Annotated in this window: 77 protein-coding genes, 2 pseudogenes and 1 riboswitch (2 of these 80 only partly in view); of the genes and pseudogenes, 8 read left to right on the top strand and 71 right to left on the bottom strand. The window is 43.4% G+C overall.

All coding sequences use genetic code 11. The features are described 5' to 3' along the window. The 43 genes from JMN17_RS11345 to JMN17_RS21900 form a co-directional block, all read right to left on the bottom strand. Window positions 1-170: the start of a prophage endopeptidase tail family protein gene (locus JMN17_RS11345; protein ID WP_242519896.1), read on the bottom strand. 1,696 nt of this gene lie to the left of the window's left edge; the window shows 170 of its 1,866 coding nt (coding positions 1-170); the start codon lies at window positions 168-170; the stop codon falls past the left edge of the window. A gap of 22 nt (window positions 171-192) precedes the next feature. Continuing rightward, window positions 193-1,026 (bottom strand): phage tail domain-containing protein, encoded by an 834-nt coding sequence (locus tag JMN17_RS11340; protein ID WP_202328096.1) that lies wholly within the window; start codon window positions 1,024-1,026, stop codon window positions 193-195. A 12-nt stretch (window positions 1,027-1,038) separates the two neighbouring features. Then, window positions 1,039-4,815, bottom strand: coding sequence for a phage tail tape measure protein (locus tag JMN17_RS11335; protein ID WP_202328095.1), 3,777 nt, complete (start codon window positions 4,813-4,815; stop codon window positions 1,039-1,041). Window positions 4,816-4,877: 62 nt separating this feature from the next. Then, entirely contained in the window at window positions 4,878-5,033 is a 156-nt protein-coding gene (locus JMN17_RS11330; RefSeq protein ID WP_225910714.1) for a hypothetical protein, read from the bottom strand. Between the two features lie 38 nt (window positions 5,034-5,071). Further along, a complete protein-coding gene (gene gpG, locus JMN17_RS11325) occupies window positions 5,072-5,434 on the bottom strand; it encodes a phage tail assembly chaperone G (protein WP_014479877.1) in 363 nt (120 codons plus the stop codon). A 56-nt stretch (window positions 5,435-5,490) separates the two neighbouring features. After that, on the bottom strand, window positions 5,491-6,072 hold the full coding sequence (locus JMN17_RS11320; protein ID WP_046160691.1) for a major tail protein: 582 nt from the start codon (window positions 6,070-6,072) through the stop codon (window positions 5,491-5,493). After that, window positions 6,065-6,484, bottom strand: coding sequence for a tail completion protein gp17 (gene gp17 / locus JMN17_RS11315; RefSeq protein WP_046160692.1), 420 nt, complete (start codon window positions 6,482-6,484; stop codon window positions 6,065-6,067). Before gp17 ends, JMN17_RS11320 begins: the two co-directional genes overlap by 8 nt. Further along, a complete protein-coding gene (locus JMN17_RS11310) occupies window positions 6,481-6,873 on the bottom strand; it encodes an HK97-gp10 family putative phage morphogenesis protein (RefSeq protein WP_031600548.1) in 393 nt (130 codons plus the stop codon). The genes gp17 and JMN17_RS11310 overlap by 4 nt, the downstream gene beginning before the upstream one ends. Further along, complete coding sequence (locus tag JMN17_RS11305) at window positions 6,873-7,199, bottom strand: phage head closure protein (RefSeq protein ID WP_088326045.1); 327 nt, start codon at window positions 7,197-7,199, stop codon at window positions 6,873-6,875. The genes JMN17_RS11310 and JMN17_RS11305 overlap by 1 nt, the downstream gene beginning before the upstream one ends. Beyond that, a complete protein-coding gene (locus JMN17_RS11300; protein ID WP_088326043.1) occupies window positions 7,189-7,482 on the bottom strand; it encodes a head-tail connector protein in 294 nt (97 codons plus the stop codon). Before JMN17_RS11300 ends, JMN17_RS11305 begins: the two co-directional genes overlap by 11 nt. 54 nt (window positions 7,483-7,536) lie before the next feature. After that, window positions 7,537-7,929 carry a collagen-like protein gene (locus JMN17_RS11295; RefSeq protein ID WP_202328094.1) on the bottom strand — a complete coding sequence of 131 codons (393 nt, stop codon included), beginning with the start codon at window positions 7,927-7,929 and terminating at the stop codon, window positions 7,537-7,539. Window positions 7,930-7,955: 26 nt separating this feature from the next. Next, the gene (locus tag JMN17_RS11290) at window positions 7,956-9,161 is read right to left on the bottom strand and encodes a phage major capsid protein (protein WP_202328093.1); all 1,206 of its coding nucleotides are present in this window, start codon (window positions 9,159-9,161) and stop codon (window positions 7,956-7,958) included. A gap of 48 nt (window positions 9,162-9,209) precedes the next feature. Then, window positions 9,210-9,806, bottom strand: coding sequence for an HK97 family phage prohead protease (locus tag JMN17_RS11285; RefSeq protein WP_106611094.1), 597 nt, complete (start codon window positions 9,804-9,806; stop codon window positions 9,210-9,212). Further along, entirely contained in the window at window positions 9,799-11,025 is a 1,227-nt protein-coding gene (locus tag JMN17_RS11280; protein WP_202328092.1) for a phage portal protein, read from the bottom strand. The genes JMN17_RS11285 and JMN17_RS11280 overlap by 8 nt, the downstream gene beginning before the upstream one ends. A gap of 4 nt (window positions 11,026-11,029) precedes the next feature. Then, window positions 11,030-11,236, bottom strand: a complete 207-nt coding sequence (locus JMN17_RS11275) for a hypothetical protein (protein WP_014479867.1) — start codon at window positions 11,234-11,236, stop codon at window positions 11,030-11,032. A gap of 16 nt (window positions 11,237-11,252) precedes the next feature. Further along, window positions 11,253-13,004: a terminase large subunit gene (locus JMN17_RS11270; RefSeq protein WP_242519875.1), complete on the bottom strand. Its 1,752-nt coding sequence runs from the start codon at window positions 13,002-13,004 to the stop codon at window positions 11,253-11,255. Then, complete coding sequence (locus JMN17_RS11265; protein WP_202328091.1) at window positions 12,976-13,461, bottom strand: phage terminase small subunit P27 family; 486 nt, start codon at window positions 13,459-13,461, stop codon at window positions 12,976-12,978. Before JMN17_RS11265 ends, JMN17_RS11270 begins: the two co-directional genes overlap by 29 nt. A gap of 704 nt (window positions 13,462-14,165) precedes the next feature. After that, window positions 14,166-14,840: a hypothetical protein gene (locus tag JMN17_RS11260; RefSeq protein ID WP_202328090.1), complete on the bottom strand. Its 675-nt coding sequence runs from the start codon at window positions 14,838-14,840 to the stop codon at window positions 14,166-14,168. 147 nt (window positions 14,841-14,987) lie between these two features. Then, on the bottom strand, window positions 14,988-15,221 hold the full coding sequence (locus JMN17_RS11255; RefSeq protein WP_202328089.1) for a hypothetical protein: 234 nt from the start codon (window positions 15,219-15,221) through the stop codon (window positions 14,988-14,990). Window positions 15,222-15,466: 245 nt separating this feature from the next. Continuing rightward, window positions 15,467-16,009, bottom strand: a complete 543-nt coding sequence (locus JMN17_RS11250; RefSeq protein WP_003220264.1) for a tyrosine-type recombinase/integrase — start codon at window positions 16,007-16,009, stop codon at window positions 15,467-15,469. Then, entirely contained in the window at window positions 16,009-16,458 is a 450-nt protein-coding gene (locus tag JMN17_RS11245; protein ID WP_202328088.1) for an ArpU family phage packaging/lysis transcriptional regulator, read from the bottom strand. The genes JMN17_RS11250 and JMN17_RS11245 overlap by 1 nt, the downstream gene beginning before the upstream one ends. 11 nt (window positions 16,459-16,469) lie before the next feature. Then, window positions 16,470-16,982, bottom strand: coding sequence for a sigma-70 family RNA polymerase sigma factor (locus tag JMN17_RS11240; protein ID WP_202328087.1), 513 nt, complete (start codon window positions 16,980-16,982; stop codon window positions 16,470-16,472). A 13-nt stretch (window positions 16,983-16,995) separates the two neighbouring features. Beyond that, on the bottom strand, window positions 16,996-17,124 hold the full coding sequence (locus JMN17_RS21910; RefSeq protein WP_277986977.1) for a hypothetical protein: 129 nt from the start codon (window positions 17,122-17,124) through the stop codon (window positions 16,996-16,998). A 97-nt stretch (window positions 17,125-17,221) separates the two neighbouring features. Beyond that, complete coding sequence (locus tag JMN17_RS11235) at window positions 17,222-17,392, bottom strand: hypothetical protein (protein ID WP_202328086.1); 171 nt, start codon at window positions 17,390-17,392, stop codon at window positions 17,222-17,224. 12 nt (window positions 17,393-17,404) lie between these two features. Continuing rightward, on the bottom strand, window positions 17,405-17,749 hold the full coding sequence (locus tag JMN17_RS11230) for a hypothetical protein (RefSeq protein WP_202328246.1): 345 nt from the start codon (window positions 17,747-17,749) through the stop codon (window positions 17,405-17,407). Further along, window positions 17,749-18,141, bottom strand: a complete 393-nt coding sequence (locus tag JMN17_RS11225) for a hypothetical protein (protein WP_202328085.1) — start codon at window positions 18,139-18,141, stop codon at window positions 17,749-17,751. The genes JMN17_RS11230 and JMN17_RS11225 overlap by 1 nt, the downstream gene beginning before the upstream one ends. Next, window positions 18,141-18,839 carry a dUTP diphosphatase gene (locus tag JMN17_RS11220; RefSeq protein ID WP_202328084.1) on the bottom strand — a complete coding sequence of 233 codons (699 nt, stop codon included), beginning with the start codon at window positions 18,837-18,839 and terminating at the stop codon, window positions 18,141-18,143. The genes JMN17_RS11225 and JMN17_RS11220 overlap by 1 nt, the downstream gene beginning before the upstream one ends. Window positions 18,840-18,853: 14 nt before the next feature. Next, entirely contained in the window at window positions 18,854-18,988 is a 135-nt protein-coding gene (locus JMN17_RS21905) for a hypothetical protein (protein ID WP_277986976.1), read from the bottom strand. After that, window positions 18,985-19,983 (bottom strand): DNA cytosine methyltransferase, encoded by a 999-nt coding sequence (locus JMN17_RS11215; RefSeq protein WP_202328083.1) that lies wholly within the window; start codon window positions 19,981-19,983, stop codon window positions 18,985-18,987. The genes JMN17_RS21905 and JMN17_RS11215 overlap by 4 nt, the downstream gene beginning before the upstream one ends. A gap of 11 nt (window positions 19,984-19,994) precedes the next feature. Then, on the bottom strand, window positions 19,995-20,243 hold the full coding sequence (locus tag JMN17_RS11210) for a hypothetical protein (RefSeq protein ID WP_198887140.1): 249 nt from the start codon (window positions 20,241-20,243) through the stop codon (window positions 19,995-19,997). Further along, window positions 20,240-20,470 (bottom strand): hypothetical protein, encoded by a 231-nt coding sequence (locus JMN17_RS11205; protein WP_202328082.1) that lies wholly within the window; start codon window positions 20,468-20,470, stop codon window positions 20,240-20,242. Before JMN17_RS11205 ends, JMN17_RS11210 begins: the two co-directional genes overlap by 4 nt. Further along, complete coding sequence (locus JMN17_RS11200; RefSeq protein ID WP_202328245.1) at window positions 20,467-20,844, bottom strand: hypothetical protein; 378 nt, start codon at window positions 20,842-20,844, stop codon at window positions 20,467-20,469. Before JMN17_RS11200 ends, JMN17_RS11205 begins: the two co-directional genes overlap by 4 nt. Before the next feature lie 42 nt (window positions 20,845-20,886). Continuing rightward, window positions 20,887-21,084: an XtrA/YqaO family protein gene (locus tag JMN17_RS11195; protein ID WP_003237435.1), complete on the bottom strand. Its 198-nt coding sequence runs from the start codon at window positions 21,082-21,084 to the stop codon at window positions 20,887-20,889. A 79-nt stretch (window positions 21,085-21,163) separates the two neighbouring features. After that, on the bottom strand, window positions 21,164-21,319 hold the full coding sequence (locus JMN17_RS11190) for a hypothetical protein (protein ID WP_202328081.1): 156 nt from the start codon (window positions 21,317-21,319) through the stop codon (window positions 21,164-21,166). A 14-nt stretch (window positions 21,320-21,333) separates the two neighbouring features. After that, complete coding sequence (locus JMN17_RS11185; RefSeq protein WP_003237439.1) at window positions 21,334-21,474, bottom strand: BH0509 family protein; 141 nt, start codon at window positions 21,472-21,474, stop codon at window positions 21,334-21,336. After that, window positions 21,443-21,613: a hypothetical protein gene (locus JMN17_RS11180; protein WP_202328080.1), complete on the bottom strand. Its 171-nt coding sequence runs from the start codon at window positions 21,611-21,613 to the stop codon at window positions 21,443-21,445. The genes JMN17_RS11185 and JMN17_RS11180 overlap by 32 nt, the downstream gene beginning before the upstream one ends. After that, complete coding sequence (locus JMN17_RS11175; protein ID WP_202328079.1) at window positions 21,582-22,130, bottom strand: hypothetical protein; 549 nt, start codon at window positions 22,128-22,130, stop codon at window positions 21,582-21,584. Before JMN17_RS11175 ends, JMN17_RS11180 begins: the two co-directional genes overlap by 32 nt. Continuing rightward, complete coding sequence (locus JMN17_RS22130; RefSeq protein ID WP_445291677.1) at window positions 22,127-22,285, bottom strand: DUF6906 family protein; 159 nt, start codon at window positions 22,283-22,285, stop codon at window positions 22,127-22,129. Before JMN17_RS22130 ends, JMN17_RS11175 begins: the two co-directional genes overlap by 4 nt. Beyond that, entirely contained in the window at window positions 22,282-22,443 is a 162-nt protein-coding gene (locus tag JMN17_RS11170) for a hypothetical protein (protein WP_202328244.1), read from the bottom strand. The genes JMN17_RS22130 and JMN17_RS11170 overlap by 4 nt, the downstream gene beginning before the upstream one ends. Beyond that, window positions 22,430-23,281, bottom strand: coding sequence for an ATP-binding protein (locus tag JMN17_RS11165; RefSeq protein WP_202328078.1), 852 nt, complete (start codon window positions 23,279-23,281; stop codon window positions 22,430-22,432). The genes JMN17_RS11170 and JMN17_RS11165 overlap by 14 nt, the downstream gene beginning before the upstream one ends. Continuing rightward, window positions 23,232-24,077: a conserved phage C-terminal domain-containing protein gene (locus JMN17_RS11160; protein WP_202328077.1), complete on the bottom strand. Its 846-nt coding sequence runs from the start codon at window positions 24,075-24,077 to the stop codon at window positions 23,232-23,234. The genes JMN17_RS11165 and JMN17_RS11160 overlap by 50 nt, the downstream gene beginning before the upstream one ends. Then, window positions 24,070-24,300, bottom strand: a complete 231-nt coding sequence (locus tag JMN17_RS11155; protein ID WP_202328076.1) for a hypothetical protein — start codon at window positions 24,298-24,300, stop codon at window positions 24,070-24,072. Before JMN17_RS11155 ends, JMN17_RS11160 begins: the two co-directional genes overlap by 8 nt. Window positions 24,301-24,593: 293 nt before the next feature. Then, a complete protein-coding gene (locus tag JMN17_RS21900) occupies window positions 24,594-24,845 on the bottom strand; it encodes a helix-turn-helix domain-containing protein (protein ID WP_202328075.1) in 252 nt (83 codons plus the stop codon). Between the two features lie 136 nt (window positions 24,846-24,981). On the opposite strand from JMN17_RS21900, the gene JMN17_RS11145 reads away from it, so the two are divergent. Then, window positions 24,982-25,377 carry a helix-turn-helix domain-containing protein gene (locus JMN17_RS11145; protein WP_202328074.1) on the top strand — a complete coding sequence of 132 codons (396 nt, stop codon included), beginning with the start codon at window positions 24,982-24,984 and terminating at the stop codon, window positions 25,375-25,377. 231 nt (window positions 25,378-25,608) lie between these two features. Here JMN17_RS11145 and JMN17_RS11140 read toward each other — a convergent pair whose 3' ends face one another. Both JMN17_RS11140 and JMN17_RS11135 read right to left on the bottom strand, forming a co-directional pair. Next, entirely contained in the window at window positions 25,609-25,803 is a 195-nt protein-coding gene (locus JMN17_RS11140) for a hypothetical protein (RefSeq protein ID WP_202328073.1), read from the bottom strand. After that, window positions 25,800-26,924, bottom strand: coding sequence for an AimR family lysis-lysogeny pheromone receptor (locus JMN17_RS11135; protein ID WP_202328072.1), 1,125 nt, complete (start codon window positions 26,922-26,924; stop codon window positions 25,800-25,802). Before JMN17_RS11135 ends, JMN17_RS11140 begins: the two co-directional genes overlap by 4 nt. 331 nt (window positions 26,925-27,255) lie before the next feature. Here JMN17_RS11135 and JMN17_RS11130 point away from each other — a divergent pair, with 331 nt between their 5' ends. Then, window positions 27,256-28,293, top strand: coding sequence for a site-specific integrase (locus JMN17_RS11130; RefSeq protein ID WP_202328071.1), 1,038 nt, complete (start codon window positions 27,256-27,258; stop codon window positions 28,291-28,293). Between the two features lie 74 nt (window positions 28,294-28,367). Here JMN17_RS11130 and sufB read toward each other — a convergent pair whose 3' ends face one another. The 19 genes from sufB to JMN17_RS11035 all read right to left on the bottom strand — a co-directional run bounded on the left by sufB (window position 28,368) and on the right by JMN17_RS11035 (window position 45,419). Beyond that, window positions 28,368-29,765, bottom strand: a complete 1,398-nt coding sequence (gene sufB, locus JMN17_RS11125; protein ID WP_087991063.1) for a Fe-S cluster assembly protein SufB — start codon at window positions 29,763-29,765, stop codon at window positions 28,368-28,370. A gap of 20 nt (window positions 29,766-29,785) precedes the next feature. Next, on the bottom strand, window positions 29,786-30,229 hold the full coding sequence (gene sufU, locus JMN17_RS11120; protein WP_019715645.1) for a Fe-S cluster assembly sulfur transfer protein SufU: 444 nt from the start codon (window positions 30,227-30,229) through the stop codon (window positions 29,786-29,788). Then, window positions 30,219-31,439 carry a cysteine desulfurase SufS gene (gene sufS / locus JMN17_RS11115; RefSeq protein WP_202328070.1) on the bottom strand — a complete coding sequence of 407 codons (1,221 nt, stop codon included), beginning with the start codon at window positions 31,437-31,439 and terminating at the stop codon, window positions 30,219-30,221. The genes sufU and sufS overlap by 11 nt, the downstream gene beginning before the upstream one ends. Continuing rightward, on the bottom strand, window positions 31,439-32,752 hold the full coding sequence (gene sufD / locus JMN17_RS11110; RefSeq protein WP_202328069.1) for a Fe-S cluster assembly protein SufD: 1,314 nt from the start codon (window positions 32,750-32,752) through the stop codon (window positions 31,439-31,441). The genes sufS and sufD overlap by 1 nt, the downstream gene beginning before the upstream one ends. A gap of 17 nt (window positions 32,753-32,769) precedes the next feature. Then, window positions 32,770-33,555 carry a Fe-S cluster assembly ATPase SufC gene (sufC, locus tag JMN17_RS11105; protein WP_087991066.1) on the bottom strand — a complete coding sequence of 262 codons (786 nt, stop codon included), beginning with the start codon at window positions 33,553-33,555 and terminating at the stop codon, window positions 32,770-32,772. Between the two features lie 193 nt (window positions 33,556-33,748). Further along, complete coding sequence (locus JMN17_RS11100; protein ID WP_202328068.1) at window positions 33,749-33,886, bottom strand: hypothetical protein; 138 nt, start codon at window positions 33,884-33,886, stop codon at window positions 33,749-33,751. A gap of 192 nt (window positions 33,887-34,078) precedes the next feature. Next, window positions 34,079-34,456, bottom strand: coding sequence for a carboxymuconolactone decarboxylase family protein (locus tag JMN17_RS11095; RefSeq protein WP_003222796.1), 378 nt, complete (start codon window positions 34,454-34,456; stop codon window positions 34,079-34,081). An 84-nt stretch (window positions 34,457-34,540) separates the two neighbouring features. Then, on the bottom strand, window positions 34,541-35,362 hold the full coding sequence (metQ, locus tag JMN17_RS11090; RefSeq protein WP_087991069.1) for a methionine ABC transporter substrate-binding lipoprotein MetQ: 822 nt from the start codon (window positions 35,360-35,362) through the stop codon (window positions 34,541-34,543). A gap of 13 nt (window positions 35,363-35,375) precedes the next feature. Then, window positions 35,376-36,044 carry a methionine ABC transporter permease MetP gene (gene metP, locus JMN17_RS11085; RefSeq protein WP_087991070.1) on the bottom strand — a complete coding sequence of 223 codons (669 nt, stop codon included), beginning with the start codon at window positions 36,042-36,044 and terminating at the stop codon, window positions 35,376-35,378. Further along, window positions 36,037-37,062: a methionine ABC transporter ATP-binding protein MetN gene (gene metN, locus JMN17_RS11080; RefSeq protein WP_202328067.1), complete on the bottom strand. Its 1,026-nt coding sequence runs from the start codon at window positions 37,060-37,062 to the stop codon at window positions 36,037-36,039. Before metN ends, metP begins: the two co-directional genes overlap by 8 nt. Window positions 37,063-37,167: 105 nt before the next feature. Further along, window positions 37,168-37,274: riboswitch (SAM riboswitch) on the bottom strand. Window positions 37,275-37,388: 114 nt separating this feature from the next. Next, a complete protein-coding gene (locus JMN17_RS11075) occupies window positions 37,389-37,733 on the bottom strand; it encodes an SCP2 sterol-binding domain-containing protein (protein WP_087991072.1) in 345 nt (114 codons plus the stop codon). Between the two features lie 107 nt (window positions 37,734-37,840). Next, entirely contained in the window at window positions 37,841-38,161 is a 321-nt protein-coding gene (locus tag JMN17_RS11070) for a thioredoxin family protein (protein ID WP_024713602.1), read from the bottom strand. Between the two features lies 1 nt (window position 38,162). Further along, window positions 38,163-38,525, bottom strand: coding sequence for a toprim domain-containing protein (locus JMN17_RS11065; protein ID WP_176365274.1), 363 nt, complete (start codon window positions 38,523-38,525; stop codon window positions 38,163-38,165). A 77-nt stretch (window positions 38,526-38,602) separates the two neighbouring features. Next, window positions 38,603-38,839, bottom strand: a complete 237-nt coding sequence (locus JMN17_RS11060; RefSeq protein WP_087991074.1) for a YusG family protein — start codon at window positions 38,837-38,839, stop codon at window positions 38,603-38,605. Between the two features lie 55 nt (window positions 38,840-38,894). Further along, window positions 38,895-39,278 (bottom strand): glycine cleavage system protein GcvH, encoded by a 384-nt coding sequence (gene gcvH / locus JMN17_RS11055; protein WP_010330011.1) that lies wholly within the window; start codon window positions 39,276-39,278, stop codon window positions 38,895-38,897. A 66-nt stretch (window positions 39,279-39,344) separates the two neighbouring features. Continuing rightward, window positions 39,345-39,701 carry an arsenate reductase family protein gene (locus JMN17_RS11050; protein ID WP_202328066.1) on the bottom strand — a complete coding sequence of 119 codons (357 nt, stop codon included), beginning with the start codon at window positions 39,699-39,701 and terminating at the stop codon, window positions 39,345-39,347. Window positions 39,702-40,064: 363 nt separating this feature from the next. Beyond that, window positions 40,065-41,849, bottom strand: a complete 1,785-nt coding sequence (fadE, locus tag JMN17_RS11045) for an acyl-CoA dehydrogenase FadE (protein WP_202328065.1) — start codon at window positions 41,847-41,849, stop codon at window positions 40,065-40,067. A 14-nt stretch (window positions 41,850-41,863) separates the two neighbouring features. After that, window positions 41,864-43,039: an acetyl-CoA C-acetyltransferase gene (locus JMN17_RS11040; RefSeq protein ID WP_087991077.1), complete on the bottom strand. Its 1,176-nt coding sequence runs from the start codon at window positions 43,037-43,039 to the stop codon at window positions 41,864-41,866. Window positions 43,040-43,049: 10 nt separating this feature from the next. After that, window positions 43,050-45,419: a 3-hydroxyacyl-CoA dehydrogenase/enoyl-CoA hydratase family protein gene (locus JMN17_RS11035; RefSeq protein WP_202328064.1), complete on the bottom strand. Its 2,370-nt coding sequence runs from the start codon at window positions 45,417-45,419 to the stop codon at window positions 43,050-43,052. A gap of 174 nt (window positions 45,420-45,593) precedes the next feature. Between JMN17_RS11035 and JMN17_RS11030 the strand changes: the two genes are divergently transcribed. Next, window positions 45,594-45,740, top strand: a complete 147-nt coding sequence (locus tag JMN17_RS11030) for a YuzL family protein (RefSeq protein WP_087991079.1) — start codon at window positions 45,594-45,596, stop codon at window positions 45,738-45,740. A 24-nt stretch (window positions 45,741-45,764) separates the two neighbouring features. Here the strand turns inward: JMN17_RS11030 and JMN17_RS11025 are convergent. Continuing rightward, window positions 45,765-46,672 (bottom strand): annotated as a pseudogene (locus JMN17_RS11025) (proline dehydrogenase family protein). A gap of 95 nt (window positions 46,673-46,767) precedes the next feature. On the opposite strand from JMN17_RS11025, the gene JMN17_RS11020 reads away from it, so the two are divergent. The 4 genes and pseudogenes from JMN17_RS11020 (at window position 46,768) to mdtP (ending at window position 49,608) form a co-directional block, all read left to right on the top strand. Then, window positions 46,768-47,013 (top strand): hypothetical protein, encoded by a 246-nt coding sequence (locus tag JMN17_RS11020; protein ID WP_087991081.1) that lies wholly within the window; start codon window positions 46,768-46,770, stop codon window positions 47,011-47,013. Between the two features lie 12 nt (window positions 47,014-47,025). Then, window positions 47,026-47,358, top strand: coding sequence for a spore coat protein (locus JMN17_RS11015; protein ID WP_087991082.1), 333 nt, complete (start codon window positions 47,026-47,028; stop codon window positions 47,356-47,358). Between the two features lie 160 nt (window positions 47,359-47,518). Next, window positions 47,519-47,990, top strand: a pseudogene (mdtR, locus tag JMN17_RS11010) (MarR family transcriptional regulator MdtR). A 1-nt stretch (window position 47,991) separates the two neighbouring features. Continuing rightward, window positions 47,992-49,608, top strand: a complete 1,617-nt coding sequence (gene mdtP / locus JMN17_RS11005; protein ID WP_087991083.1) for a multidrug efflux MFS transporter MdtP — start codon at window positions 47,992-47,994, stop codon at window positions 49,606-49,608. Between the two features lie 34 nt (window positions 49,609-49,642). On the opposite strand, the gene JMN17_RS11000 is transcribed toward mdtP, so the two are convergent. Both JMN17_RS11000 and JMN17_RS10995 read right to left on the bottom strand, forming a co-directional pair. Beyond that, on the bottom strand, window positions 49,643-50,026 hold the full coding sequence (locus JMN17_RS11000; protein WP_202328063.1) for a tautomerase family protein: 384 nt from the start codon (window positions 50,024-50,026) through the stop codon (window positions 49,643-49,645). An 18-nt stretch (window positions 50,027-50,044) separates the two neighbouring features. Continuing rightward, window positions 50,045-50,785, bottom strand: coding sequence for an SDR family NAD(P)-dependent oxidoreductase (locus JMN17_RS10995; protein WP_087991085.1), 741 nt, complete (start codon window positions 50,783-50,785; stop codon window positions 50,045-50,047). A 136-nt stretch (window positions 50,786-50,921) separates the two neighbouring features. Between JMN17_RS10995 and JMN17_RS10990 the strand changes: the two genes are divergently transcribed. Next, on the top strand, window positions 50,922-51,809 hold the full coding sequence (locus JMN17_RS10990) for a LysR family transcriptional regulator (RefSeq protein WP_087991086.1): 888 nt from the start codon (window positions 50,922-50,924) through the stop codon (window positions 51,807-51,809). Between the two features lie 22 nt (window positions 51,810-51,831). Here the strand turns inward: JMN17_RS10990 and JMN17_RS10985 are convergent, their stop codons facing one another. The 4 genes from JMN17_RS10985 to JMN17_RS10970 form a co-directional block, all read right to left on the bottom strand. Then, entirely contained in the window at window positions 51,832-52,116 is a 285-nt protein-coding gene (locus JMN17_RS10985) for a YusU family protein (protein WP_087991087.1), read from the bottom strand. A 26-nt stretch (window positions 52,117-52,142) separates the two neighbouring features. Further along, on the bottom strand, window positions 52,143-52,970 hold the full coding sequence (locus tag JMN17_RS10980) for an ABC transporter ATP-binding protein (protein ID WP_148964060.1): 828 nt from the start codon (window positions 52,968-52,970) through the stop codon (window positions 52,143-52,145). A 217-nt stretch (window positions 52,971-53,187) separates the two neighbouring features. Further along, window positions 53,188-53,625, bottom strand: a complete 438-nt coding sequence (locus tag JMN17_RS10975) for a YusW family protein (protein WP_087991089.1) — start codon at window positions 53,623-53,625, stop codon at window positions 53,188-53,190. 109 nt (window positions 53,626-53,734) lie between these two features. Continuing rightward, on the bottom strand, window positions 53,735-53,933 hold the 3' portion of the coding sequence (locus tag JMN17_RS10970) for a M3 family oligoendopeptidase (protein ID WP_202328062.1). The gene runs 1,598 nt beyond the window's last position; only the last 199 of its 1,797 coding nucleotides appear in the window; its start codon lies off the right edge, out of view; the stop codon is at window positions 53,735-53,737.

Below are 53,933 nucleotides of genomic sequence, written 5' to 3'. Positions count from 1 at the left end.
TCGATAATAATAAAATTCCTTCCGACTAAAGCATTGAAAGGGATCTGATTGTATTCTGTTAAGGGAATTGAAAAAGACAAATCCTTTTTCCCAGTGATATCATCATTCACTTTGGGCTCAACGTAAATAAGCTCATGCTGTTGGCCGGTTTTAATGTCATGAACAAACATCTGATTCAAAGAACCTCACCCCCTATTTATAATAAAAGTGTGTAATGAATCGGATATCGCTGTAGGTAGCACCCGCAATCCTAAATTGATTCTGGCCGGCTGCAAGAGTCGGAAACCGCCCACTCCTATCGGAAATAGGCATAGAGTTCTTCAAAATGTGATGCTTCAAAAGCGTTATCTTATCCGTTTTTGAAAATTTTCCGTTCAGCGTCAGGGTTTCGTTTGTCGTGATATTTGTTATTGAAATATCCGTGCCCTGCAGGTACATTTCAACGTTGTAATTGTAGTTAATCGGGTCCAGACTTACGTCCCCTATGTTATCCACTACAAAAGAGTTTTTATTTCGAAAATGAAACACAGGGGTTGAGTCCCGGCGGATATTCATACCCAAGTGAAACTTTTCGTCCTTCAATTCCATAGATGCAGTGCTGTCATTTAAAGACTCAGCAAGCCCCTGAATGGCCGTTAATGCAATATCCACTTCCTGATACTTTTTACCGTTTTCTTGATAGATGGAAAATGCGTCATCACACGTAACAAGCCACCGTTTATAAGGCTGCTGTGTATTGATCACATAGTAGGGGTCCTCTCTTATAAAAAGGTTGTACACGGCGTCCCTTTTGATCTGGAACTGATAAGAGCTGTTTGCCTCCACAATCACTTTTATGTTGATTTTTCTTTCTGTGTAACGCCCAGTGTTCCCCTGCTTAAGCATCATCGTCCCATTAACGAGCGTGTTTGTTCCTGCCGTCTGCCTTTCGAACACTGGCGCCTCCGGCCTAAATGAAGAAAGCGAGACACCTGGAAGAGTCTCGCTTAAATACTTGCCGTCTACTATTAGATCATAGTTTATCAACCTACCACTCTCCTAAGAGAAGCTTACATTATTCAGCAATCCCTTTTGGTTTCTTTCTTTGTTGTATGCTTCGTCTTGAATTTTATTTAATTCTTGGATGCTTAGTATTACATTCGGGTCTTTTGCTACAAGCTGCGTTAATAGTCTCACCGTTTGGCTTAACAGATTAATTTCGGCTTGCTGATTGCTGTTTTGTTGCTGCAGCAGAGTGACCATCGTTTGCAATGCGTTTGCATCGCTTGAGCTTGACCGGCTTTCCGGTTCATACCCAACCATTTTACCTGCCTGGCTGAGAACCTTATGGGCTTGGCTACGCCTAAATTGACGCAACGGCAGCAGCATTTCCCCTTTATGGACCTCGGCCATGTGATCACGCGTAATCAATCCGCCTTTATCGTAACCGATGTAACGGCCGCCGCGTGCCATAGACTTCAAGCCTGGATGGTTTAAGATGCCGCCGTACCTGCTGTTCAGATAATTAATAGAAGCAAGGATTTGGTCAACTGGATTTTTGATATTTCCGTGTCCTGGTTCCTTATTGGCGTTGAAGGTACTAGGGATAAACTGCATAAGCCCCTGAGAAGGGTGCCCTGCTTTCCAGTTCGAATCCCATCTATTTACAACATTCGGGTTGCCGCCTGATTCCTTCATCGCTATTGTTTCAAGCGCTGAGGCATATTCTGATCCCAGCCCTTTTATCTTTAAGGCTTTAGCAACCCACTTTTTGACGGCTTCTGTGCCGCCCTCACCAAAGTTGCTTGATTCTCCAAACTTATCTTGGATGAAATTAACAAAATTCTTTTTGATAAGGGAGAAAGAACCCTTTAGGACATCACCGGTAATACCTTTTACTTTAGGCAGTTTTAACCCCAGCTTTTCAATAACCTTACTAATAAGCTTCGATGGATTAGTCATGTAGTCAAACACATCTAAAGCAAGGTCCTTCACTTTTCCAACGGCTGCTTTTGCTCCATTCCACATCTTTGAAATAAAGCCTTCTTTCTTCTTTGTTCCGTTTGCATAAGCTGGAACCCCTGAAAGAAAAGCTTTTGTCTCAATTGCTGACAAGACTTGTGTTCCTTGAGGAAGGTTCATAAGCGTATCAGTAGCAGGACTTAGCCCCATATGACCCGAAGGGGTTATAAAAGCTTCTGGTCCAGCATTTGAGCCTTTACCATCACCGAGAATGGCTAAACCTCCCGGGTGCCCGCCTGTACCATTTGCATACTGTGGAACTTCCCATTTAGGAACTTTAAAATCAACACCGATTTTTCCTAGAATCCAGTTAATACCTTGCTGAGTAAAGCCGTTGATGATTTTACCGAATCCACGCAGAGTTCTATTACCGAATTCTTTGATTCCAGACCAAGCTTTACCGCCCATTTCCTTGATTCCATCACCCATTTTCTTTGGTAATGACTTGGCAGCATCGACGATATCCCAGAATTTCTTAACAATGCCGTCTTTCATATCACCGACAATTTTAAACGCTTTGTCTTTAAGGTATGTGAACATTTTTCCCGCATTTGAGGCTCCATCTTTAAATAAACTTTTGATCCACCCCCACATTTTTGGAAAGATGCCCTTTAAGCCAGCGCCGAGAGCCTTGGCACCGCCAAGAATCTTGCCGAAAAATGAAAGTTGGATAGCATTCCAGACAACTTTTATCGCGCCAGAGAATATTTTCTTAATCCCTTCCCACATTTTAGAGAAATTCCCGGTCAATAACCCAGAAAAAACAAGGATAACGCCCTGGATAATTGAAATCGCGCCAGTGATGACGCCCTTTATATTCCCCCAAACAGAACGTATGATCGCAAGTATGGCCGGCATGACAAACTGGACAATCGACCACACATTTTGGAGGGCTTGAGTGATCACGGAACCGTTTTGCTGCCAGAAAGACTTCCACTGCCCAGTGAGTTGACCAATGAAAGACATCACGCCGCCCAGTGCCTGTTTGACCAGAGGGCCAAGGGTTCCAAAAACTTGGGATGCAATAGTGCCAAGAGTCGAAAAAGTCGGCTTCATCGCGTCAAAGCTTGCTTTCATGTTGGATATGATGGGCTGCGCCTGCTGCTTAAAGCCGGAAAAAGCAGTTTTGATATTGTTTATCCCGTCGATGATGGTTTGGACCGTTAACACCGGGAAAAAGTCCATCAGCTTATCGGCACCCTTTGACGTATCACCATTGAAAACATCCATAACGCCAGAGAAAATAGTCTTTAGATTCTTTCCGGCATTCGCGATATTGTTAAAAGTCGGTTCAAGGCCTTTCATGCCAGACTCTAAGCCAGACATGACCGGTTCAAGTAAGCTTAGGACCCCATTTCCAATAGGCTCTAACGATGCAAGGGCAGAACGGCCAATCTTTTTAAGCCTTGTCCCAAAATTATCTTGTAGGGCCTGGCCTGCTTTTTTGGTTGCTCCGCTTGTATTTGAAAAGCTATTCTCTATGTTAGCCAGGGCAGAGACGCCTTTTTGTCCTAAATCCTCGAACTGCGTACCCATAATTTGCTGCCCTATCTTATAGGCATCGCTTTTGTTTTTCATGCCGTCAATATCTTTCATAACGGCAGAGAAAACCAGGTCACCGCCTTTCCCAGTCTTTTTAAACTGAGCGTATAAATCTTGGGTGTGTTTTGATAGTGACTGCATGGCTTCGTCTGCTGTTCCGTCTGATAAACGAATGTTCATTTCTTTGATCAGATCGCCAACCTTATCCAGCTGAAACGCCCCTGATTCAGCACCCGCCTGAAAGACTGAAAACATTCTTTGTGTGGAGAATCCTGCAGCTGCAAACTGATTGGAATATTCGTTAATCGAATCTAAGAACTCTCCGGAATAATCAAGGCCCTTCTGAAAACCACTGGTGATCATGTCCATTGCTGCATCAGTGGAAAGTCCATCAAATGAATTTTGCATTGCGTTGATTGACTTTGTAATGTCATTCCCATCTTGGTCAAAAGCCTTGGCAATTGTCATGGTGCCCTTCGTGACTTCTTTTACCGTGTCATCAGTTGCACCTTTTAATGATTTCACGTTTTGTTTAACGTTAACGAGTGCGTTTTTAGCCTCCCCAACGCTGTCACCGAAACCATCAGCCCACAAGCTTTTTGCTGAACTTGCAACCTTCTGAGCCTCTTTTTCCGTCAGCCCTAATTGAGCCCGAATTTCGCCCTGGGCCGCCTGCGTATCAAGCGCCATTTTGGCACCAAGCCCGCCGATTGCAGCTGTTAGTGCACCGACACTGGCAACGCCTGCAGTCAGCGCACCGACCAAGCCCACTTTGATAAAAGAACTGAACTTAGACACTTTCCCGCCAGCGTCTCCACTTGCATCACCGATTTTTCTTTGACTGTCTGTCAATCCCTCAGCGCTTTCACTTGCCTGGCTTTGGGCTTGCTCCAATCGTTGATATTGCATTTGTGCACGCCGCAGTGAACCTTCCAGAGAATGATACGATTGAATCTGAGTATTTAGCCGCTGGGCGTATTTCTGCGCCTGCTGTGAGCCTTCGCCGTATAACTGAACCTGTTTCTCGTAAGATTTCCGGTACTCTTCCACAATCTTCTCTTGAATGGAAAGCTCATTTGATAAACCTTCAACTTTCTTTTTGCTGGCCGTGAGTTCATCACCCATCGCTTTAAACTCTTGAACAGTTGCTTTTGTGGCTGTTCGTGCTGTTTTAAGATTGTTTCTAAGACCTGTTATTCCTCTGTTTACGCCGGCATCGTTAAGCGTGGTATTAATAACTAAATTTCCTATCGGTCTGCCTTCTGTCGCCAAATAGTTACCTCCCTTCTATGGTTTTTTAGAAACACAAAAAGAGCGCCTTTACAGACACCCTTTTACAAAGTAGCACCAAATATTTGATAAGCCGGGACCAATTTGTTCTCTTCCTCATGCTTGTAAGCTGCAAGATCAAAGAAGCGTTGTATATCCATTTCATCTATTTCATGAAGCTTGTAACCATTTTCCATCAAATCAAGATACATCTGCTTCATTCTGTTAAGATAATCCCTGTAGGTCATTGGTTTCCCTGTTATTTTTGAGACTCCACTGCCTTCTTCTTCAATTGAGCCTTTTTTTTACTCTTTGTCATCGCTTGGTCAATAATATCTCTGAGCCAGTCACCTAAATCCTCAGAAGCAACACCGTCCAAAATATCGTCGACGTCAAATTGACCTTTAAAAATATCCACGACAAGACCCATCATATCCGTCATAACCTCATATTCGGTCATTTTTGAATCCTCATCCGTTGCTAGCGCATGAATTTCTAATGCTCTATAAGTAAACCGCGATGTAACAATTGGCTGAATGAATGTTTTTTCAGGAACTGAGACAATTTCCCCGTTTTCGCCAATTTCAGCATTTGCATAATCTTTCAATACTGCTTTAATCATGTAAAAACCACCTTCTTATATTTATAGAAAAAGCAGCCGCTGTCCGGCTGCCAGTTTTATTTCCCTAAATCTGCACTTACTTCTTCTGTTGTCATGCCATCTGGCAGCATCCCATAAGCACGCTGATAGAATTTTTCAAGTGTGAATCCATCGTTTTGATCGTAACCAATCAGGAAGACAAGACCGTCCGATTTACGCGGCAAGAATTGCCCTTCGATCGTATCTGTTTGATAGTCCACTTTATCTTCTTTCGTTTTTCCTTCCACAGAAGGGATGCCAAATTTCCCTTTTAACAAGGCATAATACACATAGCCTTTCTCATGGTGTTTTTGACGCCATGTAATGCACACGTAAGGCGGCTCCATATCTTTGTGGTACTCTTCAATACCATCAACAACCTTCACACCTAAAAGAGTTCTTTTCATTTCGGTAGTAAGGTCTGCGACATTTAACTCAAGTTTTGTTTCACTGACTCCTGTACTTTTCACCGCAAAAATGCCATCATCTGCATAAAGGGGTGATAGTTCAGAAGAAACATCCAGCTTCGCTTCAATTGCCCCCGGCATATCTACGATAGCAGAGGCTTTTTCATCAACAAGCTCGGCATATTTAATGCCGCTTAGTCCCGTCTTAGCCATTCATATCATCCTTTTCTATATTTATTTTTTGAATATCAATTAATTTGGTCGCTCTGTATCTCCGGGCGTATCGGTATAGAGCAATATCTGGGTCACGGTCAAAGGCTGACGCATATTGCTTGTAGTCGTTCTCTGCCATGATCTGATCAATCACAGGCTGTATAGCCTGGGCGTCCTTTATGGTTTTAGTCCATAAATCTATTTGAATATCAACTTCAAATGTTAGGGCCCTATCGTCCGCATAGTCTTTTCTGTGGCTCTCAAGCTCGTTAATGCGAATCATCGGGGCCTTTTCTATGTCCTGATCTTCTTCTGGAACAAAGACCAGGAATATCCGGTCACTGTCCACAAGAGAAGTAAGGGTTTCGTTTTCACTTAAAAGCTTTTCAACTTCCTGAATGGGAAGCATCATAGTCCCAGCTCCCTCATGTATACTTGCTGTACGATCTGCAAAACCGTTTGCTCCATTTCGTTTGATGTCCTCTCAATGAAGTGCTGCGGGGGCTGCTTGATCGTTCCAAAGTTAGAGAAGTGCAGGCGGGAGGCTGTTTCTTTCCCATAACCCACACTTGCATATATCTCCCCGTCTTCCTTGGCCTTTGAGTACACCACATTATCTTTCATGTGTACTTTGTGGGGATCGTGGTCGCTTTCTCTGCCTCGGGGCGTATTACGTTCCAGCGCCTCAGCAAAAACCTGTGCGCCTGCCTGGACGGCTGCTTTGGCTGCCCTGGTATTTTTTCTTGCAAGCTTATCAAGCTCTTTTTCTATACCGCCGATACCGTCATCTTGCCGCGCCATCAGCTCACCTTCTCCGCAAAAACATTGATCAGGTTTTTATCCTGAGAGTTCGGGAGAATGTCTTTTATTTCGTAAAGCTCATCATCATGAAGAACATGCATGTTATTAGTCGCCTTCTTAACTTGCTGATAGCGAATAATGAACGTGACGCTGTTTTCTAAGAAGGTACCAGCAGTCGTGAGCTTTTCCCTTAACTTCTGTTCTCTTATCTCGGCCCAGCAAGAAAATAACGGCTCATTTACCTCAATATTCTCCCTGGTTTCCGGGTCCTTCTCGTTCTTTCGTGTAACAAAAGTGATGCGTGTATTGAGCCGGCTAAATTCCATCTGTATACGCCCCTCTGAATTGCTGAATAAAGTTTGTTACGCCGAAAGGTATTTCTTGCAACGCTTTGTCCATTGAAGACACGCGCTGTTCATACCAGGCACCGACCAGGAACATGACAGCTGTATCAAATTTAGGGTTGTTTTGAAAGAAAGCATCCCTGTTTGGCGAAAGCGTTACGGCATCTTTTATATAATCTTCCGCAGTATCTTTCAGCTGCTCGATGAACCCATCATCAAAGTTGTGATCTATCCTCATCGCAAGCTTTAATTCTTCCAGAGTCATTCCGTCACTCCTTTACAAACAAAAAGGGACGCCAGTATGCGTCCCATTACGTCATTATTTTGCTTGTGCTGCTTGTTCTAAGGCTTCAATACGTTTAACAAGTTCATTGTATTGCTCTTCCGTCCCAAAGCCATCTTTACCAGGATCGCCCTTGTCTCCTTTAGGACCTTGAGGGCCAGCTTCACCCTGAGGACCCTGGGCGCCGGTCTTTCCTTGAGGACCTTGTGGGCCCGTGTCTCCTTTCGGTCCCTGTTCGCCAGGATCGCCTTTAGGGCCCTGCGGACCTGCTGGACCTTGTGGACCTTGTTCTCCCTGCATCCCCTTGATAAACAGAGGATTTTCTTCACTGTTTCCGCCAAGATAAACTCGGGTAATCGGTTTTCCGTCCGTGTCCTTTTCCGATGCTGTCCAAACACTTCCACTTTTGTTTAGAAATTCTTCCGCCATTTTCAATCATCCTTTTCAATTATTTTTTATTGTCCCACGTCTACCGCTGACTGATCTTCTGTGCTAGTTGTCGTTTGATTAATAGTGACAAAGTAACCGGCTTTCTCATCAGCCTTTTTCACGTCAAAACGAACTGCCAGAGAAAGGACCTGACCGTAAACGTCATTCTCTACCCATTTCGCCGTAGCCTCCACACGGTTTGCGAAGAAGACGGCTTTTTTCAAGTCTCCGATAAACATAACCGCGTCGCCGGCTTTCTCACCTAAAACAGTATCGTCCACAACATTGACCTGGCTACCAAGCAGCATCTTTCCTGTTGGTGTAGAAATGTCCTGACGTAAAATGTACTGGCCGTTTTTATCTTTCAACGTATCAAGGAATTGAAACGCTGATGCAGTCGCAACAATATTTCTGGCGTATGCTTGCTTTAAATCAACATTTAAGATGCGTTTGATTTCGTCTGTACCTGTCACTGATTTGGCTGGGAATGACCGAAGAACCTCCGCCACTTTTGTATTTTTCGTGATACGTTTAACCTGCTGCAGATGATTTGCCACGATAGCAGTCAAATCCACACCTGAATCATCAATAGCCTCCTGAGAAATAGGCAGATGACCGCGATATGTTTCTACGGCCCAAGGTACCTTATTGAACTTAGGTTTCGCCAATTCAGGGTTTTTCTCTAATTCCGCCACAGAGACTAGACCTGTATCAGCGTTTGCTAGAACCGGATAACTACCGGAAGCAGTGCTCACATTCACGTTATTAACAATTGCGGCAAGGTCCACAACATCTTCCGGTTCCTGTTGTGGTTTGGTGATTACATCAATTGGAATAATCGCCTCAGCGCCATCAGATTTCAACCCGTCGCGTTTTTCCCCTTTTGATCGCAAAAACTCTTCAAAAGCTCTTACCTCTTCTGTCTTACCTGGTTTGATGATTGTACGGAAGCCTGCGCCATGCATTGATCTTTTCTCCTTGTCGTCTTCTTCTTTACCGCCAGCTGGTGCCGGGTTCTCTGGCTTAAGTCCTGCTAACTCTTCATACTCCGCAAGCTTTTTTTGCAGGGCGTCAAGCTCTTCTTTCATGGAAGTGATTTCACCTTTCAGAGCTGTAGCTTCGTCCAGCTTGTCTTCCTCTGCTCGTTTTTGGGCATCTGTGATTTTTGTATTAATGGCCGTTTGTTTTTTAATAATCTGTGATCGTAGTTCCTTAATTTTTTCTGTTAACATGTGTTTGCTCCTTTTCAAATAAAATAAGCACCCGATTTTCGAGTGCTTTTACAATCCTATTTTTAATAAATCCAGCTGCAGCAGCAGCTTTTCTTTTTCCGGATTCCGGTTTCTTTCCTCATACTGCTGTAAATTCCGTTTTGCAATTGTCACGTCAGTGTCTTCATAAGCCGGATAAGTAACGACTGACACATCTGTAAGCTTTGAAATGTTTCTCAAGCTCCGCAACGGCAGGCCGGTTTCCTGGTCACGAGTAAAACTGTCCCCATCTTTCCCTAGCATGAAGCCGAAAGAACAATTTGAGATATTCCCAACCCGCAGATTTTCGTATAAATCCGATGCGTACTGTGTATTCGGCAAAGTAACATCGAATCTTAAGCCGATGTCATCAACTTCAAGCTTAAGTGTGCCGGCAGACGTACGGCCGAGAATCTTGGATGGGTCATGATCAATCAATGCCCGCACATCGCTCATGTCTGTCTGATCCAGAGCCCTTTTATCAATCATTTCAATAAAACCGCCCAAATTGTGGCTGCGGGTGCCGAATTTTAAAGCATAACCACTAATCACTTTTGGGCCGTCATCGTCTGAATGAGCTTTTAAGGCCCCTTCCTGCGACGTTCTAATCTCTACTTCCTTAGACATTCCCCTCACCTCCTTCACCTGCTGACGAGATCGGCAGGCTCTTTGCTTTTGCTTTCTGAATTTCGTCCATCGAATCAATGTTCACGTAGTTCAAACTCATGTAACGCTTGTCCCCGTTTGGTATTGGCTCGTAACCATACTCAGCAAGGGCATTGTTAAGAGAGAAAATACCGTTTTGCAACAAGGCAATAACATTCTCGCGCTTTGTTTTCGCGTCCGTTTCTCTAAATCGCCGTGTGTCGAATTGAAATTTCCGTTGTAGGTTTAAAGGGTACGGCAGCATTTTGAAATTAAGCTCTGAGGCGATGGCCGCAAAATAGTTGGAAAGTGTATTTGTCAGATAGTCCAGGTTCGCTTGTTCTAGTGAGGTGTTGACCTGCTCAATGCCCAGCTTGTGCGCCGGCAACCCGAACACTTTGGCTATCTGTTTCGTTGAATGCGTGTAGTTATTCACGACCTCAAGCACTTTCGTATTGATTTCTAACTGGCTAAACTCCATATTTTCATCAAGTACAACGACCCGCTGCTGATTCTTTATTCCAGAGTTTGCTTTTTCAAATTCATTACGGATTTTGTCCTTTGCCTCAGAAGACAAATGCCCTTTTTTCATGTTTACAATACCGCTTAAGTTGACGCCTCTTCTGAAAAAGTCTGTAACAAGGCGCTTCCCTGCCTCCTGACTTTCGATTTCATGCTTAAGACTAGAAAGTGGGCTCATACCCGTTATTCCGTCCATGCTGAAAAATTTAATGTGCAGTACATTTTCAGGCTTCAAGACCCTTTCTTTGCCGCCAGACGGATAATACCGGTACAGTATTTCATTCCGGTCCTGCAGCTGCTCGGCATAGACTTCACTGTTCAATAAATGAATCAGCTCTAAAGGCGTCCCCTCTTTGTCCCGGACTATTTCCGCGTAAGACTGGCCGTTCATTAAAGCGTTGGCCACAAGAATGAACTTAAAAAAGTACCCTGAATAATAATCATTGGGTTTCTCATTCAGTAGCCTAAACAGGTCGGAATCCTTTTCCTCAACGCCATTTTGGTGGACCATAATTGGCGACGCTGCAATATCAGAGGCTAGGGTAAGAACTGCCGTGAACACATCGCTATTTTTGATCGCACTGACAGACGTATAAGACAGCCCGTCCAAGCCGAGAATGATTTCATTGAACTCTCGTGCTCCTGGGCTCTGCTTATCTAACGATCGAAAGAATGCCACTTAATCACCTCCCTTCCTCTTCTTTTGGATTCAGCAAGAAGGCAATAAGAACGAGAAAAAGACCTGCCACAATAAAGCCGGCTACTGGATGGAGAAAGAAAACCCCATAGTCGATCACAAACAAGCCGGCCAAAAATAAAAGAGTATGCAAGTTCAACTTAATAAACTGACATACTCCCAACAAAAAGGTATTTATTTTTCCGATTTTCATGGCGCCCCCTCCTTCCCTAAAGAGTAAATTCTTCGCTTTCATAATAAGAGTTCCAGTCAAATTCCTCTTGTTTGTAGTGGTACATAGCGCCTGTATGTGCGTTCATCATTGCCGCTGCCGGGTCAATCTTTTCCCTATACAGCGCTTTATCAATTTGAATCGTATCATTCACTTTTTTCAGCATCGCATTGTGCATCGCCGTATCAAGCAATGGGTTCTTACTGTGTATAATTTTCCCGTCGAATACATTTAAACGAAAATCTTTTGTTGGTTCAGATAATGTGCGAGGACCTTGACGAACTTCAATCAACACATCCTCATAGCCGTATTTCTCAATTTCATTTAAGAATAAAGAGATATTGTAAGGGTCAAAGAAGATTCCCTTTACTTGTAAATCAAATTCTTTAATATGATTGATCATATAATCTACAACCTGCTGCAGATTAATGATGCCGGATTTTTTGTCCGTAATTGTACAGTACCCGGCTTTCGCGAGAGTACGATAGTCCAGTTTGTCACGCTCAATTTTATTATCCAGCCCACCTTTTGTTCCAACAAACGAGTGACTGTCCACATAAAATGTCTCATTTTCATCCTCTAACGGATAAATGAAGCCAAGGGCTGATAAATCATCAGTTCGTGATAAGTCAATCCCTATGTAAACCGGCTTCCCTGTAATGTCAGGCGCAGCATCCACACCGCGCTTTTTCCAATCGTTCCCGTTGATAAAGCTTTCAGAGGAAGCAGACTGCCATATATTAAAGTTTTTTACGAGTGTACCGTTTAGATCATCTTTATCAAGAGCCTCTTTCAATTTCTTGCGGAGGTTTTTCAAGATTTTCTTTTGTAGACCCTCTACCTCAAGTAGTGGATTGCTTTTTATCCAAGTGCTTTCGTCGTAAATTTCCTCTTCGTCATCTTGTTCATAGACAATCGCAAAATAGTTTTCGTTTTCCTTACGACCACTTAGAATATCGTCAACATAAGGATACTCTTGCGAATACATGGGGCCGTTCAGCTTAAAGCCGGCTGTACTAATGATTAAGATAAGGCCCTGGTCCTGCTGACCTTGGGAAGACTCCAGGACTTCCATCATTTTCGTGTTGGACGCTGTGTGGTACTCGTCGAGAATTCCAATAAGAACGTTCAAGCTGTCCAAGTTATCGGTATCCCTCGATAAAGGCATAATGACGCAGTCATCTTTCAGGTACCGGATTTCATTTTGTATAATCTTTGTCCATTTCCTCATGAATTTCGATTTACTTCGTATCTTCTTAAGCTGCATCGAAATCATTTTAAAGACGGTTTTCGCCTGGCCTCTTGAATTAGCTGTCGCATAAATTTGCCTGTCAAACTTAGGTGCTTCGCCGTAAATCAACTCGTATAGTGATAGACCCGCAACGAGTACAGATTTACCGCCCTTTCTCGCCATGCTTATATACGCTTTGGTGAATCGCCGGAAGCCGGTCTCTTTATTCCTCCAAGCATAGAGCATGTACACAATGAACTTTTGAAACAAAGCCAGCTTTGTGGGCTTTCCCGTTGATATATCTGGCAGCATCTCAAGAAACTTAATGACCTTTTTTGCCTTTTCTGGTCTGTATTCATATTCATAAGACGGGTCAGCTGCTCTTTCCAAATCTCTCAGGTGACGCTGACAGGCTTTTATGACTTTCTTGCATGCCGTTATTTCTCCGCTGACAACCTTTTTCGCGTAAAGCGTGCCGGGGTCAAGGTGTTCAATCGTCATATATCGCCATTGCTCCAAACTCATCATCTTCCTCGCTGTCGCTGTCGAGGCCGACGATTCGTAGCCGTGAATCCAGAGACAGACCAAGCTGGCCGGCAATGCCCCGGATCTCTTTAGACATGCTGTTCATTATATCCACAGATGGATTTTTCTTTTTAACCGTCTCGCCCCGGCTGTTTTTTTCAAACATGACTTGGCCGTCTTTGGCTATATCGGCCATCGCTTCCCGATACTGCGCATAGCTGTTGCAATAGATCGCAAGCAATGCCGAATCTAATTCAGAGATTGGCAAATTGATAATGTGCGGGTAGATACGCCGCCATTCATTCTTCGCCATAGTGGACAGCCAGTATGGTGGCTTTTCTTGCAAGGGCGAAAAATCTTTGAGTTTTTCTTCCTGCTGCAGACGCTCTTCCCGCTCTTCGTTGGTAATTTGTCCTTTTAACGTTTCCGTTAATTGTTTTCGTCTCGCCAATCAAAACCACCACCTTTCGTCCAAAATACATCACATAAATTTCGGTAAAATCAGCGAACGACAAAAACGCCGATCAACTCATATGGAATAAGGGATCGCGCGTAATATTTCAGTATTCAAAATCCGGCCTAAATAGCAAATTTCAAAATTTCATTTCAACATTTTTTACAAAGTTGAGGGGGCGCCGATACCCAGGAAAAATTTTTTGGTACCCGGTTAAAGTTCGGGGGGACTTCAGTCGTCTTTTTTGATATTTATAGTTGTTAATGAGTGAAAACAGCATGACAACCAGAAAATAAACCACGATGTTAGATACGGATGCTCAAATATTGTCTGCATTACCTTCTCCTTTCCCAAACGTGACTTGGTTATGATGATACTGACATAACACCTCAAGATTATTTAAGTCAGTACGTGCCTGAATGTCGTTTAAAACGTCTCTAAGCTCTTTAAACTTATGATGGACTACTAACCTATGAGACTTATTTAAACGTCCCTGTGAGGCACAGACGGCACAATGATAGTTACTTTCTCTTAGCTTTTGTTCTCGAAGAAGCTTCCACTCTCTCGAATGGTAATAGGAATAGAGCCCATTGTTCTCCCTGTTGTACCTCACATCTTTGTTGTATTGCTTGTCAGCATAGCCCTTGTGCTTCTCACAATAGCGCTGTGTCCAGTCCACATAGTTGCGGCAGGCTGGCGCATTACATCTTTTTAACGGCATGTCTTAAAGGCTCACCACCAGCCATTAGTTCCTCATCATTGAAATGTCGGTTATAAACAATTGCCTTTGTTCCGAACTTGCTTTCCTTATCAAAGTATTCAATGTCTATATGGGTCGGGTTGATTGTCGAATCATCATTTGTTAGATAAGAAAAATTAGCGTTTATAATCGAATCAATCTGTTTCCCTTCGTAAAAAATACGAGGTGCAGAATCAATATCATCTAGCTCAATTTGCAACATTGGCGGTTCTATTTTTTTAAAAGTGAGTATGCTTTCCTCATCATAAATAAAACTGGTCAAGCCCTTTTCTTTCGGGAATGGCTTTAACACAAACCCCGTTAATAGTTGACCAGACTCATGTAATTCCTTAGCAACTTCATAAGGTACAAGCTCATCACAAACAAGGTTTTCATAGGCTGACAACTTGATTCCTTCCCAGTAGCCTATAAACGTTAAATCAGGATGCAAACCTTTATAGTGATTTACCATCGCTTTATTCGTAAGAATAGGCGCTTTGTTTTTTCTCGCAAACTGGATCAATGCAGTTGTTTTGCCGAGAAGCCTTTGATTTGATCTTGTATAAATAATTTCATTGCTCTCTGCTGCCTTTTCCAATAACTCAGAAATGCTCATATATGAAAGATTTAACTCCATGTAACGCCGCTCCCTTTCCGCAAACTAAAAAGCGCCCTCCCGAATGGGAAAGCGCCTGTCGATTTATTACCTATTACCATAATAGCTTATATAAAACAAAATGGTCTGCCTTTATATTGCCATGTTTGTGCCGTTTGTCTGCCAAAATCAAAACTTCATCAAATTAACCCTTTGACTCTCAACGTTTGTAATTCTATATGTACCCGGCAAGCTTGTTTCTTTATCTGAGCCATAAAATTCAACGTCGTAAATTGTTTCATTACTTCTTATCTTTTCTTTAAAGAATTTGTAAGGCAGTGAATCATCAAATTCAATAATCAATTCATCTACAATTCTCTCATAATAACCAGACGATTGTATTAGTTCGTAGCCCGCTTTCATAGAACTGAACCTCTTCATTCAAACACTCCTTAATGGTGGTTTTCATGAGAAAAGTATAACATATCCACATTATCCACGAATTACCCATATGTTTTATACTGTGCAACTCGTCGAACTGAGCCAACCCCTTGTCCTCTCTGTTTTTAACCAATATCCCTAAAATGAATTACACACCTGTTATTTTTGAGGAATTGACGAAAAATGCAAAGAAAAAGGCCCATCCTTGTTGTTTTGGATGAGCCTGGTTATATTTTAAATTTCTTCATGGCGTTGTTCATGGCGTCTTGATTGATTCCGATGTATCGCAGGGTTGTCCGTTGGTCCGAGTGATTAAATATCTCCTGCAGCATTGCAACGTCCTTCGTTTGTTTGTAAAAGTGATAGCCAAATGTTTTCCTCAATGTATGCGTGCCGATGTCATCTAAACCAACATACTCAGCAGCAGCCCTGAGAATCTTGTATGCCATCGACCGGGATATTGGCTTGTTAATCCCTTCACGGCTTTTAAAGAGAAACTCATGATCCTCTTTCCCTTCGACATAGGCCTTAAATTCCCTTTGAAGAGCTGGCGTCATATCGATTCTCTTTTTCTTTTTCGTTTTCTTCTCTATGAGGTTGAAGTATGGCCGTTTAGCGTCTCTCACTCTCAGCTGCAGAATATCTGATATGCGGAGCCCTGAGTTAATACCGGTCACGAATAACATGTAATTCCTCATGTTTTGCTCTTTTAAAAACCTCTTGATGTAGAAGATACATTCCGGATCACGTATAGGCTGAACGAAATTCATTAAGAAGCCGCCCCTTCCTTATAGACCTCTTCTCTGAGAGCAAATGCCAACCGATAGAAAGCTTTTGCTTTTATACGATAATAGCTGCGCTGACTCAAGCCCATTTCTGCATATACCTCATAATCATACATTTCTTCCGATTGCATATAGAGCATGACAATTATCTGCCGTTCTCTTTGAGAAAGCCGGTTAACAGCCCTTTGAATCCTTTTTAGGAATTTGTCACGCTGAATCTCCCAATCAAGACGCTTTAACGCTGCATCTTCTGTCGATGAATGAAATTCATTCGTAATGCTCGGCGGAACAATGCTATAAGTAGGTGTAACCTTTGGCAAAAAGTCATCTGGCACCTGTAAGAGATATAGCCGGTATTGATCAAGCAGCTTCTCTGCTTTTAATTTAGTCGCTTCTTCGTCAATCTGAGGAATATTTAATGTCAATTGATTCATTTCTTTTCCCCCTATGCACCTTTAATATTTGAATTAATATATCTTGCAATTTTCATTCGTGAACGGTTGATTGTTGTTTGAACAGTTCCTTTTGCAATACCGAGCAGCGCGCCAATACGTTCATAAGAAAAACCTTCTACTATGTGCAAAAGAAAAATTTCCTTTTCACGATTCGTAAGTTTGCTGAGACAATCCTCAATTGTTTTCTGCTCTTCCTCCGTAACTGATCCGGTTTGCTCTGGCAGAATAGAAAAATCATTTGAGAAGATTTCCATTATCTTTGGATCAATAAACATAGTCCTTTTATATGAATCTCTGCGATCTATTGAACGACGTGAACCGGGTTGCCTCCCACTTTCTAGCCAGTCGATTGTCCATTCAAGATCAGAAATCATATTTCTAAGATTCTTTTTATCTCTTATATCCGCAGCAGAAAGATCACTTTCATTTGCTTCCGCAAGTGGCTTATACATTGCTTTTGTTTGTTTTAATGTACTTTTATAGCTGAAAAGTAAATCTCTCACAACAATCCCCCTCTTATTTACGCTTTAGCGCCCCGCCTTTGCCTCTTTTCAGTGTTTGCCTATCTTGACCCATCATTTGCCTCCAAAACCGTTTAGAACGCTCCTGCGCGTTTTTATTGGGCTTTTCATTCCTCTCCTTCATGCCATCCCTCCGTTCAAATAAAAAACGGACACCAACCAAAGCACAGATTTCTCTGTACAGTGGTTAGTGTCCGCAGGCGTCTCCATCTTGGACTTATTTAATTTTGTTCTGATGCCCATTTCAATTTTTTGAAATCATCAGAGCTTATTGCAATACCCTCCGTTCCACAGTGTGCACAATGAACACCATTGGGGTATTTAAGCACTTCGATATATGTCCATTCTTCACAATCCTCGCAATAGTAGCAGTGCAATTCTTCTTTTGTCACTCCGCTCCCTCCTTATTCGGTAAATGTATCGCTTACCCATCCGCAACGGCATTTCATCGCCCACCAAGACGGATATCCTTCTTTATCGCGCTTTAAGAATTTCCCTGTTTTCACAGACTTCTCAAACCCTAACGTCATTTCGCCATATTCAATAAGCTGATCATTCCCGCATTTTGGGCATTCTGTGTATTCATCCTCCTCTTCATCTTCATCATTTACACCGACTAAAACATGAGGAAATTCTTCATGAGGATAATTTTTTAATGAAAACTCCATACATTCCCGTTCTGTCCCCGTGAACAACGTGGCGTTATTTCTTGTATCAAAAACACGCGCTGGCTTTCTGTTTATCTTCATCACTCCGTGCCCTCCTTATCTTCTTCCGCTGTCCTCTTCAATAATTGAGCCGATACAAGAATTTCTTTAAAATGTGACATTGCATGATCCCACCCGCTATAATGCCGGGAAGAATATAGGCGTTGGATGTTTTCACGCGCAGCCTCCATTTCATTGAATCCTTTGATAACTTGTTCAATAATTTGATTGTCATCAAGCGCTTGGATCGTTTGGATAGCTGCTTCCAGATAGACTGCATGATCCAGTGTTTCTTCAAGTGCATGTTGCAACCAGCCACGCAGGTCATAGGCATTTACGTGGACGGGCTGGCCGTACTTGGCAAGCCTCTTTTCCTGTTGTGCGTTTAGTTTGCTGATAACGGCTGAAATGATCGGGCTGTCGGTGTGGTTCATCAATAACCCTCCTGCTGCCGCTGATGATTGACGGCGTTTTTCTCCATGTAGGCAGCTTCGATTTGTTCCAGTGTAAATCCGAAACCGATAGTTCCAATGCTCAAGAACAAGCCCCATGCCATCATGAAACTGGCCTTTTTAGTGCTTTGATCTTTGGACATATAAGAATTGAATAGCATCCATTTCATTTCTAGAAACACACCTGACAAACCACCCTGAAATCCATTTTTCTGTATTTCACTGAAGGCTTCTTCCGGGATATTCATAGCGTCTTGCCAGTTTTTCTTAATGGCTATTGAAAGAAAAAAGTGTAGACAGTCCACGTATTCCTCAAGCAGTGGGTTTTTATCACGAAAAGCAGTTACAGAACCCACTTTGCAAATAGGACACTCTTCATAATCAGGATCGAATAAGTTTTCAAAATCTTTTTTGCTTAGATGTTCTCCGCATTTGTCATTTTCACATCGGAAAAAGGCTGCATTTTCAGGAGTTGCACCAACAGTAGTTGATAATTTTGTTCTTGGTTTCTGATTATTACTCCAATGCTTAAAGCCGCGCCATTCATTTGCACACTCGGCCAGCTCCACCTGTAGAGCAAGGATGAGGTTTGGCAGCAAGTCCTGACCTTCAAGCCCCTTTTCTTTGATGATCCGTTCATCAAGCGCCTTTTGCATTTCGAACATTTTTTGTAGATTCATATGTTTACGCTCCCTTATTTCCGCCCACCGACGGTTTTCATTAGATTGTCTTGCAGCAAGAACATCAGATAATACCTGCCATTGTCGCCGTACTTCTGTTCAAAAACTTCAATTGCTTGCTGGAGAATTGGCTTGTAATCTTGTTTCATACAACTCTCTCCTGATCCATAATCGCTTTGAATATCGGGTATATCTGCTGAGGCACAACCGCATTTCCTAATCCTTTAATTCTGTCCACCCGGTTGGGAACCCCATGAGCCACTCGACCCACGTCGGGTTCAGCTGGCCAGCGTTGCCTGCCGTCATTTGTTTCCGTTCCTGTTCTGAAATGACTCCCTTTTCCTGTAGATCCATCATTGTCTGAAATGATCCACTGCCGCCGCACATCCCTTTTGTTCTCGGAGTCGGCCAGAGAACTGCATCGGGTAACGTCTGATGATTCCAGTTCGGGCCGGTTCGTCCTTTCCAATCCCTTGCTGTCGGTGTGGGAAACAACTTCACTTTTTCCGGCAGACCCTGCTGTTTGCTGTTTGGTCCCCGTCCTTTGTGATCGCTCGCTGTCGGTGTCGGCCATAACACTGAATCGACTAATGAACGCCCCCCCTGACGATTTTTCGCATCCCCAGGTCTGCTGTCTCTTGTGGTCGGAGTAGGCAACAACGAATGTTCGATCTCTTCGATGTTTGGCGTCGACGGCGCAAGCCGGTATAATAAACGATTGCCCTTTGTAACCTGCGCTTTCCAAGTCAAATAGCGTGCGGTCGAGCTCCATGTTTGCGAAGTTAGCAACGTTTTCACCAACAACCCAAGTGGGTCTAAGTTCTTTGATGATCCTAAACATTTCCGGCCAGAGGTCGCGGTCATCTTCCGTGCCTCTTCGCTTCCCGGCAATACTGTAAGGCTGGCAAGGGAATCCTCCTGAAATAATGTCAATTGTTCCACCTGGCTCAATCACTCCTTTTTCCTCTAAAAGCTGTCTATTCAAGGTGCGTACATCATCGAAGATGGGAACGCCCGGGAAGTTCTTATTCAATACTTTCTGGCAGAAGGGTTCACGCTCACAAAACGCGACTGTTTCAATTCCAGCCCATTCAGCAGCAAGCGCAATGCCCCCTATTCCTGCGAATAACTCGATGCTTTTCATGCTGTCATCCCCTATTCCCAGCCGACTGCGATTGCAAAGAATAAAACCAAAACCATCGCCCCAATCAGCCAGCCATTTGTTTTGTCCCTTTTTGCAATAATTGCGTCATTGCCGATCATTCTTAGATCATCAGCCTGAGCAACGATCATAGGCACTTCCTCGACATTAACTTTTAAAACTTCCGCCGCCTCATAAATGGTCATCGCTTCGTCTTTCGTGGATTTAACTGCCCGCTGAAGTTCAACTTGTAAAGGAATCATTCTGCATCACCTACAATCTGCAGATTCTTATAATGAGCTACATGGCCGCAGGGATTTTCCCAAATATGAACTTGTCCAAAGAATCCGTCCTCAGCATGCTGCGTGAGCTGAGGATTTCCCATTCCCCCGCCACAAGTAGGGCATTCCCAAAGTGCATTAACTTCCTTGAACCCGATCAGGAAACCATTGCAATCACGGGCGGGAATCGTTACTTTTTTTGCATTCATTCCGCATCACCTACTAATGCTTTTTTTGCGGTATCTCCCCAATCCATATCAATAGGAGGCGGACAGTCTTCAAATTCTTTTGTGTATGTTGTTTCTTCCGCATAAAATTTTAATGCTTCTTTATACCGCCCGTTGTCAGACTGTAGCCGCTGAATCTCTTCCTGCGCCTGCCGGAATTGATGAACCGTTACATCTTGCTGGCGCTTGTTTTCCTCAATGATCTCCTTTAGCCCAATAACTTCATCAGCAAGAAGGTTTACCGCCTTATCTTTGCCGAGTGGAAGGCTGTTAGAACCCAGCTCGGTATAACAAACCCCTGAAATATCTTTGCGAAACACAACGCCCGACAATAAAGTGAATTTATATTGGTTCATGTCCGTTCCTCCCATATCGCAGAGAGGACCGGCCCCTCTGCGTCACATTTTATATCCGATCTCAAAATCAATTCTTGAAAGATTGCCTTTTGACGTTTGCACGATTGTTTTCCCGTGCTCCGGCATTTCCGTTAATTTGAATGATCTATTGTTTCCGTCAATCACAATGACGTAATTTTTGTTATCCTCAATTTGATTTAGAACCTGTTCCAGATTTTCTATATGTTTTGGACAGTTCACTGTCAACGCCCCCGTATGGTATAATAGAAGTGTCGAGTTTCTATTTGCCATACGGGTGACGTTGATTAAATAACCGTCATCACATCCAATCTTTCATCGGAAAAACTTGCAGCTTTGCCTGTGGTTTCTCTATTGGAATGATTGGATGTTTTTTTATATACTCCAAACGCTCCTCTTCTGTCATAACCCATGTAATGACTTCCCCATGCTGGCGTAAGTTTTTATTTTCTGTCATGTCCTCTCGCCTCCTTATTCTTCGTTCAATTGTTTGATGCGCAGATTGTAAAGTGTCTCAATTTCATCGTCTGACTGGCGTTCCAGAAATGCTTTTCCGTATCCGCCCAAGATAGTGAGCCACTCAATCAAGTGCTGGCGTTCTGTCCATTCCAACGGTTCCCGCTCCTTTCTTGATCAATAATTGCATCGCAGCATTCTTATAGTCCGGCGGACATTCTTCATACCGCACAATGACCATTAATTGCTGAATGGTTGCTTTCTCAAAAGGGAAGGCGCTGCCTGATAAGATCATGCTCTGTCGCATCCTTTCCGAGAAGTCCGTTTTTCCGCGGATCAATGAAACCTTTGCCCGCTTGATCAATGATCAGGAATAACACTTCATCAATGTCTCTATTAAGCTGCTTTGATATCCAGATGATAGAATCATCGGCTTCCCACATTTCACGGAATCGCTTGATCTCCCAATCATTCCAGACAAAGTTTTTTTCGATGAATGGAATATACACCGGACTATCCTGCACGAACCGCCGCAAATTATCTTTTTTATCTCTCAGATGCTTTTTACTGATGAAGATTCGGTTATTCGCATTTAACCCGTAGGGACGTGGCGGAAGCACGCGGCCTCTTGCAAAGTCAACAATCAGCAAAATGATTTCATCCGGCTTTCTGTTCAGCAGCTCAGCCATGTCATAAATGGATTTGCCGTCGTACCAGTAATCAACAACCTGACGCATTTGCACCAAGGACCATTCAAAATTAAGATCCACTAAGGCAATTTCTAACCGATCAGCAAGGGCCGCGACACTCATGCCAAACACTTCCTAACTCTCCCAGTATTCCGATGAACTAGAATGAGACGATGCTCCTGCCGCAAATCTTTTGATACGAGCCAGTTTTCAACAGTTAGACCGTTTGCCTTGATAATCTCCCTTTGCGCGCGTGTTGGACGTTTGCCATGTTTCATACTGCATTCCTCCTAGAGTTTTGATAGTCTGCTATTTTCTGATCAACGAGAGCAATGAGATTATTAATCTCTTTTTTGCGTTCAGCGTCAGTAAGCTTTCGCTCTGGCTTGAGCTCCCATACGCCGGGCATAATCAGCTGAGTCTTAGTTCCATGCACTATTCCCACCTCCTTTAATGCGTCTATCCTCTCCGGTAAACTTGACAACCCTTGTTCCCTGCATCATTCGGGATATGATGCGGCCGCCGTGAACACCGTATTTCATTTGGAGATTTTCCACGTTGTAATTGGTGGTAATGATATTAGGCTTGTCTTCCCGAGACTCAATAATTGTCAGGATCAAGTCAGTAGCCCATGATTCCTCACCGTCTTTATCCTTTTTGACATACTCCGCGCCCAAGTCATCAAGCACTAGAAGATCGCACGCCTCAATGTTTTTTAGAATAAGGCTCTCAGTTTCCGCCTTATCTGCGTATGAGTTCCTGATCTTTCGTAGCAGCATTTTTGTATTGGCGAAGATCACTTTTTTTCGCAGCCCTTTGACGTATTGCGCGACGCTGTGAGACAAGTGACTCTTTCCGATCCCGTAATTTCCTTGTAGTAGCAAAGAATCAAAGTCTCCCCAGCTTTCAAAGTTCTCAGCGTACCATTTCAGCTTTCGGAAGGCGTCCATCTGTGAGTCAGATAAGCCTTTCACGTTGAAATTGCCAAATGTGGCTTTCTGAGTATCCGGAGGGACCAGACTGTTATTCCAGAAGAATGCGTCCGCTGCTGTTTCTTCTTGAAACTCAATCATTTCTTTTTCCAGTGCAAGATTGTCACAAGTTAAACACCGACTATGCTTCTTGCCATTCTGTAAGTAAATCGGAACCTCGTTACCGCACCCCTCGCACTCCCTAACGCCGACCTTTTTGGGAAACAAGTGCTGCAGGCTTTTGGGAACTGCTTTAGAAAAGGCCTGTGTATTGGTTTGTTTCGTTTGCTGGGCTGGAATCAAACTGACGGCCTCCCTTTTGATTTAAATAATTTTCAAACTTGGTACCGAATAACGTTTCTGGACGAATGAATTTGTTCATTTCCGGATCATTTAACCATTCTTGGGTTTTAACAAGGATGACATGTTTAAAATCATTGAATCTAAAACCCTCGTTCCATCTTGCCTTAATAAGACTTCTTGTTTTCTGTGTAGCTGAACGATAGTTTTTACCGGATACTTTGTTCAAAAGGTCGATAATAAGTTTGTAAGGAATCACATCATTTTTGTAAGATGTGTCGTCGAGTTTACTCGACAATATATATTTTTCTTTTTCTTTTTCTTTTTCTTTTTCTTTTTCTTTTTGTCCCCTTGACGTTAACGTGTCGTCGTACGTGTCGTTCACGTATCGTGAAAATGATTCCCTGATAGCGTCATTAGGAATATGCGGATAAACAAGTTCTATCAACGTTTTGTCCTTAACTTCCTGCAGCTCTTTTTCAATGCAGTCCATCATTGGTTTTCCAGCTTTATTGAGGTTGTATTTCCCCCACTTCATAATGGCGATTTCCCTCGTATCAGAGTTATACACGACTAACCTATGATGATTTTGAAACCGGTCCATTAGACTGTTAATTGATTCGATTGAATAGCCAATATCAAACGCCATTTGTTTCTTAGTGATTGAATAAATGCCGATCTGTGTTGTGAAAGGATTCGTGAGCAAATAGAGATAAAAATATCTGTCCTCCGGCGTCATTTCTTCAAGCACTTTCGGGTCTTGCCAAAATTCAGTCCGAACGTGGCGATACTTAGCCATTAGTTTCACTCCTTTGCTCTATTGCCTCCGCTTTAGTTAAAGGCCAAACTGATTTTTTACCATTGACGATTACTGAACCTAATGTGTTATCTATCCTTTCGGTTCTAACCACTTTGCCGCCCTGTGCTTCTAACTTACACAAAGCTTTTTGATGCCATGATTCTGTTTCACTTATAACCGTATGGAATTTTGCTTTCGACCACACTTGACTAATTAAATACATGTCACTTACCTCCTTACTTTGGATCAAATAGCACTAAGCATGTATTGGGAGTCTCCGGGAGACTCGACATAAGGGTATTTCTCATGAAAAAACTTGATGGGTACTTTTCCCCTTTCTACCCAGTAACCCATTGCTTTCAAATCATCATTCATTGTTTTAATTCTTAACTGAGCAGTTCGCAATGATTTTAGATTTAAGAGAGTTTTTACGTCATGAGAGTCATAATAATTCTTCATGTAAGCACCTTCCTCCGTAAAGAACTAATCAAAATTGACATATATGACGGTTTAACTTCAAAAAAAATACTTGATGGATACGTTTAGCTTATCAGCTAAATTATTTAAGAATTTCAAGCTAGGCAAAGATTTCCCTTTTTCAATTTTGCTTATATAAGAATCTGAAACGCCCAACATATCAGCAAGTTTCTTTTGGGTTAGCTTTGCCTTTTTGCGCTTTTCTTTAATAATTTCGCCGGTTGTTTTTATACACAGAATAAGACACCCCCTAACAACTTGACATATATGACGATAAATAAAATATAACACCTTATATAATTCCTGACAAGTAGATATGTTTATATTTTTTAACTATTTGTCAAATTGACATGATATAATAAAAACATAAAAAGAAGTGATAAGCGTTATCGTTATTGACTTTTTTTGATAAAAGTAGGTGAATCGAGTGAACAATTTAGTTGGTGAAAAGATAAAAAAATTGAGAAAAGAGAAAGGCTTAACTCAAAAGTCTGTTGCGGAAAAATTAAACATTACTGATAGTTATTTGTCTAAGATTGAGAAAGGGCAGCCGCCTTCATTGACATTACTCAATAAGTTTGCTGAATTTTTCAATGTAGATCGTTCTTACTTCTTTATAGATGAAACTGAATTAAATAATTTTTCCGAAACAGAAAAAGAATTAATTTTCGAGCCTGACCTTTCTCTCGAAAATGTGAAGGAGAAGTTTAATTTTTTCAAATTAGATGATAAGGAAATTTCGGATGATGAATTACAATTTATGATTCGTGTACTAAAAGCTTATCGGATTTCAAAGAACGATCCTGATTCTCAAGATGAATAGATTTTTTCTCTAACAGTTTGGTTAATTCTTCAACAAATTTCTCGATGTTAATTCCCAATGTATTGACCCCCTGAACGAACCTATGTTCGATTCTGTATTCTCTATTATAATTTATAAGCAAGAAAAAATAAACAAATCGCAAACTATTTCCTAATTCGTGGTTTTTTCGAAATAGGAAATAGTTCTAAAAAGTACGAAAGACGTTGCCTTTATATTTGGCACCGTCTTTTTTTACATACTCATATTGTTTTTATAGCTCATCCCTATTGCTGGATCAGCACTTTCATGATCTGTTAAAAATTCAATAGAAGGATTAATAAACATCCCTATCGCTGGATCAGCAAGTTTCATCACCATACCCTTATTTATAAGTGGGGAACAGACTAAACCAATCACGATTAAGCATAATATAAGTAACTTTTTCATACGTATTCACCTCCTTCAATCACCTTAAATTCCACACCCAATTTCTCTAACTCTAATTTAGGAATGCCGGCTCTAAACTTATCTTTCTGCTGCAGAAAATATTCCCTGGACAAAAAGAGCTTTTCTTTGTTTTTTTCGGCAATACCTTCATAAAGAAGAATATACGGCAGATATTTAGGATTATCATAAAATTTATTAAGGGATTTTTTATACGTGTAAGCTTCAAAAAAATCGTTAGTAAACCACTCTAAATCTAATTCTTTTTCCCAGTACAAACGAGCAAAATATAGCTGTTCTTTTGTGTCTGCAATCAATGCAGTCCTTCCCGTTTGTTTGCTGATTTCTATTACTTTTTTATAATAAGTTTCGGTCTTTTCGAGTGAGTCTTTAATAAAAGATAAACCCAGAGTGAAATATCCGGTTATTAAATAATTCGGACCTAAATCCGAGTTTATCAATTCAAAAGCAGACTCTCTTGCTTTCGATGTGTTATCTTCCAATTTTAAATAAATATAACACAGTGCTTCGTTTAGTCTAGCTGTGAATGAACTCTTAACAAATGGATCAGATACATCTTTTAAAAGCTCTTTTGCTTGATTTACGTGATAATAAGCTAATTCGTACTTTTCATTAAAAAAGAAACAATACATTTCTAAGATAATCAAAAGGACTTTCATCTCGATTGTTTTTGTTTTAAGGCCTTTTAGATTCTTTAAGTAATCATCTTCACTGTAGTTTACATTTTCTTTTGACATTAGCTGCCAATCATAAACATAGGCCCATTCTTTGTTTTCCTCATTTTTATCATTAGAACAAACTTGAATAAGTTTTTGCGTTAGACTTTTCAGGTGTTTACTATGCGCATATTCTAAGCCAACTCTAAGGTTTTCTTTCCTTCTCATAGATTCACAAAAATGTGACATAAGAAACAGTTCATTGTCTTTATCCAAATGAGTGACTAATTTATGTAACATCCAAAAAGCAATCTCTTGTTTGTTATTTAGAAATTTACTGATATAACCAGAGCTTATTCCTAAATGATTAGCAATCTCGTTTTGACTCAAAGGAGAGTCGGCAATGAGTTTTTTTAGATGGTCGCGCAAGTCAAACTGTTTGTTCATCAAATCACCATTTTCATAAAAATTTAACATAAAATGAAGAAACATGTTGTCGAACCATGCCGAAACAAACTATTTTTTTGTTTTTTTAGATAAGTGAAATAATTCAATATCTAATTAGATTATATCATAAAAGTTGATATATATGACGGTTTTTCTGTAATTATTTTAAATGAAAACCCTTATCCTAACTTTTTCCTGATAAGTATGGCCTTTTGACATTGAAGAATATTATTTTCGATACTAAAAATCGTACTATAAGTCAATATTTCATGATATAATGTCATATATTTACGTCTGTGAAAGAAAAAATTCAAAAGAGCGAGGGGACAAGATGCCTGTTTATAAAGATACCGAAAGAGGAACTTATTTTTTTAAAACTAGGTATACAGATATCTTTGGACAACGAAAACAAAAACTGAAACGTGGCTTTAAGAAAAAAAGTGAGGCTAAAATGGCTGAGGCGGAATTTCTAGCCAGTGTTAAAAATGCATACACTGATAATGTAACAATTGATGAAGTATTTGAACATAATATTACTTACAAAACCTATAAAGAAAAAACAATTAGACGCCGACGAAACGAGTATATAAAGCATATTCAGCCTATCTTTGGCAATATGAAATTGAAAGAAATTAATGTGCAACATGTAATTGCCTTTAAAAATCAACTGGAACAACACTTTGAGTCCCTTAATAGTGCTAGAACCGTATATAGCAATTTCAAAGTTTTAATTAACCATGCAGTCAAGTTTTTTAACTTAAAAATTGATCCAACATTGAAAGTTGAACCTATCAAAAGAACCAAGCCGAAAATAGCTTTTATAAAAAGAGAAGAGTTTGATTTGAGAGTCGAAAATCTTAATTGTAATTTATATAAGGAAATGACAATTCTTATTTTTTATACGGGGTTACGAGTCGGTGAAGCATTAGCGCTCAAATGGAAGAATGTTCATTTATCTGAAAACCAACTATATGTTGATTCTACATTAGATAACAAACGGCAATTAGGACCGCCCAAGACTCCTGCCAGTGAAGGTTTTGTCCCTTATCCAAAATTTGTTACTGAAATGCTTGAGAGAATAAAAAAAGAATCCGAAGAAAAAATATACGGATTCAATGAGGAATTATTTGTGTTTGGTGGGCTCACGCCCTATCATTATTCTCATTATAACAAAAAGTATAAAGAAGTATTTCCAGAGCTTCGTGTCCATGATTTACGGCATAGTTATGCTGCGCATCTTATTAATAAGGGTACAGACATATACTTAGTAAAAGAACTAATGCGACACGAAAACATTTCGGAAACTGCAGACACATACGGGCACCTATATTCTGAACGAAAACAAATGGCCATGTCCGCTTTTGATTAAGATTAAAAGGGTATCATTCCGGTATCATTAACCGTCCTGACACCCTTCAAACCTTTATGGAATAAGGTTGTTTGTTATCCTATTGAACCTTCCATTTCGAACTTAATCAAACGGTTCATTTCAACTGCGTATTCCATTGGAAGCTCTTTTGTGAATGGCTCGATGAAGCCCATGACGATCATTTCTGTCGCTTCTTCTTCGGAAATGCCGCGGCTCATCAAGTAGAAGAGCTGCTCTTCAGATACTTTAGACACTTTCGCTTCGTGCTCCAATGAAATGTTATCATTTAAGATTTCATTGTAAGGAATGGTGTCAGAAGTTGATTTGTTATCCATAATGAGCGTATCGCACTCGATGTTAGAACGGGCGCCTTCCGCTTTGCGTCCGAAGTGGACGATTCCGCGGTATGTTACTTTTCCGCCTTGTTTTGAAATCGATTTTGATACGATTGTGGATGATGTGTTTGGTGCAAGGTGAACCATTTTCGCACCCGCATCCTGATGCTGGCCTTTACCCGCAAGAGCGATAGAAAGCGTCATACCGCGCGCGCCTTCGCCTTTTAGGATACAAGCCGGATATTTCATTGTCAGTTTAGAACCGATGTTGCCGTCGATCCATTCCATTGTTGCGTTTTCTTCACAGACCGTACGCTTCGTTACAAGGTTGTAAACGTTGTTCGCCCAGTTTTGGATCGTTGTATAACGGCAGTAGCCGCCTTTTTTCACGATGATCTCAACAACCGCACTGTGAAGTGAGTTTGTTGTGTAGACAGGCGCAGTACAGCCTTCAACATAATGAACGCTTGCTTCTTCGTCGACGATGATCAGCGTACGTTCGAACTGTCCCATGTTTTCAGAGTTGATACGGAAGTAAGCTTGAAGCGGTGTTTCAACCTTTACGCCTTTTGGCACGTAGATGAAAGATCCGCCGGACCAAACAGCTGAGTTAAGCGCCGCAAACTTGTTATCAGTCGGCGGGATCACTTTTGCCCAGTGCTCACGGAAGATATCTTCGTTTTCTTTCAGCGCGCTGTCAGTGTCTTTAAAGACGATGCCCTGCGCTTCAAGATCTTCTTTCATATTGTGGTATACAACCTCAGATTCGTACTGAGCAGAAACACCCGCAAGGTATTTTTGTTCAGCTTCAGGAATACCAAGCTTGTCGAATGTTTGCTTAATTTCATCAGGCACTTCATCCCAAGAACGCTCTGAACGCTCAGACGGTTTTACGTAGTACGTAATTTCGTCAAAGTTCAGTGAGTTTAAATCTCCGCCCCATTGAGGCATCGGCATGTTGTAGAAATGCTCAAGTGATTTCAAGCGGAAATCAAGCATCCATTGAGGCTCTTCTTTCATGCGAGAAATTTCTTCTACGATTTCTTTTGTCAATCCGCGCTCTGAACGGAAAATGGAAACGTCCTTGTCGTGAAAACCATACTTGTATTCACCAATATCAGGCATTTTTTTAGCCATCCATTTTCACTCCAATCCTTTTAATTGCCGCCTTCTTCTTTTGCGACTCCTTTTTCAAGTGCTTTCCATGACAGGGTTGCACATTTGATACGGGCTGGGAATTTTGAAACGCCTTGAAGAGCTTCAATATCCCCGAGATCTATAGAATCATCATATTCATTCCCTTGCATCATATCCGAGAAAATCTTAGACATGGAAAGGGCTGTTTCGATATCTTTCCCTTTAATCGCCTGAGTCATCATCGAAGCGGATGCCATTGAAATGGAACAGCCTTCCCCTTCAAATTTCGCATCTTCCACGATGTCTCCGTCAAGCTTCATTGTCAGCCTGATTCGGTCGCCGCATGTCGGATTGTTCATATCCACGACGATGCTGTCATTCAAAACCCCTTTGTTGCGCGGGTTTTTGTAATGATCCATAATCACCTGTCTGTACAATGTATCTAAGTTTGCATTAAAAGACATTTGTAAAATACTCCTTTGTCTTTTGAAGAGCTTCCACAAGCTTATCAATCTCTTCCTCTGTATTATACAGATAAAAGCTTGCTCTTGCAGTAGCAGTTACATCCAGCCATTTCATCAGCGGCTGCGCGCAGTGATGGCCCGCTCTGACAGCGATCCCTTCCGCATCAAGTACGGTTGCCACATCGTGAGGATGAACATCATCAAGATTAAATGTGACAAGCCCGGCACGCTCTTCCGGCCCGTAAACCGTTACGCCGTCAAGCTGGCGGAAGCGTTCAAGCGCATAAGCTGCAAGCTTGTGCTCGTGGCGGGAAATCTCATCGAGACCGATTTCCTCGAGAAAATCAATTGCGGCGCCAAGGCCGATTGCTCCTGCAATAATCGGCGTACCCGCTTCGAATTTCCACGGAAGCTCTTTCCAAGTTGATTCATAAAGCCCGACAAAGTCGATCATTTCACCGCCGAATTCGGCAGGCTCCATGTTTTCCAGCAGGGCTTTCTTTCCGTACAGCACACCAATACCGGTAGGTCCGCACATTTTATGGGAAGAAAGCGCAAAGAAGTCACAATCGAGATCCTGCACGTCAATTTTCATGTGAGGCGTGCTTTGCGCACCGTCCACCACAATAACAGCCCCATTGTCATGAGCGATTTTCGCCATGTCTTTAATCGGGTTGATCGTACCGAGGACGTTAGATACATGGGACACTGCAACAATCTTTGTATTGCTTGTGACCGTCGTTCTTACGTCATCCAAAGAAATCGTTCCGTCTTCCTGCAGCGGAATATATTTTAATGTGGCGCCAGTCGCTTTGACAGCCTGCTGCCACGGAATGATATTCGCATGATGCTCCATGTAGGTGATGACCACTTCATCACCCGGTTTCAGGTTGGCGTGCGCATAGCTTAACGCCACCATATTCAGTGATGTGGTCGTGCCTTTTGTGAAAATAATCTCAGCCATTGACTTCGCGTTAATAAACTTGCGGACTTTTTCACGCGCTCCTTCATAACCGTCTGTCGCTCTGGTTCCAAGTGTATGGACGCCCCGGTGAACATTGGAATTGTATTGATTATAATACTTATCCAGTGTTTCAATGACAGCACGCGGCTTCTGGGAAGTCGCCGCGCTGTCGAGATAAACGAGATCATGTCCGTTCACTTGCTGATGAAGGATCGGGAACTGTTCACGAATATCCGTGATATTCATTACTTCACTTTCCTTTCGATAACAGAAACCAATTGTTTCTTAACGCCCTCAATCGGAAGTTCGTTTACTACCGGCGCAAGGAATCCGTAGATGACTAAGCGTTCTGCTTCTTCTTTCGCAATTCCGCGGCTCATCAGGTAGTAAAGCTGAATAGGGTCAACACGGCCGACAGATGCCGCATGTCCTGCAGTTACATCGTCTTCGTCAATTAAAAGAATAGGGTTTGCGTCTCCGCGTGCTTTTTCACTGAGCATCAGCACACGTGATTCTTGCTCTGCATTCGCTTTAGAAGCGCCATGTTCGATTTTGCCGATTCCGTTAAAGATAGAAGAAGCGGAATCCTTCATCACACCGTGCTTTAAGATATATCCTTCTGAAGCTTTACCGAAATGGATGATTTGTGTTGTAAAGTTTTGTGTTTGCTCTCCTCTACCGACAACAACTGTTTTTGTATCGCCGTATGTGCCGTCACCGTAAAGGTTTGTTGTGTTTTCGGAAATCGTGTCGCCGTCGTTCATAAGACCGAGAGCCCACTCAATTTTGCTGTCGCGCCCGCGCGCAGCACCGCGGCGGTTAACATAAGTTGTCACACCGCTGGACAGATTATCCACCGCACCGTATGTCACGCTGGCATTATCACCTGTGATGACCTCACTGATCATATTGAAGACAGCGTCTTTCGGGTTTACAGTGCTGATGTAGTTTTCAACATACGTTACAGAGCTGTGATCTTCAGCCACAATCAGCACGTGGTTGAAGAGAGCCGTATCGTTGCTTTCGTGGACATAAACAGCCTGAACCGGCGTCTCCACCTGGACATTTTTCGGAACATAAAGGAATGCTCCTCCGTTAACAAGAGCCGCGTGAAGCGCAGTTAATTTATGCTCATCAACCTTCACGCCGTCCTTCATAAAGTATTTCTCCACCAAGTCGGTGTGCTCGCGTGCGGCAGTCAGAATATCAGTGAAGATGACGCCTTTGTCTTTCAATTCTTGAGAAAGAGAAAGGTATGCCGGCGTCTGGTCACGCTGTACGTATAATGTTTTATCTTCGTTTTCAACATCGATCAGCGCTTTTACTTCATCAGTCAAATCTTCCAATGAAGAAAGCGGTTCGTTATCAACTGTATGCTTCGCAAAATTCGTGAAGTTCCAGTTTGTGATTTTTGTTTTGTCAGGCTTCGGCATCGGCAGATCCTCAGCTTGTTCAAGAGCCTGTAAGCGCAGGTCTTTCAGCCAGGCAGGTTCTTGATGCTTTTCGGAAAAGCTTTTGAGATACTCCTGATCTACGGATAGTTTTGTATCTAGTGTCATGTTAATCCCCCTAACGCTTACGCTTCTTGGCCTACAGTTTCGTCTTCAATACCAAGTTCTTGTTTAATCCAGTCATAACCTTCTGCTTCGAGACGCTGTGCAAGTTCTGCACCGCCGGATTTTACAACGCGGCCTTGCATCATAACGTGAACAACATCCGGAGTGATGTAGTTTAACAGGCGCTGATAGTGCGTGATCATCAGGCAGCCGAAGTTTTCGCTGCGCATTTTGTTGATCCCTTTAGATACAACTTTCAGAGCATCAATGTCAAGACCTGAGTCGATTTCATCAAGGATGGCGATTCTCGGTTCAATCATCATTAATTGAAGGATTTCGTTGCGTTTTTTCTCTCCGCCTGAGAAGCCTTCGTTAAGGTAGCGCTGAGCCATTTCAGGGTCCATTTCAAGGAACTCCATGTTTTCGTCCATTTTGCGGATGAATTTCATTAGAGAAATTTCATCGCCTTCTTCTCTGCGCGCGTTGATTGCTGAACGAAGGAAGTCGGCATTTGTCACACCGCTGATTTCACTAGGGTACTGCATCGCAAGGAATAAACCTGCCTGCGCGCGCTCGTCCACTTCCATCTCCAGTACATCTTTGCCGTCAAGCGTGATGCTGCCTTTTGTTACTTCATACTTAGGATGCCCCATAATAGCAGCTGAGAGAGTGGATTTACCAGTTCCGTTCGGACCCATTACTGCGTGGAACTCTCCGCCTTTTATTTCAAGGTTTACACCCTTTAAGATCTCTTTCCCTTCGATTTCAACGTGAAGACCTTTGATCGTTAATGTTGAAGCAGCCATATCTATACCTCCAAAAATATATAATCATTATTCTCATTTTATTCTCATTCTAATTTTATAACAAATGAAAAGTAAATACAACTTTTTATCGTGCCTTGCACATTTCTCAAGTTTAACAAAGATCAGCACTTTATTAAAGCGATTGAAAAAGAAAAAGAGTGGATTCCCACCCTTTTTTAGAAGATTGATTTTCTCAATAAGCTCCCGCAGAAATCCGCTTGCTCTTTGCATAATCAAGCTCTCTCTGCCGCTCTACTTTCATTCTTGTTTCCAGCCGGCGTCCGTATTCCTCGTATCCAATTCCGTGAGACAGCTGCATCGCTTTTTCCATTTCTGACGTATAATCGAGGTTCAGTCTATCCTGGCTGTTGCAAATAATGAATCAATCCCTTCATTTATTTGCTTCTATTGTATCAGCGCTCTGATGGATGCCGCAAAAAGGATATGGCTTGAAATAGCGGCAGATGAGACGAAAGCATCCTTTTAGAACAAATGAGAATCGTTTTTCGGAATATTCCTTCTCTTAATGCGTGGTGTTTCCGAATTCCTCTATGCACTGCTGTACAACTGTCACACCCTGGCTAAGAGCCGCTCCGCCTCCAAACGCCGCTGCCACACTGACAGCTTCGAGAATATTCTCTTCTGTCGCTCCCTCATCCAGACAGCCTTTTGTATGATAGATCATACAATATTCATCCTGGGCATTGATGGCGATTCCAAGGGCGATCAGCTGTTTTTCTCTTTCAGTCAGTGAGTTTCCGGCAAAGCATTGTTCAGTAAACTCGTTGAACTTTCTCCCCATCAGCGGCATCTTTTGTTCGAATGTGCCTAGACCTAATTTATATTGTTTTAGCGCGTCCTGCATGCTTCCTCTGTCTTGATTCAAAGAAAATCCCTCCATCTGTTTAACATTCCTTTTTATTATGAACAGCTTTTAGGAAAATACCCGAAAAAAACCCCGGATTTCTCATCCGGGGTTTCAGTCTTATTCAGATACAGGAAGCACAGCTCCGTCGTATTTTTTCTCGATGAAGTCTTTGATCTTTTTAGAGTGAAGAACTTCCATCAGCGCTTTAATTTTGTCAGAATCTTCTTCGCCTTTTCTTACTGCGATGATGTTAGCGTATGGGTTGTTTTTCGTTGCTTCCACTTCAATCGCGTCTTTTTTAGGATTTAATTTACTTTGGATCGCATAGTTTACATTGATGAAGACCGCGTCTCCTTCTTTGTTATCATATGCTTTTGCCGTTAATTCAGGCGCTACCTTTTTGAATTCAAGGTTTTTCGGGTTGTTCTTAATGTCTTTCAATGTTGCGTCAACTGTTTCGACTTTAGAATCAAGTGTGATTAATCCAGCATTTTCAAGCATTGCAAGCATACGGCCTTGTTCAGCGACGTTGTTTGTCAGAATAATGGTCGCACCGTCTGGAAGGTCTTTCAGTGACTTGTATTTTTTAGAGTAAATACCGAATGGCTCTAAGTGAACAGCACCGGCATTCACAAGTTTGTAATCTGTGTTTTCTTTCATTTCTTGGTCAAGGTAAGGAATGTGCTGGAAGTAGTTCGCATCCACTTCTTTATCAGCTAAAGCTTTGTTGTACATCTTGTAATCACTAAGCACTTTCACTTTCAGCGTGTAGCCTTTTTCTTTCAACAGTGGTTCAGCTTCTTTTAAAATTTCCGCATGCGGTGTTTTTGTCGCAGCAACGACAATTTCTTTCTTGCCGGATTCGGCGTTATTCGAACCGCAGGCAGCCATAACTCCTGCAAATACAAACAGTAATGCACCTAAAAATAGTTTTTTCAATGTAAATCCTCCCTTATCGTTTGTCTATAATATTTGTTATAACATCACCGATGATTTGAATAATAAACACGATGATTAAAATAAACACAGTAGCAACGAAGGTCACATCAGTATTATTCGACTGATAGCCTTCTACGTACGCAAGGTTTCCAAGGCCGCCTGAACCGATGGCTCCGGCTATTGCCGTTGAGCCGATCAAAGCGATCGCCGTAACCGTGATACCAGAAATAAGAGCCGGCATAGATTCCGGAAGCAGCACTTTGAAAATAATCGTAGACGTCTTAGCCCCCATTGATTTAGCGGCTTCAATAACACCTTTATCCACCTCACGGAGCGCGATTTCAGCAAGGCGCGCGTAAAACGGTGCCGAGCCGATAACCAGCGCCGGCAATGCGGCGTTTGGCCCTAAGATTGTGCCGACCAAAAACTTCGTAAATCCTAGCAGTAAAATAATTAAAATAAGGAACGGAATCGACCTGAATATGTTGACAACGGCCGCAATCACAGAGTTGATCGTTTTATTCTGCCAGAGGCTCCCTTTACTTGTCAGAAAGAGCAGCAAGCCGAGAATCACCCCGATGACAAAAGCAAACAGCAAAGAGATCAGCGTCATATAAAGGGTTTCATATGTCGCGTTCCACAATTCTGTTAAATCAACGTTCGGGAAGTATTTTTCAAACATTCGTGATCACCTCTGCTTTCACCTGTTTGTCATTAATAAACCCGATCACGTTTTGCACTTCTTCCTCGTCTCCGTCAATATGGATAAACAGTGAACCGTAGGCTCCATCCTTCGTCTGCGAGATTTTCCCTTGCAGAATATTGACGCTGACATTAAAGTTTCTGATCATCTCTGTAATCAGAGGCTGTTCAGCCGAATCACCGACAAATGTGAGCTGAACCATTTTTCCTGATGCTGTTTCATCAAGAAGGTGCTGAAGCGTTTCTTTCGTTTCTTCCGGCTCTGTCACCTGCTGAACAAACCGTTTTGTCATGTCTTCCTTCGGGTTTTTGAAGACATCGAGAACTTCGCCTTCTTCCACAACCTTTCCGTTTTCCATGACAGCGACTCTGTTGCAGATTTTGCGGATCACATGCATTTCGTGCGTGATCAGCACAATTGTCAAACCGAGTCTATCATTAATATCGGACAATAGATCCAAAATTGAATCTGTCGTTTGCGGATCTAGTGCTGATGTCGCTTCATCACAAAGGAGAACCTTCGGATTGTTTGCGAGCGCTCTGGCGATTCCGACACGCTGCTTTTGTCCGCCGCTCAGCTGAGACGGATAAGATTTTTCTTTTCCTTCTAAACCTACCAGTTTAATCAGTTCATTGGCGCGCTTGATACGCTCGCTCTTTTTCACCCCGGCAATTTCCAGAGGAAACATGATGTTATCTCTGACGGTCCGCGACCAAAGCAAATTGAAGTGCTGGAAAATCATGCTGATGTCATGGCGTGCGTTTCTTAACCCGCGTCCGTTTACTTCATTAATCTTGGTTCCCGCCACTTCCACGGTTCCTGAGGTTGGTTTCTCAAGGCCGTTCAGCAGACGGATTAAGGAACTTTTACCAGCTCCGCTATATCCTATAATTCCAAAAATCTCACCTTTTTTAATGGAAAGCGAGACATTTTGGACAGCATTGACATCTCCATGTTTCGACTTATACACTTTTGAAACATCTTGAAGATTGATCAAAGCAATCACCTGCCTTAACACTATTCTAAGAAATCTTCCGGGGTTTTCTGCAAAAGAAAAACCTTTCTGCACACTTGAGCAGAAAGGCTTATATAAAATGCCTTTCTCTCATCTTTCAAAGCTGAACGCTTCGTGTGAATTGGCACCATTTCAACAGTGTTGATGGTTGCCGGGCTTCATAGGGCACTTCCCTCCACCTCTCTTGATAAGAGAAATATATAGTCTTTTTCGTCCGGAAATTCTTAATGTAGAATAGCATGGCGGATGATTGCATGTCAATAAAATAAATGATGTCAACTTTTACTATTATAATAATTTGCTATTTTTTAATTATTCACAATCCTCTGAAAAAAACCATTCGTCAGCCAGAGAATCGCTTCAAGCTTTAACAGGGCTCTGAAGGACCCCTTGACTTTTAGGCTTCCGCTCTGAATCAGATGCTGAAGGGAAATGTCTCCGTGCAATAAATGAATGATTTCGGATTGGTTTCCGTAAAAGGTCAGGTTGGACGGTTGGCGCGGAGAAATTTTTTTCATTTCTCCCTGTTCGTTTATTGAGACGGTTAAGGCTTCTGTTTCTCCTTGGAAGGTAATAAGCAATGTTGAAGCGCTCAAAAGGGGTTTTAAAAACAGATGCTGATACTCATCTTCCAAAACTTCCGCTTTCTCCATATGTACAACCTCCTATTTGTTGGTCATACATAGACATTTCTCTCTCTGGCGCACGAACCCCTTTATAAAACGAACGACAATTTCATTGGAATGCGCTGAGAAATATGTCATAAATGGGATGCGGAAGATGATTTTTGTTTGATCAGCTCATATAAATAAGAAACGGAATGAAACGCATATCCTCTTTCAACCACTTTTCCTCCTTTAAACAGCAGAAAACAAGGGACGCTTTCAATTTGATAGGCTTTTGCGAATGTCGGAGAGTAATTGACATTGTTTTGATAGAAGGCGACATCAGGCAGCATTTCTTTCACCACTGTCAGCATTTTGCTTGCAAGCTGGCAAGTGCCGCAAAACGGAGTATATAAATACAGAAGATACACATCATCAGCAATGTGCTCAAGCTCGTGTTCCTGGAGTTCTTTCATGCTATACACCTCGGGACTTTCTTTCAAGAAAAATAGTATGGACATTCAGATTCGCGCGCAGCAATACAGAGGCGACGTGGTGTCTGGGCGCAGCCGCCACTTCTTTATAGGCTCTGTCGATATGCAGATGGCAGGCTTCGTTAAATTCTCTTTTCAGTTGTTTTCTCAATTTCTCGCCTGATTCGTCAGCATCCACTAATATATAGACGTCTTTATCATAAAGCTCGTCAGCCAATTCCTCAAGCCTCAGCTGGCTGATTGTTCCGTTTGTGCAGATAATGCGCACCGGTTCATCCAGGACGCTTTCGATTTTCTCTTTATCTGATTTCCCTTCGACAATCATAACCTTTTCCAGCTCATCCATCTTCATCTTCTTCACCTGCCGCGTCAAATTTGAAACGTTCAGATTGTAAAAGAAGGCAGTGAAATTCACCGCCAACATTAACACCAGCCGTTTTCGTAGTCACAATCCACATATTTTGCGTCGTTTCCCGAGACCACATCGGCTGTCTTATAAAATTTCTCATTTTCAAAGGAATAACCGGACTTAAGCTCATATTCATTCATGCTTGTCATTTGGCCGATCCTCTCATTTTCATGATATAACGAGAGCCGGCCATGTTGAAAGCGGCCTGTCACATCATTGGTGACATCGAGCTTTTGTTTGCTGAAAGCCATATTGGACACCTCCCATAACGTTAGCGTGTCCAATTGCCTTTACAGCTATCCTGCTTTAGTCTTCCTGTGTCATCTCTTCGTATTGCTCTGCTGTCATCAGTTTTTCAATTTCAGAAGCGTCAGACGGCTCAACGACGATCATCCATGCTTTTTCGTACGGAGATTCGTTTACGAATTCCGGACTGTCATCAAGATCTTCGTTAATTTCCACAACAGTTCCGTTAATCGGCGCATAAAGCTCAGATACCGTTTTAACGGATTCAACACTGCCGAATGGCTCGTCCGCTTTGATTTCAGCGCCCACTTCAGGAAGTTCGACAAACACGATATCGCCTAGCTCGGACTGGGCAAAATGCGTAATCCCGATTCTGGCTTTTTCTCCTTCAACTTTTACCCACTCGTGTTCTCCTGAGTAACGCAAATCTTTAGGTATGCTCAATTGAATCCCTCCATTTTTTACAGCACTATAATAAGAAGATACCATACTTTTCAAAAAAAATTGACATTAAGCCCAGTTTTCTTCAAATTGGTCTTCTTTAAAACCGGCTGTCACTTTTTCGCCGTCTGTTGTAAGCGGTCGTTTGATCAGCATTCCGTCTGAAGCCAGCAGTTCAAGCTGTTCGTCCTCCGACATGTGATACAGCTTTTCCTTGAGATTGAGCTCGCGGTATTTCATGCCGCTCGTGTTGAAAAATTTTTTGAGATCCAGTCCGCTTTTTTCATAAAGCGCTTTTAGTTCTTCTTTGCTTGGAGGCTGCTCTGCAATATGTATTTCGTTGATTTCTTTTCCATGCTCTTCAAGCCATTTCTTTGCTTTGCGGCACGTTCCGCATTTAGGGTACCAGTAAAAAGTTAACGACATCTTCTTCCCCCTCAATAAAATAATCGAGGTTATTTTAACACAGTTTGTTTTAAAAACCTAAAACAGTGCTTCTTTGAAAGGGCTCCGCATGCGGAGCCCTCAAATTGTTGACAAAATCCTAAAACGGGTTTTGTTTTAGGATTTTGTCATCTATTCAGCGTGATTGAAAACCCTTGTAGTCTAGGAAGGACGAGCATTGGCAGACTTTCACAGGATGTGATGACGGCGGTGTTTAGGCAGGACGCCTAAGCATTTAGCCGCCGTTCCTTTCGTCATTCGTGAGCACCAACGCGCAGGACTGACAACGAATGCGAGGGTTTGTCGACACGCTGAGAGCTCCGCGCATGCGGAGCTCTTCGCCAATCAGACAATATATTTTTCAGCCTCAAAAACGCCCGCTGCCGCTTCGCGTTTTTTCTGAATCACGTTTTTAGGTGTTACGCGCGTCAGCTTGCGCAGAGCGGAAAGCATCATGCGGAGTGAATCTCCTTCTTCCATTGCGATGAGGGATTCCTTCGCGTGCGCTTCAATTTCGTTAAAGGCCTCCTGAACGAAAATTTCAGTATACAGCACCTTTTGCGCCGCTTTTTCTCCGCCTTGCGCGGCAATGGCCTTTTCCGTTCTCAGCACGGCTGACTCCATCGCGTACACATTGTTGACGATGTCCGCGACGTTGACGAGAATTTCCTGTTCGCGATCGATGGCTTTCCCGTATTTTTGCGCGGCGAGACCGGCGGCGAACAGCGCGATTTTTTTAGCTTGTTTGACAATATATTTCTCCTGCTCTAAAACGCCGCTGCCAGGCTCTTCAGGCATAAGCATCATGAGTTCTTCTTGGAGCGTTTGCGCTTTTTCAAATAGAGGCAGTTCGCCTTTAAGCGCTTTTTTCAGGAAGGTGCTTGGCACGATTAACCGGTTGATTTCGTTTGTCCCTTCAAAAATCCGATTGATCCTTGAATCCCTATAGGCTCTTTCCACTTCGTACTCCTGCATAAAACCGTAGCCTCCATGAATCTGCACGCCTTCATCAACGATATAATCAAGCGTCTCGGAGCCGAATACCTTATTAAGAGAGCATTCGATGGCATATTCGGCAATCGACTTGGCAATTTGGCGGCCGTCCTTGAGATCTTCGGCCGTAAACTGGCTCATATTGTCTTCAAACAGCCCGACGGTTCTGTACACAGAGCTTTCCATCGCGTACAGCCTTGATGCCATTGTCGCGATTTTTTCCTGTGTCAGCGAAAAGCCCGCAATCGGCGTTTTAAATTGGCGGCGCTGGTTCGCGTATGCCGCGGACAGCTCGATCACCCGCTTAGATGCGCCGATTGAACCAACCGCCAGCTTGTAGCGGCCGATATTTAGAATATTAAAGGCGATAACATGCCCTTTGCCGATTTCGCCAAGCAGGTTTTCCTTTGGCACTTCAGCTTGATCTAAAAGGAGGGTTCTTGTCGATGACCCTTTGATCCCCATTTTCTTTTCTTCCGGACCCGTAGATACACCCGGGAAATCTTTTTCTACAATAAAGGCTGAGAACTTTTCGCCGTCCACCTTAGCGTAAACAACAAATACATCAGCAAAGGCAGAGTTGGTAATCCACTGTTTTTCCCCGTTTAACACGTAATGCGTACCCGCTTCATTCAGCACGGCTGTTGTTTTTGCTCCAAGGGCATCAGATCCGGAGCCCGGCTCAGTCAGTGCATAAGCCGCGATCTTTTCGCCTGAAGCGAGCCCGGGCAAATATGTTTTCTTTTGTTCTTCTGACCCGAAAAAGACGATCGGCAATGATCCAATGCCGACATGCGCGCCATAAGAAAGCGAAAAGCTTCCCGCACGCGAAAATTTTTCAGTGATGAGTGCCGAGCTGATTTTATCAAGACCGAGCCCTCCGTACTCCTCTGGCACATCGGCGCCAAGAAGCCCGAGTTCGCCCGCTTTCTTTAATAGCCTGACGGAATGCTCGAATTGATGGTTTTCGATGTCATCTATATGAGGGAGCACATCTTGCTCGATGTAGTCCTCTGTTGTTTTCGCAATCATTTTATGCTCGTCAGTTAAATCCTCCGGTGTATACATTTGATCGTATGAGATATCCTCGATTAAGAAACCGCCGCCTTTTTGTACTTCAGCCGCTTTTTTTGCCATTTATTTTTCCCCCTTTAGCATAATTCAAATACACCGGCCGCTCCCATCCCGCCGCCGATACACATTGTGACGACTCCAAATTGCTCGTTTCTCCGTTTCATTTCATGAATCAGTGAGAGTGTAAGCTTTGTTCCCGTACAGCCAAGCGGGTGTCCAAGCGCGATTGCGCCCCCGTTGACATTCACTTTTTCTTCGTCAATGCCGAGTTCTCTGATGACTTGAATGGCTTGTGATGCAAAAGCTTCGTTCAGTTCAAACAAGCCGATGTCCTGCAGTTGAAGCCCGGCTAGCTTTAAAGCACGCGGAATGGCTTCCACCGGCCCGATGCCCATCACTTCCGGAGGCACGCCGCCTACTGCAAAGGAACGGAATTTCACAAGCGGCGCCAAACCCAACGCATCCGCTTTTTCCCGATCCATCAGCATAACTGCCGCCGCTCCGTCACTCGTCTGCGAGGAGTTGCCCGCAGTAACCGTTCCATCAACGGAAAAAGCCGGGCGCAATGTCGATAAAATGTCTGTCGTCGTTTTCGGGCGAACGCCTTCATCTTGGGAAAAGACAAACTGTTTTTCCCGCGGCTTATGGTTGTCTCCGACTTCTGTCACCGTCACTTCGACGGGCACAATCTCATCTTTAAATTTCCCCTCTGCAAGGGCTTTGGCCGCGTTCTGGTGGCTGCGAACGGCAAACACATCCTGATCCTCGCGGGAAACGCCGTATTTTTTCGCGACCTGCTCGGCTGTGTGGCCCATGCTCATGTAATACTCCGGCGCCTTTTCTGCCAATGCGAGGTTCGGACGGGTCACATGCCCCATCATCGGTACCTGCGACATCGATTCTGCTCCGCCGGCGATCGCTGTATCGTAGGCACCGAGCATAATTTTTTCTGCCGCATATGCGATGGTCTGAAGGCCTGAAGAGCAGTAGCGATTGACTGTGACCGCCGGGACCGTGTACGGCAGCCCCGCAAGCGCGCCGATATTTCTGGCCATATTAAGCCCCTGTTCCGCTTCAGGTGTCGCACAGCCGATAATCAAGTCGTCAATATTGCCTTCGTAGCCGCCTGCCCGTTTCAGTGTTTCTTTTACGCAAATCGCTCCCAAATCATCCGGGCGAACGGTGGCCAACGATCCTTTCTTTGCTTTCCCAACCGGTGTTCTTGCACCTGACACAATGACTGCCTCTTTCATAAGCTCCCTCCTAATTCCGTAAAGGTTTACCTTTCACAAGCATATGCTGCATTCTCGCTTGAGATTTCGCCTCTCCTGCCAAACTCAAAAACGCTTCTCTCTCGATCTCCAATAAATATTCTTCATCAACCTCTGTACCGAACGGCACATGGCCGCCGGCAATAACATAAGCAAGTTTTTTCGCGATCTTGAAATCATGCTCTGATATATAACCGGACAGCTTCATTTGCTCCGCGCCAAGCAAGAGTGCCGCATAACCGGTTTCTCCCGCCACCTTGACCTTTTCTTTTACAGGCGGCCGCCAGCCTGTATCGTATAAAGATGCGGCAAGCTGCTTCGCATCGTACAGCAGGTGGTCCTGATTCACGCTGATGGGATCCGCTTCTTTTAAGATGGTCATCTCACGAGCCTCTTGGGCGGAAGCGGACACTTTCGCCATCGCAATCGTTTCAAATGTTTTCATTGCCGCATTCATCGGATCAGGTGCGCGGCGGAGATGGTTGATGTACAGCTCTTTGTTTCCTCCTCCGCCCGGGATGAGTCCGACGCCGGATTCCACAAGCCCCATATAGGTTTCGCTTGCTGCTTGAATGCGCGCCGCCGGCAGGCATACTTCGGTTCCTCCGCCGAGCGTCATGCCAAATGGAGCGGCGACAACCGGTTTCGCACTGTATTTGATCTTCATCATCGTCTCCTGGAAACGGCGTATCACGAAATCGACTTCCAGAAAATTGTCATCTTGAACTTCCATTAAGATCATGCCAAGATTGGCGCCAACGCAGAAATTTTTCCCTTGGTTGCCGATGACAAGGCCTTTGTAGTTCCGCTCTGTTTCCTCTAATGCTTTGTTGATCATTTGAATGATATCGAGGCCGATCGCATTGCTTTTTGAATGAAACTCAAGGAGGGCCACATCATCTCCAAGGTCGATCAGGCTTGCTCCGCTGTTTTTCGCAATCACGCCGTTTGTTTCCTTGAGCGTTTGTAAATGAATTCGTTTTTTGTTTTCTTTCACAGCTCTATATTCGCCGCGGTCATAATAAAATACCGTTCCATTTTCTCTGATGTAGAAGGTTTCATTTCCTTTGTCCAGCATGTCTTTGATCCAGTCAGGCATTTTCGCTCCAAGCTGTTCAAGCTTTTCCGCCGACTGCCTGAGGCCGATGGCGTCCCACATCTCGAACGGGCCCAGCTCCCAGCCGAATCCCCACTTCATGGCTTGGTCAATCGCATGAATATCATCGGCAATCTCCCCAAGCAGTTCGGCTGAGTAAAGCAGCGTTTGAGATGTGATTTTCCACAGCAGTCTGCCAGCTCTGTCATCCGAGTAAAAAAGCGCTTTCATTTTGGCTTTTGTTCCTTTTGCCTGTTTTGCCGCTTCTAGTGACGCTGTTTTCATTTTTGTCCGTTCGCCATAAGTAAGCGTCACTGGGTCAAGCTCATAAATCGTTTTTCCTTCTTTTTTATAAAAGCCTTGGCCGGCCTTGCTTCCGATCCACCCTTGTTGCAGCATATCGTTCATGAAACCCGGCAGGCGGAATACTTCTTTCTCGTCTCCGTCCGCTTTGTCGTACACATTTCGGGCGACGTGGGCGAATGTATCGAGTCCGACAACATCAAGCGTTCTGAAGGTTGCGCTTTTCGGTCTGCCGATCAGCGGACCTGTGACCGAATCGACTTCCCCTACCTGATAGCCGCCTTTCAGCATTTCTTGGACTGTGACGAGAAGCCCGTACGTTCCAATGCGGTTTGCGATAAAGTTCGGTGTGTCTTTTGCTGTGACGACGCCTTTACCAAGGACATTTTCACCGAAGGCTGTCATAAACTTTAAAATATCAGGGTTCGTTTCCTTAATCGGAATGACCTCTAGCAGCTTTAAATAGCGAGCGGGATTAAAAAAGTGTGTTCCGAGAAAATGGGCTTTAAAATCATCCGACCGTCCTTCAGCCATCTCCTGTACTGATATGCCGGAGGTGTTGCTTGAGACGATGCTGCCAGGCTTTCGATGTTCATCTACAAGAGCGAATATTTGCTTTTTGACTTCAAGGTTTTCGACAACGACCTCAATAATCCAATCTGCTTCTTTCAGCTTTGCTGCATCATCCTCCAGATTGCCAGGTGTGATATAGGAGGTATTTTCCGCTGATGTGAGAGGAGCGGGCTTTTGTTTCAGCAGTTTTTTCATCGCCTGCCGGCTCAGCCTGCTGCGCACCTCCGAACTGTCCTTCGTCAGCCCCTTTTTTTCCTCTTCCTTTGTCAAATCGTTCGGCACAATATCAAGCAGCAGGACAGGAATGCCGATATTAGCCAAATGCGCAGCAATCCCGGAACCCATTACCCCCGATCCTAAAACGGCTGCCTTCCGAATGTGTTTGTGCATGAGATATCCCCCTTGAACATTGAATGAATAATCATTCATTTTTTGAACAAAAAAAATGAAACCCGTTTCTTCTTTCATCTTAAAAGATTTTCGCTTCGACTTCAATAGCTAATTTGTTATTTTTTTGCATGAAGCTTATAAAAGACGGGCAACTTAAACCCGGAGGTGAAGGGAATGGTGCGAGAGAAAAAAGATCCGTCTTCAGCGGCAGTCAGCGCGGCGAGCGTGAAAGGTGATGCCGGTCCGACTCAGCATTACGGCGGCGGAAAACGGACAAGTCAAAATCAGCAATATAAAAAACATAACATGGAACAATCATGACGCAGCTGCTTCCCGCGGCTGCTTTCATTTTTTCAAAATTCCTTTCAGCACAAACACTGCATTGGCAGGCCGTTCGCCAATTCTTCTCATAAAGTAGCTGAACCAGTCCGTTCCATATGGGACATACACTCGCATTCTGTACCCTTCCTTAGCCAGTTCCTTCTGCCGCTCCAGCCTGATGCCATATAGCATTTGAAACTCAAATTGTGACGCTGGGATCTGATGTTCACCCACGAACTGTTTTGTAAACGCAATGATGTCATCATCATGTGTGGCGACAGCCGTGTAGTTCCCGCTTAACAGCTGCAGTTTTATTAAACTCTGAAAATGAAGGTCTGTTCCTTTTTTGTCAGGGAATGCCACAGCCGCAGATTCTTTATAAGCGCCTTTCACAAGTCTGAGATTCGGCTTTAAGTCATGCATATTTCTGATATCTTCTGCCGCCCGGTACAAATAGGCCTGAATCACCGTGCCGAGCATTTCAAATTCCTGTTTGCATTGCCTGTAGATAGCGAGTGTCTGTTCATAATGAGAATAGTCTTCCATATCAATCGTCACAGCAACACCATATTGCCTCGCAGCGGATAGAATGGCACGCAAATGAGAAAGGGCAAGTTCTTCTGAAAGATCAAGCCCGATTGAAGTCAGCTTGAGTGAAAGCTCTGAGTCCAATTGATGCTGGGCAATGGCTTGAATGGCTTTCTTGCATTCCTCTGCGACTTGCTTCGCTTCTTTTTCTGACGCTGCATACTCGCCTAAATAATCAATGTTGCGCACAAACCGGATCTATTTAGCCTTTTGACAGCCTTAACCGCCGATTCAATTGTATCCCCCGCGACAAACCTTCGTGCTCCAAGCCGCGGCCCGTATGCTTTTGCGAACTTGGTAAGTGCTTTATTTTGAGATAAGAATAAAAATATATGTCTCAACATCCGACTCCCTCCTGCCGCCATTTTCAAAACACCTGCATATAACTCCCGGACTAAAGGAAACTATATATTGAACAGAAAACCAAAGGAGGATCACAATGGACAATCAGCAGCAATCACAAATGCCGCCTTCCGTTATTTCGACAAAAGATCATTTGTATCTGAATGACATGCTGAACTGGAATTTGCTCGCGATGAAAAAAGCGCATTTCATGGCGCAAAAGTGCCAGGATCAATCGTTAAAACAAGAACTCGACCGCGTCGGACACATGCATCATGACCACTATCAAAGAATATTAAAGCACCTGCAGCCAGGCCAACAGCGGTCCGGCTACATCCAATAAGGAGGCGCCAGAATGAATCAGCAAAATCAGAAAATCAGCAACCCGGAGACACCTGTACCGACAACTTCGGAGATGAATGACAGAGATTTCGTCAACGAACTGCTGACAACAGAAAAATATATGACAACTGCGTATTGTACAGCCTTGAACGAATTCAGCCATGAGTCTCTCTATCAGGATATTCAAACCATTTTTGATGAGTCACAAAAAACGCAAAGAAAACTGTATGACCTCATGTTCCAATATGGATGGTATTCTGTCGAAGCGGAGGATGCCCAAAAGCTGCAGCAGTCCTACCAAAAATTCCAGCAGACCATTCAGCAGCAGTCTCCTTATCAGCAATAAAATACATGAGCAAAAAGGATACGATGTGTTTCAGGGCATCGATCCTTTTTTTATGTGAAATTAGTTGACTTTTTATTAACGCTTATTTATATTTAATATATATTAATTATTTTACTATCTTAAATATAAATACAGTTTATGTAATAGAGGGGAAATGAACATGAAGAGTGCGGATCAGTTAATGTCCGATATTCAATTATCACTTCAGGCGCTCTTTCAAAAGATACAGCCTGAAATGCTGGAAAGCATGGAGAAACAAGGAATTACCCCAGCGCAGCTGTTTGTGCTGGCCAGCTTAAAAAAACACGGCAGCCTCAAAATTTCTGAAATCGCCGAGCGGATGGAGGTCAAGCCAAGCGCTGTGACGTTAATGGCAGATCGCCTTGAACAAAAAAATCTCATCACCAGAACACACAACACAAAAGACAGGCGAGTGATTGACATCAGTCTGACTGATGAAGGAGACGGAAAGTTCGAGGAGGTTTTGGCAGGCAGAAAAGCCATTATGGCGCGATACCTTTCCTTCTTGACGGAGGAGGAAATGCTTCAGGCGGCGCGTATTACAGAAAAGCTCGCACAGGCTGCAGCGGAAACGGATTGAAAAGCAAAACATGAAAAGAGGAAACGGATGAAATGAGTAATGAAGGCAAACAATCAAAACGGACGTTATTAATCACAGGCTTAATTATTGCCATGTTTTTTTCAGCTCTTGACGGTACCATTGTCGGAACGGCCATGCCGAAAATTGTCGGTGATCTGGGCGGTTTGAGCATGATGACCTGGCTGACAACTGCATATTTGTTAACATCAACAACTGTCGTTCCGATTGCCGGTAAACTGGCCGATTTATTGGGACGGCGTATTGTCTATGTATCAGGTTTGATTATTTTTATGGCAGCTTCCGCTTTGTGCGGAATGGCCAACAATATGACAGAATTGATTATTTTCCGCGGACTGCAGGGAATCGGCGGAGGCATTATGATGCCGATGGCGATGATTGTCATCGGTGACTTGTTCACTGGAAAACAACGCGCTAAATTCCAAGGGGTCTTTGGCGCGATTTACGGGCTGGCTTCAGTGATTGGGCCGCAAATCGGCGGTTGGATTGTAGACTCGCTAAACTGGAAATGGGTTTTCTATATTAACCTTCCAGTCGGAATTATTGCGGTTATTTTTATTGCCAGAGGATTGCAGGGCCGCCAGCAGACTGGTCCGATCAACTTCGATATCGCTGGGATTTTCACGATGATAGTCGGGATTGTCAGCCTCCTTCTCGCCTTAAGTTTTGGCGGAAAAGATTACGCGTGGGGTTCATGGCAGATTCTTGGCTTGTTCGCACTCGCGCTGATCGGCATTGTCAGCTTTATTATCGTAGAATCAAAAGCAAAAGAGCCGATCCTGCCAATGTATCTATTTAAAAACAGAACGTTTACATTTTTAAACTTGATCGGTTTCTTTATGAGTATCGGCATGTTTGGTGCAATTACGTTTGTTCCTTTCTTTATGCAGGGAATTGTCGGTGTAAGCGCGTCTGAATCAGGCACGATTATGACACCGATGATGATCTCAATGATTATTACAAGTATTATCGGCGGCCAGCTGGTTTTCAAAATCGGCATTAAACCGCAAATTATTACAGGCATGCTGATTATGGCCGGAGGATTCCTGCTGTTAACGACTTTGGGTCTTGATACGAGCAAGCTTGTCGCTACATCGTATATGGCGATTATTGGTCTGGGAATGGGTCTGGTTATGCCGATTCTGACACTGGCTTTACAGGAAAGCTTTTCGAAAGAAGAGCTTGGGGTTGTCACATCATCCAGCCAATTCTTCCGTTCTATCGGAGGAACATTCGGCATTACCATGCTTGGAACTGTAATGAATGCGAGATCAGGAAACTTATTAACAGATAAACTGGTGCCATATTTAGACTCACTTCCGGCACAGGCAAGCTCATTTGCCAACCAGCTAAAGAGTATGATTGATACAAATCCGCAAGGGCTGCTGCAATCACTGTTCAGTCCGGACGCATTGAAACAAATCCCTGCGGCTTTCTCATCCCATATTATGCCGATTTTAAAAACATCGTTGATGGATTCGCTCCACAGCGTGTTTTATACAGGCCTGATCTTTATCGCAGTCGGAGCCGTATTTACCTTATTCTTAAAACCTATCAAGCTATCGAATAAGAAAACGGATGAACAAGTAAAAGAGAAAGCGGCACAAGCCGTTGAATCACCTTCACATTAATAGAGCGCCCCGCGGGTCCAACCCGCGGGGTTTTTTATTCAATCATCTGAGCCCTTCCATTTCCGAAGGACCAATCCTCATCCTGATTTCCGGCCAGTATGATAAACACATCTTCTTTTCTTACACCAAGCCCGGATTGAATCCGGCTTGCGATTGAGTGGTAAAGCGCTTTTTTCTGTTCAGTTGTTCTTGAATCTTTCAACGTAAAATGAATGTATATCAGTTCATCAGTACGCTCGACCCGCAGATAAGACGGATCATAAAAAAATTCACTGTTTTCATATTGCCTGATGACTTGAAAATAGTCATCTTCCGGCACATTGATTTCTTCGATCATCGATTGATGGATGGTCCTGCTTAGTTTTTGAAGCCACGCTTCACTTCTTCCCGCCCGTAAATGAATCTGTACAAATGGCATCCCCCGCATCTCCTCTCTTTACAGCGTCTGTCCGCTGTCAATTGTGATGATTTGGCCTGTAAGTGATTCCTGTTCAACAAGCGAACAGATCAATTTGGCGACATCATCCGGTTCAGCAATACGCTGCAGCAGCAAAGCGCCGATCATGCTTTTCATTTTTTCTTCCCGGCCAGCCCACCATCTCGTTGCGACAGCTCCCGGTGCAACACCGCTCACTCTGATTTCGGGCGCTAAGGCGTGGGCCAATGATTTCGTTAAACCGTGCACCGCCGATTTTGACACTGCATAAGGCATAGATGAACCCGCCCCGGTTAACCCTGCGATGCTGCCGACATTCACGATCGCTCCAGCCTTGCTTTTTTTCATGAACGGAACCACTGCCCGCGCGCAGAAAAACATCCCTTTCACGTTGACAGCGTACAGCTCATCCCAGACATCTTCTGTCGCCGCTTCAAGATCATCCATTGGAATATGCCGTGTAATGCTGGCGTTATTGACTAAAACATCAATCGTGCCGTGCGTTTTTACGATCGAGTGAACCATGTCCTGCACTTCGCTGTTTTTTGATACATCTGCTCGTATGGAGAAGGCTTGCCCGCCATCTTTTCGAATCATTTCCACTGTTTCCTCCGCTTCGGATTGCGAACGTGAATAATTCACCGCAACAACCGCTCCGCGTTTTGCCAATTCTATGCTGGCTGCTCTTCCGATTCCTGTTGCGCCCCCTGTTACGAGAGCTATTTTGTTCATGACATTCATTGCCGCCACTCCTTGCTGTTTATGAAATTATCTTGCTGATTCCATTGTAATCCAGGTTTGGTGTTACGTATAATGATTGTTAAAGATACTTGCTATCACTCAGATTGATAGCAACAAACGAACGGAGGAATTCAAAATGGAAAGCGGAGATTTACGTGTGTTTCAAATGGTAGCCCGTGAAGGCTCCATTACGAAAGCAGCCCTGCAGCTTGGCTATGTGCAATCGAATGTCACAGCCAGAATTCAGCAATTGGAAGCTGAGCTGGGCACCATGCTGTTTTTGCGCCATAACCGGGGCATGACACTTTCTGCAAGCGGAAAGCTGCTGCTGGACTACGCCAATAAAATTATCGGCCTGCTGGATGAGGCATCTAAAGCGCTCTCATCCTCTCTCGAACCAAGCGGGCCGCTTATGATCGGCTCCACTCAGACAACCGCCGCGGTAAGGCTTCCGAAGCTTCTGGCTTCTTATTATGAAGAACATCCAAACGTCCAGCTGTCTTTAACAACAGGTCATACACAATTTCTCATTGATAAAGTTCTCCGGTATGAATTGGATGGCGCCTTTATCGGATGTGAATGCAATCATCCCGAGCTCGTGTCCTATCCTGCATTTGAGGAAGAACCAGTGGTTGTTTCAGCAGCTTCCGTATCCGATGCAGAGGAAGCCATCACAAAGCCGATTCTCGTTTACAGCACAGGCTGTTCGTATCGGGAAACACTTGAAAAATGGCTGCGCGCTGCCGGCGTCACACAGCCGGTTATTATGGAATTTGGTACGCTTGAAGCGATTATCGGCGGGGTTACAGCAGGTCTTGGCATCTCGTTGCTGCCAAGAACGGTTGTGCAAAAACACGAGGCTGAAGGGTCGATTCGCGTGTACCCGCTGCCTGAAGCTCTCAGACAGATGAAAACAGAATTTATTGTCCGAAAAGATTCGTTTATCAGCAGCGCGCTGCGGACTTTTATGGATTCCTTCGCGGCAGATCAAACGGCAGCATCACAAAAAAGCAGTCTGCTGTGATTGGCAGACTGCTTTTTAATTATTATTTGTTTCGATGCGTTTCATTTAATTCCTTAATATGCTGAATGACATCTTTAATGCCCTGCTTCGCGTCAGGATATGTCGCATTCCAATGCTTAGCTAGGGGCGGCATGCTTTTGGCTATATGCGTGTACAAAATCCATTGCTTCACTTCTTCTTTTAGCTCATTGTTTGATTCACCAAGCAGAAGCTCCGTATACTTCTCCAGCAATCCATCGAGCTGTTCCTTAAGTTTTTGTTCCATTTTCCATCTTCCTTTCGAAAAAATAGCAAGGAGCTTTCTCAAGTGAAAGCTCCTTCGCTGGCGTTTATTTATCCATGTGATGTAAAAGCCGCTTCCCGGACAATGCATCTGCCCCTGCCATGAGGGATGCAAAGAGGCGTTCCGAACAGCGGGTCCTGTGTGACCTGACAGTTCATAGAAAACACATTTTGCACAAGATCACAAGTGATGACTTCTTCCGGACGGCCTTCAGCATAAATTTGTTTATCTTTTATAGCCACAAGATGATGCGCATAGCGGCACGCCAAGTTTAAGTCATGGAGAACCATAACAATCGTCCGCTCTTCCTTTTCATTCAGCTCAAACAGCAAATCAAGAATTTCAATTTGGTGCGTCATGTCCAAATACGTCGTCGGCTCATCCAGAAGGATAATATCCGTTTCCTGTGCAAGCGTCATTGCGATCCAAGCCCGCTGGCGCTGTCCTCCTGACAAAGAATCGACGGCGCGGTCAGCCATGTCCTCAAGTTTTGTTGCTTTAAGCGCTCTCTCAACTGCTGCCTCATCCTCTTTTGACCACTGTTTCAGCCAGTTTTGATAAGGATATCTTCCTTGCTTCACCAGCTGGTGCACCGTCAGCCCCTCTGGAGCCGAAGGACCCTGCGGCAGGATAGCGAGTTCTTTTGCGACTTCCTTCGTTGGAAGCTTGGCAATCGCTCTTCCTTCCAGCAGCACTGAACCGCCTCTCGGCTTCATCAGACGCGCTAATGAACGTAAAAGTGTCGATTTTCCGCAGCCATTACTGCCAATAAATACGGTAATTTCACCTTTTGGAATGGTTAAATTCAACTCATCAATAATAACGGCATCCCCGTATCCTAAGCTCAGCGTTTCTGTAGAAATTGCACTCATACCCATAACCGCTCCTTTTTGCTGGCTTTTTAGCAGCACTATGTATTGCACGTTTTCTATATACATGCGTGTTAAGTCAATTGTCATCAATGCAAGTGATTCGATATTCAGCCATTTGATATGCTCATATATCCCTCATTGTAGCAGAAAACAATGACTTTGAAAATCATTTTCAATTAGTTTTTTGGACATAATTGGGGGTTATGGGTTTTTTATCACAGGATTATTTCTTAATTTCTCTTATTGAGCCATTCTTCAGCTTTAGTTTTAAGTCGATATGGTCATAATGGCTGTCCAAATTAAACGCTGCCAGCACACTGTGTATCACTTCTGATTCAGCCATATGATCTGTCACGGAAAGCTCGCTCAGGATCATTTTCATCTCATCCAATGCTTCTTCCCCCTCCTGGTTTACGCCAGAGAGCTTATCCTGTATTTCCGCTATTTCACGAGTTTCATTTTTTGAATATACACCTTCATAACGATCATGCTCTCCATCCCCGTAACTCACCCGAAGCGAGAAATCGCTGTAAGGAACAGACTTCAGTTGGGTGACGGCTGTATTTTCTCCTTTTGCCTGCTGCTGGTCTTCATTGAGACGGCAGCCCGCAATCAGAACCACTGCGAGGCAAATAGCCCCGGCTGCTCTGATTAAATGCATATGTTTCCCCCCCTGTAGGATCCCATTTGTTTTAGGTATGTCCCGAGAATGAAATCCTCATTCAGAGAAGAATTGAAAAAGCCGAGGCGTATGACGCCACGGCTTTTCTTTAAGATTCAGTCATTTGCAAAAAGATTTCCGCGTCCCGCACAGCCAGCTTGATGGCATTCTCCCAAAAATCGCGCTTCGTAATGTCAGCGCCCAAATGCTTCATCGCCAAATCCTCCACGGTCATAGAAGCCGTATCTCGCAATAGCGCGATATACTTCTCTTCGAACACGTTTTTTTCTTCAAGCGCCAGCGCATAA

Origin of the sequence: Bacillus sp. RHFS10 (assembly GCF_016757475.1) — a bacterium.
In the GTDB taxonomy this organism is placed as follows: Bacteria; Bacillota; Bacilli; order Bacillales; family Bacillaceae; genus Bacillus; species Bacillus subtilis_G.
The sequence above is the reverse complement of the archived record's forward strand: the minus strand, read 5'-3'. Positions and strand labels throughout refer to the sequence as shown.

Coding starts and splice junctions, on each gene's coding strand:
- JMN17_RS11330 (WP_225910714.1), bottom strand. CDS start 5,033: ATGAAGCAGATGTATCTTGATTTGATGGAAAATGGTTACAAGCTTCAT.
- gpG (WP_014479877.1), bottom strand. CDS start 5,434: ATGATTAAAGCAGTATTGAAAGATTATGCAAATGCTGAAATTGGCGAA.
- JMN17_RS11320 (WP_046160691.1), bottom strand. CDS start 6,072: ATGGCTAAGACGGGACTAAGCGGCATTAAATATGCCGAGCTTGTTGAT.
- gp17 (WP_046160692.1), bottom strand. CDS start 6,484: ATGATGCTTCCCATTCAGGAAGTTGAAAAGCTTTTAAGTGAAAACGAA.
- JMN17_RS11310 (WP_031600548.1), bottom strand. CDS start 6,873: ATGGCGCGGCAAGATGACGGTATCGGCGGTATAGAAAAAGAGCTTGAT.
- JMN17_RS11305 (WP_088326045.1), bottom strand. CDS start 7,199: ATGGAATTTAGCCGGCTCAATACACGCATCACTTTTGTTACACGAAAG.
- JMN17_RS11300 (WP_088326043.1), bottom strand. CDS start 7,482: ATGACTCTGGAAGAATTAAAGCTTGCGATGAGGATAGATCACAACTTT.
- JMN17_RS11295 (WP_202328094.1), bottom strand. CDS start 7,929: ATGGCGGAAGAATTTCTAAACAAAAGTGGAAGTGTTTGGACAGCATCG.
- JMN17_RS11290 (WP_202328093.1), bottom strand. CDS start 9,161: ATGTTAACAGAAAAAATTAAGGAACTACGATCACAGATTATTAAAAAA.
- JMN17_RS11285 (WP_106611094.1), bottom strand. CDS start 9,806: ATGTCTAAGGAAGTAGAGATTAGAACGTCGCAGGAAGGGGCCTTAAAA.
- JMN17_RS11275 (WP_014479867.1), bottom strand. CDS start 11,236: ATGAAAATCGGAAAAATAAATACCTTTTTGTTGGGAGTATGTCAGTTT.
- JMN17_RS11260 (WP_202328090.1), bottom strand. CDS start 14,840: ATGGAGTTAAATCTTTCATATATGAGCATTTCTGAGTTATTGGAAAAG.
- JMN17_RS11255 (WP_202328089.1), bottom strand. CDS start 15,221: ATGAAAGCGGGCTACGAACTAATACAATCGTCTGGTTATTATGAGAGA.
- JMN17_RS11250 (WP_003220264.1), bottom strand. CDS start 16,009: ATGAATTTCGTTCAGCCTATACGTGATCCGGAATGTATCTTCTACATC.
- JMN17_RS11245 (WP_202328088.1), bottom strand. CDS start 16,458: ATGAATCAATTGACATTAAATATTCCTCAGATTGACGAAGAAGCGACT.
- JMN17_RS21910 (WP_277986977.1), bottom strand. CDS start 17,124: ATGAAGGAGAGGAATGAAAAGCCCAATAAAAACGCGCAGGAGCGTTCT.
- JMN17_RS11230 (WP_202328246.1), bottom strand. CDS start 17,749: ATGAAGATAAACAGAAAGCCAGCGCGTGTTTTTGATACAAGAAATAAC.
- JMN17_RS11225 (WP_202328085.1), bottom strand. CDS start 18,141: ATGAACCACACCGACAGCCCGATCATTTCAGCCGTTATCAGCAAACTA.
- JMN17_RS11220 (WP_202328084.1), bottom strand. CDS start 18,839: ATGAATCTACAAAAAATGTTCGAAATGCAAAAGGCGCTTGATGAACGG.
- JMN17_RS21905 (WP_277986976.1), bottom strand. CDS start 18,988: ATGAAACAAGATTACAAGCCAATTCTCCAGCAAGCAATTGAAGTTTTT.
- JMN17_RS11215 (WP_202328083.1), bottom strand. CDS start 19,983: ATGAAAAGCATCGAGTTATTCGCAGGAATAGGGGGCATTGCGCTTGCT.
- JMN17_RS11210 (WP_198887140.1), bottom strand. CDS start 20,243: ATGATTCCTTTACAAGTTGAACTTCAGCGGGCAGTTAAATCCACGAAA.
- JMN17_RS11205 (WP_202328082.1), bottom strand. CDS start 20,470: ATGAATGCAAAAAAAGTAACGATTCCCGCCCGTGATTGCAATGGTTTC.
- JMN17_RS11200 (WP_202328245.1), bottom strand. CDS start 20,844: ATGAACCAATATAAATTCACTTTATTGTCGGGCGTTGTGTTTCGCAAA.
- JMN17_RS11190 (WP_202328081.1), bottom strand. CDS start 21,319: ATGACAGAAAATAAAAACTTACGCCAGCATGGGGAAGTCATTACATGG.
- JMN17_RS11180 (WP_202328080.1), bottom strand. CDS start 21,613: ATGATCTTATCAGGCAGCGCCTTCCCTTTTGAGAAAGCAACCATTCAG.
- JMN17_RS11175 (WP_202328079.1), bottom strand. CDS start 22,130: ATGAGTGTCGCGGCCCTTGCTGATCGGTTAGAAATTGCCTTAGTGGAT.
- JMN17_RS22130 (WP_445291677.1), bottom strand. CDS start 22,285: ATGAAACATGGCAAACGTCCAACACGCGCGCAAAGGGAGATTATCAAG.
- JMN17_RS11160 (WP_202328077.1), bottom strand. CDS start 24,077: ATGGCTAAGTATCGCCACGTTCGGACTGAATTTTGGCAAGACCCGAAA.
- JMN17_RS11155 (WP_202328076.1), bottom strand. CDS start 24,300: ATGTATTTAATTAGTCAAGTGTGGTCGAAAGCAAAATTCCATACGGTT.
- JMN17_RS11140 (WP_202328073.1), bottom strand. CDS start 25,803: ATGAAAAAGTTACTTATATTATGCTTAATCGTGATTGGTTTAGTCTGT.
- JMN17_RS11135 (WP_202328072.1), bottom strand. CDS start 26,924: ATGAACAAACAGTTTGACTTGCGCGACCATCTAAAAAAACTCATTGCC.
- JMN17_RS11130 (WP_202328071.1), top strand. CDS start 27,256: ATGCCTGTTTATAAAGATACCGAAAGAGGAACTTATTTTTTTAAAACT.
- sufB (WP_087991063.1), bottom strand. CDS start 29,765: ATGGCTAAAAAAATGCCTGATATTGGTGAATACAAGTATGGTTTTCAC.
- sufU (WP_019715645.1), bottom strand. CDS start 30,229: ATGTCTTTTAATGCAAACTTAGATACATTGTACAGACAGGTGATTATG.
- sufS (WP_202328070.1), bottom strand. CDS start 31,439: ATGAATATCACGGATATTCGTGAACAGTTCCCGATCCTTCATCAGCAA.
- sufD (WP_202328069.1), bottom strand. CDS start 32,752: ATGACACTAGATACAAAACTATCCGTAGATCAGGAGTATCTCAAAAGC.
- sufC (WP_087991066.1), bottom strand. CDS start 33,555: ATGGCTGCTTCAACATTAACGATCAAAGGTCTTCACGTTGAAATCGAA.
- JMN17_RS11100 (WP_202328068.1), bottom strand. CDS start 33,886: ATGGAAAAAGCGATGCAGCTGTCTCACGGAATTGGATACGAGGAATAC.
- JMN17_RS11095 (WP_003222796.1), bottom strand. CDS start 34,456: ATGGAGGGATTTTCTTTGAATCAAGACAGAGGAAGCATGCAGGACGCG.
- metP (WP_087991070.1), bottom strand. CDS start 36,044: ATGTTTGAAAAATACTTCCCGAACGTTGATTTAACAGAATTGTGGAAC.
- JMN17_RS11075 (WP_087991072.1), bottom strand. CDS start 37,733: ATGGAGAAAGCGGAAGTTTTGGAAGATGAGTATCAGCATCTGTTTTTA.
- JMN17_RS11070 (WP_024713602.1), bottom strand. CDS start 38,161: ATGAAAGAACTCCAGGAACACGAGCTTGAGCACATTGCTGATGATGTG.
- JMN17_RS11065 (WP_176365274.1), bottom strand. CDS start 38,525: ATGGATGAGCTGGAAAAGGTTATGATTGTCGAAGGGAAATCAGATAAA.
- JMN17_RS11060 (WP_087991074.1), bottom strand. CDS start 38,839: ATGGCTTTCAGCAAACAAAAGCTCGATGTCACCAATGATGTGACAGGC.
- JMN17_RS11050 (WP_202328066.1), bottom strand. CDS start 39,701: ATGTCGTTAACTTTTTACTGGTACCCTAAATGCGGAACGTGCCGCAAA.
- fadE (WP_202328065.1), bottom strand. CDS start 41,849: ATGGCAAAAAAAGCGGCTGAAGTACAAAAAGGCGGCGGTTTCTTAATC.
- JMN17_RS11040 (WP_087991077.1), bottom strand. CDS start 43,039: ATGAAAGAGGCAGTCATTGTGTCAGGTGCAAGAACACCGGTTGGGAAA.
- JMN17_RS11035 (WP_202328064.1), bottom strand. CDS start 45,419: ATGCACAAACACATTCGGAAGGCAGCCGTTTTAGGATCGGGGGTAATG.
- JMN17_RS11030 (WP_087991079.1), top strand. CDS start 45,594: ATGGTGCGAGAGAAAAAAGATCCGTCTTCAGCGGCAGTCAGCGCGGCG.
- JMN17_RS11020 (WP_087991081.1), top strand. CDS start 46,768: ATGGACAATCAGCAGCAATCACAAATGCCGCCTTCCGTTATTTCGACA.
- JMN17_RS11015 (WP_087991082.1), top strand. CDS start 47,026: ATGAATCAGCAAAATCAGAAAATCAGCAACCCGGAGACACCTGTACCG.
- mdtP (WP_087991083.1), top strand. CDS start 47,992: ATGAGTAATGAAGGCAAACAATCAAAACGGACGTTATTAATCACAGGC.
- JMN17_RS11000 (WP_202328063.1), bottom strand. CDS start 50,026: ATGCCATTTGTACAGATTCATTTACGGGCGGGAAGAAGTGAAGCGTGG.
- JMN17_RS10995 (WP_087991085.1), bottom strand. CDS start 50,785: ATGAATGTCATGAACAAAATAGCTCTCGTAACAGGGGGCGCAACAGGA.
- JMN17_RS10990 (WP_087991086.1), top strand. CDS start 50,922: ATGGAAAGCGGAGATTTACGTGTGTTTCAAATGGTAGCCCGTGAAGGC.
- JMN17_RS10980 (WP_148964060.1), bottom strand. CDS start 52,970: ATGGGTATGAGTGCAATTTCTACAGAAACGCTGAGCTTAGGATACGGG.
- JMN17_RS10975 (WP_087991089.1), bottom strand. CDS start 53,625: ATGCATTTAATCAGAGCAGCCGGGGCTATTTGCCTCGCAGTGGTTCTG.